At 60.6% G+C, this 56555-nt stretch carries 49 protein-coding genes (1 of these 49 only partly in view); 14 read left to right on the forward strand and 35 right to left on the reverse strand.

Features of this window, described 5'->3' with window-relative positions:
• On the forward strand, nucleotides 1-861 hold the 3' portion of the coding sequence (locus tag ACSBQS_RS07905) for a serine hydrolase domain-containing protein (protein WP_342165181.1). 306 nt of this gene lie to the left of the window's left edge; the window shows 861 of its 1167 coding nt (coding positions 307-1167); its start codon lies beyond the left edge, outside the window; its stop codon occupies nucleotides 859-861.
• A complete protein-coding gene (locus ACSBQS_RS07910; protein WP_434990176.1) occupies nucleotides 852-2069 on the forward strand; it encodes an MFS transporter in 1218 nt (405 codons plus the stop codon). The genes ACSBQS_RS07905 and ACSBQS_RS07910 overlap by 10 nt, the downstream gene beginning before the upstream one ends.
• Here ACSBQS_RS07910 and ACSBQS_RS07915 read toward each other — a convergent pair.
• Nucleotides 1996-2871: an alpha/beta hydrolase gene (locus ACSBQS_RS07915; protein WP_197666514.1), complete on the reverse strand. Its 876-nt coding sequence runs from the start codon at nucleotides 2869-2871 to the stop codon at nucleotides 1996-1998. The genes ACSBQS_RS07910 and ACSBQS_RS07915 overlap by 74 nt on opposite strands.
• 150 nt (nucleotides 2872-3021) lie before the next feature.
• Here ACSBQS_RS07915 and ACSBQS_RS07920 point away from each other — a divergent pair, with 150 nt between their 5' ends.
• From ACSBQS_RS07920 to ACSBQS_RS07930, 3 genes are all read left to right on the forward strand, one after another.
• A complete protein-coding gene (locus ACSBQS_RS07920; RefSeq protein ID WP_033643029.1) occupies nucleotides 3022-3771 on the forward strand; it encodes a DeoR/GlpR family DNA-binding transcription regulator in 750 nt (249 codons plus the stop codon).
• A gap of 12 nt (nucleotides 3772-3783) precedes the next feature.
• On the forward strand, nucleotides 3784-4851 hold the full coding sequence (locus ACSBQS_RS07925) for an oxidoreductase (RefSeq protein ID WP_434990180.1): 1068 nt from the start codon (nucleotides 3784-3786) through the stop codon (nucleotides 4849-4851).
• 113 nt (nucleotides 4852-4964) lie between these two features.
• Nucleotides 4965-6359, forward strand: a complete 1395-nt coding sequence (locus ACSBQS_RS07930) for an MFS transporter (protein ID WP_434990181.1) — start codon at nucleotides 4965-4967, stop codon at nucleotides 6357-6359.
• Here ACSBQS_RS07930 and ACSBQS_RS07935 read toward each other — a convergent pair.
• The 7 genes from ACSBQS_RS07935 to ACSBQS_RS07965 form a co-directional block, all read right to left on the reverse strand.
• Nucleotides 6344-6880 (reverse strand): dihydrofolate reductase family protein, encoded by a 537-nt coding sequence (locus tag ACSBQS_RS07935; RefSeq protein WP_169539571.1) that lies wholly within the window; start codon nucleotides 6878-6880, stop codon nucleotides 6344-6346. The two genes, ACSBQS_RS07930 and ACSBQS_RS07935, sit on opposite strands and share 16 nt — an antisense overlap.
• The gene (locus ACSBQS_RS07940) at nucleotides 6880-7281 is read right to left on the reverse strand and encodes a VOC family protein (protein ID WP_015377846.1); all 402 of its coding nucleotides are present in this window, start codon (nucleotides 7279-7281) and stop codon (nucleotides 6880-6882) included. Before ACSBQS_RS07940 ends, ACSBQS_RS07935 begins: the two co-directional genes overlap by 1 nt.
• 147 nt (nucleotides 7282-7428) lie before the next feature.
• Entirely contained in the window at nucleotides 7429-7623 is a 195-nt protein-coding gene (locus ACSBQS_RS07945) for a ribbon-helix-helix protein, CopG family (protein ID WP_004928567.1), read from the reverse strand.
• Nucleotides 7624-7703: 80 nt separating this feature from the next.
• Nucleotides 7704-8492 (reverse strand): spermidine synthase, encoded by a 789-nt coding sequence (locus ACSBQS_RS07950; protein WP_047026131.1) that lies wholly within the window; start codon nucleotides 8490-8492, stop codon nucleotides 7704-7706.
• Nucleotides 8493-8526: 34 nt separating this feature from the next.
• Complete coding sequence (fabZ, locus tag ACSBQS_RS07955; protein ID WP_033643035.1) at nucleotides 8527-8982, reverse strand: 3-hydroxyacyl-ACP dehydratase FabZ; 456 nt, start codon at nucleotides 8980-8982, stop codon at nucleotides 8527-8529.
• Between the two features lie 188 nt (nucleotides 8983-9170).
• Nucleotides 9171-9665: a TIGR00645 family protein gene (locus tag ACSBQS_RS07960; RefSeq protein WP_025302805.1), complete on the reverse strand. Its 495-nt coding sequence runs from the start codon at nucleotides 9663-9665 to the stop codon at nucleotides 9171-9173.
• A gap of 94 nt (nucleotides 9666-9759) precedes the next feature.
• Nucleotides 9760-10959: an MFS transporter gene (locus tag ACSBQS_RS07965; RefSeq protein WP_108680707.1), complete on the reverse strand. Its 1200-nt coding sequence runs from the start codon at nucleotides 10957-10959 to the stop codon at nucleotides 9760-9762.
• A gap of 97 nt (nucleotides 10960-11056) precedes the next feature.
• Between ACSBQS_RS07965 and ACSBQS_RS07970 the strand changes: the two genes are divergently transcribed.
• Nucleotides 11057-11998, forward strand: coding sequence for a LysR family transcriptional regulator (locus ACSBQS_RS07970; RefSeq protein ID WP_047575830.1), 942 nt, complete (start codon nucleotides 11057-11059; stop codon nucleotides 11996-11998).
• A gap of 6 nt (nucleotides 11999-12004) precedes the next feature.
• On the opposite strand, the gene ACSBQS_RS07975 is transcribed toward ACSBQS_RS07970, so the two are convergent.
• Both ACSBQS_RS07975 and ACSBQS_RS07980 read right to left on the reverse strand, forming a co-directional pair.
• Complete coding sequence (locus ACSBQS_RS07975; RefSeq protein WP_025159743.1) at nucleotides 12005-12298, reverse strand: SelT/SelW/SelH family protein; 294 nt, start codon at nucleotides 12296-12298, stop codon at nucleotides 12005-12007.
• Between the two features lie 127 nt (nucleotides 12299-12425).
• Nucleotides 12426-13661, reverse strand: a complete 1236-nt coding sequence (locus ACSBQS_RS07980) for an NAD(P)/FAD-dependent oxidoreductase (protein WP_342165170.1) — start codon at nucleotides 13659-13661, stop codon at nucleotides 12426-12428.
• A gap of 191 nt (nucleotides 13662-13852) precedes the next feature.
• Between ACSBQS_RS07980 and ACSBQS_RS07985 the strand changes: the two genes are divergently transcribed.
• The 3 genes from ACSBQS_RS07985 to adhP all read left to right on the forward strand — a co-directional run bounded on the left by ACSBQS_RS07985 (nucleotide 13853) and on the right by adhP (nucleotide 17158).
• Nucleotides 13853-14638 (forward strand): sulfite exporter TauE/SafE family protein, encoded by a 786-nt coding sequence (locus ACSBQS_RS07985; protein WP_197749817.1) that lies wholly within the window; start codon nucleotides 13853-13855, stop codon nucleotides 14636-14638.
• A 16-nt stretch (nucleotides 14639-14654) separates the two neighbouring features.
• On the forward strand, nucleotides 14655-15944 hold the full coding sequence (gene blh / locus ACSBQS_RS07990; protein ID WP_434990190.1) for a bifunctional sulfur transferase/dioxygenase Blh: 1290 nt from the start codon (nucleotides 14655-14657) through the stop codon (nucleotides 15942-15944).
• 197 nt (nucleotides 15945-16141) lie between these two features.
• Complete coding sequence (adhP, locus tag ACSBQS_RS07995) at nucleotides 16142-17158, forward strand: alcohol dehydrogenase AdhP (protein ID WP_033643042.1); 1017 nt, start codon at nucleotides 16142-16144, stop codon at nucleotides 17156-17158.
• 60 nt (nucleotides 17159-17218) lie between these two features.
• Here the strand turns inward: adhP and exaC are convergent, their stop codons facing one another.
• The gene (gene exaC, locus ACSBQS_RS08000) at nucleotides 17219-18739 is read right to left on the reverse strand and encodes an acetaldehyde dehydrogenase ExaC (protein ID WP_042784478.1); all 1521 of its coding nucleotides are present in this window, start codon (nucleotides 18737-18739) and stop codon (nucleotides 17219-17221) included.
• Nucleotides 18740-19014: 275 nt separating this feature from the next.
• Here exaC and ACSBQS_RS08005 point away from each other — a divergent pair, with 275 nt between their 5' ends.
• The gene (locus ACSBQS_RS08005) at nucleotides 19015-20790 is read left to right on the forward strand and encodes a sigma-54-dependent Fis family transcriptional regulator (RefSeq protein ID WP_129993089.1); all 1776 of its coding nucleotides are present in this window, start codon (nucleotides 19015-19017) and stop codon (nucleotides 20788-20790) included.
• Between the two features lie 58 nt (nucleotides 20791-20848).
• Here the strand turns inward: ACSBQS_RS08005 and ACSBQS_RS08010 are convergent, their stop codons facing one another.
• Nucleotides 20849-21766 carry an ABC transporter substrate-binding protein gene (locus tag ACSBQS_RS08010; protein WP_089191740.1) on the reverse strand — a complete coding sequence of 306 codons (918 nt, stop codon included), beginning with the start codon at nucleotides 21764-21766 and terminating at the stop codon, nucleotides 20849-20851.
• A gap of 149 nt (nucleotides 21767-21915) precedes the next feature.
• Here ACSBQS_RS08010 and ACSBQS_RS08015 point away from each other — a divergent pair, with 149 nt between their 5' ends.
• Entirely contained in the window at nucleotides 21916-23109 is a 1194-nt protein-coding gene (locus ACSBQS_RS08015; RefSeq protein WP_072627657.1) for an MFS transporter, read from the forward strand.
• Between the two features lie 30 nt (nucleotides 23110-23139).
• Here ACSBQS_RS08015 and ACSBQS_RS08020 read toward each other — a convergent pair whose 3' ends face one another.
• The 7 genes from ACSBQS_RS08020 to ACSBQS_RS08050 all read right to left on the reverse strand — a co-directional run bounded on the left by ACSBQS_RS08020 (nucleotide 23140) and on the right by ACSBQS_RS08050 (nucleotide 32518).
• Complete coding sequence (locus ACSBQS_RS08020) at nucleotides 23140-23952, reverse strand: hypothetical protein (RefSeq protein ID WP_046687028.1); 813 nt, start codon at nucleotides 23950-23952, stop codon at nucleotides 23140-23142.
• Between the two features lie 22 nt (nucleotides 23953-23974).
• Nucleotides 23975-25147, reverse strand: coding sequence for an MFS transporter (locus ACSBQS_RS08025; RefSeq protein WP_197749819.1), 1173 nt, complete (start codon nucleotides 25145-25147; stop codon nucleotides 23975-23977).
• Nucleotides 25144-25953, reverse strand: coding sequence for a hypothetical protein (locus ACSBQS_RS08030; RefSeq protein WP_015377860.1), 810 nt, complete (start codon nucleotides 25951-25953; stop codon nucleotides 25144-25146). Before ACSBQS_RS08030 ends, ACSBQS_RS08025 begins: the two co-directional genes overlap by 4 nt.
• Before the next feature lie 3 nt (nucleotides 25954-25956).
• Complete coding sequence (locus ACSBQS_RS08035; protein ID WP_033643048.1) at nucleotides 25957-27405, reverse strand: radical SAM protein; 1449 nt, start codon at nucleotides 27403-27405, stop codon at nucleotides 25957-25959.
• Nucleotides 27405-28682 carry a glycosyltransferase gene (locus tag ACSBQS_RS08040; RefSeq protein WP_434990195.1) on the reverse strand — a complete coding sequence of 426 codons (1278 nt, stop codon included), beginning with the start codon at nucleotides 28680-28682 and terminating at the stop codon, nucleotides 27405-27407. Before ACSBQS_RS08040 ends, ACSBQS_RS08035 begins: the two co-directional genes overlap by 1 nt.
• Nucleotides 28683-28758: 76 nt before the next feature.
• The gene (locus tag ACSBQS_RS08045) at nucleotides 28759-30135 is read right to left on the reverse strand and encodes a glycosyl transferase family 2 (protein ID WP_197749820.1); all 1377 of its coding nucleotides are present in this window, start codon (nucleotides 30133-30135) and stop codon (nucleotides 28759-28761) included.
• Between the two features lie 277 nt (nucleotides 30136-30412).
• On the reverse strand, nucleotides 30413-32518 hold the full coding sequence (locus ACSBQS_RS08050) for a putative bifunctional diguanylate cyclase/phosphodiesterase (protein WP_033634528.1): 2106 nt from the start codon (nucleotides 32516-32518) through the stop codon (nucleotides 30413-30415).
• Between the two features lie 1024 nt (nucleotides 32519-33542).
• On the opposite strand from ACSBQS_RS08050, the gene ACSBQS_RS08055 reads away from it, so the two are divergent.
• Nucleotides 33543-36473 (forward strand): autotransporter domain-containing protein, encoded by a 2931-nt coding sequence (locus tag ACSBQS_RS08055; RefSeq protein ID WP_332107758.1) that lies wholly within the window; start codon nucleotides 33543-33545, stop codon nucleotides 36471-36473.
• Nucleotides 36474-36917: 444 nt separating this feature from the next.
• Here ACSBQS_RS08055 and ACSBQS_RS08060 read toward each other — a convergent pair whose 3' ends face one another.
• The 9 genes from ACSBQS_RS08060 to ACSBQS_RS08100 all read right to left on the reverse strand — a co-directional run bounded on the left by ACSBQS_RS08060 (nucleotide 36918) and on the right by ACSBQS_RS08100 (nucleotide 46945).
• A complete protein-coding gene (locus tag ACSBQS_RS08060; protein ID WP_342164698.1) occupies nucleotides 36918-39353 on the reverse strand; it encodes a glucose/quinate/shikimate family membrane-bound PQQ-dependent dehydrogenase in 2436 nt (811 codons plus the stop codon).
• 149 nt (nucleotides 39354-39502) lie between these two features.
• Nucleotides 39503-41812, reverse strand: coding sequence for a pyrroloquinoline quinone biosynthesis protein PqqF (gene pqqF, locus ACSBQS_RS08065; RefSeq protein ID WP_197666502.1), 2310 nt, complete (start codon nucleotides 41810-41812; stop codon nucleotides 39503-39505).
• Between the two features lie 2 nt (nucleotides 41813-41814).
• Nucleotides 41815-42951 (reverse strand): pyrroloquinoline quinone biosynthesis protein PqqE, encoded by a 1137-nt coding sequence (gene pqqE / locus ACSBQS_RS08070; RefSeq protein ID WP_197666501.1) that lies wholly within the window; start codon nucleotides 42949-42951, stop codon nucleotides 41815-41817.
• The gene (gene pqqD, locus ACSBQS_RS08075) at nucleotides 42944-43222 is read right to left on the reverse strand and encodes a pyrroloquinoline quinone biosynthesis peptide chaperone PqqD (RefSeq protein WP_033643059.1); all 279 of its coding nucleotides are present in this window, start codon (nucleotides 43220-43222) and stop codon (nucleotides 42944-42946) included. Before pqqD ends, pqqE begins: the two co-directional genes overlap by 8 nt.
• Nucleotides 43222-43977, reverse strand: a complete 756-nt coding sequence (pqqC, locus tag ACSBQS_RS08080) for a pyrroloquinoline-quinone synthase PqqC (protein WP_042784491.1) — start codon at nucleotides 43975-43977, stop codon at nucleotides 43222-43224. Before pqqC ends, pqqD begins: the two co-directional genes overlap by 1 nt.
• 9 nt (nucleotides 43978-43986) lie before the next feature.
• Nucleotides 43987-44898: a pyrroloquinoline quinone biosynthesis protein PqqB gene (gene pqqB / locus ACSBQS_RS08085; protein WP_033643061.1), complete on the reverse strand. Its 912-nt coding sequence runs from the start codon at nucleotides 44896-44898 to the stop codon at nucleotides 43987-43989.
• A gap of 58 nt (nucleotides 44899-44956) precedes the next feature.
• Nucleotides 44957-45034 (reverse strand): pyrroloquinoline quinone precursor peptide PqqA, encoded by a 78-nt coding sequence (gene pqqA, locus ACSBQS_RS08090; RefSeq protein WP_004937827.1) that lies wholly within the window; start codon nucleotides 45032-45034, stop codon nucleotides 44957-44959.
• Nucleotides 45035-45151: 117 nt separating this feature from the next.
• Nucleotides 45152-46201: a dipeptidase gene (locus tag ACSBQS_RS08095; protein WP_197666500.1), complete on the reverse strand. Its 1050-nt coding sequence runs from the start codon at nucleotides 46199-46201 to the stop codon at nucleotides 45152-45154.
• Nucleotides 46202-46282: 81 nt separating this feature from the next.
• A complete protein-coding gene (locus ACSBQS_RS08100) occupies nucleotides 46283-46945 on the reverse strand; it encodes an O-methyltransferase (protein ID WP_033650409.1) in 663 nt (220 codons plus the stop codon).
• Nucleotides 46946-47039: 94 nt separating this feature from the next.
• Between ACSBQS_RS08100 and ACSBQS_RS08105 the strand changes: the two genes are divergently transcribed.
• Complete coding sequence (locus ACSBQS_RS08105) at nucleotides 47040-47681, forward strand: TetR family transcriptional regulator (protein ID WP_342164690.1); 642 nt, start codon at nucleotides 47040-47042, stop codon at nucleotides 47679-47681.
• A gap of 40 nt (nucleotides 47682-47721) precedes the next feature.
• Here ACSBQS_RS08105 and ACSBQS_RS08110 read toward each other — a convergent pair whose 3' ends face one another.
• The 4 genes from ACSBQS_RS08110 to ACSBQS_RS08125 all read right to left on the reverse strand — a co-directional run bounded on the left by ACSBQS_RS08110 (nucleotide 47722) and on the right by ACSBQS_RS08125 (nucleotide 53367).
• Nucleotides 47722-48627: a LysR family transcriptional regulator gene (locus ACSBQS_RS08110; RefSeq protein WP_047026114.1), complete on the reverse strand. Its 906-nt coding sequence runs from the start codon at nucleotides 48625-48627 to the stop codon at nucleotides 47722-47724.
• A 143-nt stretch (nucleotides 48628-48770) separates the two neighbouring features.
• Nucleotides 48771-50240, reverse strand: coding sequence for a pyridoxal phosphate-dependent decarboxylase family protein (locus ACSBQS_RS08115; protein WP_147838657.1), 1470 nt, complete (start codon nucleotides 50238-50240; stop codon nucleotides 48771-48773).
• 18 nt (nucleotides 50241-50258) lie between these two features.
• Nucleotides 50259-51641, reverse strand: a complete 1383-nt coding sequence (locus tag ACSBQS_RS08120) for a diaminobutyrate--2-oxoglutarate transaminase (RefSeq protein ID WP_071845182.1) — start codon at nucleotides 51639-51641, stop codon at nucleotides 50259-50261.
• Between the two features lie 505 nt (nucleotides 51642-52146).
• On the reverse strand, nucleotides 52147-53367 hold the full coding sequence (locus tag ACSBQS_RS08125) for an NADH:flavin oxidoreductase/NADH oxidase family protein (RefSeq protein ID WP_197771503.1): 1221 nt from the start codon (nucleotides 53365-53367) through the stop codon (nucleotides 52147-52149).
• 70 nt (nucleotides 53368-53437) lie between these two features.
• Here ACSBQS_RS08125 and ACSBQS_RS08130 point away from each other — a divergent pair, with 70 nt between their 5' ends.
• Complete coding sequence (locus tag ACSBQS_RS08130) at nucleotides 53438-53845, forward strand: MerR family transcriptional regulator (protein ID WP_033643072.1); 408 nt, start codon at nucleotides 53438-53440, stop codon at nucleotides 53843-53845.
• Here the strand turns inward: ACSBQS_RS08130 and eno are convergent.
• From eno to ACSBQS_RS08145, 3 genes are read right to left on the reverse strand one after another with little or no spacing between them, the layout of a single operon-like run.
• On the reverse strand, nucleotides 53842-55125 hold the full coding sequence (gene eno / locus ACSBQS_RS08135) for a phosphopyruvate hydratase (RefSeq protein ID WP_197666499.1): 1284 nt from the start codon (nucleotides 55123-55125) through the stop codon (nucleotides 53842-53844). The genes ACSBQS_RS08130 and eno overlap by 4 nt on opposite strands.
• Nucleotides 55126-55141: 16 nt before the next feature.
• Nucleotides 55142-55570 carry a universal stress protein gene (locus ACSBQS_RS08140; RefSeq protein WP_033643074.1) on the reverse strand — a complete coding sequence of 143 codons (429 nt, stop codon included), beginning with the start codon at nucleotides 55568-55570 and terminating at the stop codon, nucleotides 55142-55144.
• A gap of 3 nt (nucleotides 55571-55573) precedes the next feature.
• On the reverse strand, nucleotides 55574-56539 hold the full coding sequence (locus tag ACSBQS_RS08145; protein ID WP_080280835.1) for a DHH family phosphoesterase: 966 nt from the start codon (nucleotides 56537-56539) through the stop codon (nucleotides 55574-55576).
• Between the last annotated feature and the right edge of the window lie 16 nt (nucleotides 56540-56555).

The raw sequence follows: 56555 nt of genomic DNA on the forward strand, positions 1-56555 counted from the left end.
GGCACCACGCCGTTGATGACGCTACGGCATCTCATGACCCACACCGCCGGACTAAGCTACCGTTTTTTTCAGCCGGAAGGGGGATTCTACGCCCAATCGGCGGTCTCCGATGGCATGGATGAGGCGTCTGTCAGCCTGCAAGAGAACGTGCGGCGTATTGCCTGCGCCCCTTTGCTGGCTCCGCCCGGCGCGGCGTGGCGCTATTCCATCGCGACCGATGTCCTGGGCGCAGCGATCGAACAGGCGAGCGGCCTGCCGCTGGCGCAGGCAGTAAAAAAATGGGTGACCGGGCCGCTGGCGATGACGGATACCGATTTCCTGGCGGTGGATCCTGCACGTTTGGCGGCCGCTTACGCCGATCATCCCGGCGAGCCGCGCCGCCTGCGCCAACCGGATCATTTACCGTTTATCGATGGCAGCGCCGGTTTTCATCTGTCGCCGGCGCGAGCGTTGGATCCGTTGGCTTACGCCTCAGGCGGCGCCGGCATGGTCGGCTCGGCCGAGGATTTCCTGCGCCTGCTGGAAGCGTTGCGCCAGGGAGGAACGCCGGTGCTGCCAACCGATTGGGTGACGGCGTTCACCAGCAACCAGATCGGCGATTTGCCGATGCCGTTTTGGCCGGGGCGCGGTTTCGGCCTCGGCATTACCGTACTGAAAGACCCCATCGCCGCGCAAACGCCGGAGTCCGTCGGGACCTGGCGAATGGGCGGCACCTATGGCCATTCCTGGTTCGTCGATCCTGTCCGGCAGCTCAGCGTGGTGGCGTTTACCAACACGGCGCTGGAGGGCATGTCCGGCGCCTTTGTCGGCGAGATTTGTCAGGCGGTCTATGCCGCGACGGGAGCGATGCAATGCGCCTGATGCCGCCGATTTTCTTTATCGCGCTGGGGTTGTTCGGCGTCTACTGCATCGAGTTCGGTGTGGTGGGCATTTTGCCGCAGATCATCGCACGGTATGGCATCTCTACGGCGCAGGCCGGCTGGCTGGTCGGGATCTTCGCCCTGACCATCGCGCTGCTCGGGCCGCTGTTGGTGCTGCTGGCGTCGCGATTCAATCGCAAACGCATGTTGTTGATCGCGTTGACCGTGTTTGCGGCGGCCAGCGCGCTGTCCGCTCAGACGGACAGTTTCGCCATGCTCATGCTGCTGCGCATTGTGCCGGCGCTGTTTCATCCGATCTATTTTTCGCTGGCCATGGTGGCGGCCGCGGCGCTTTATCCCCCGCATCAGGCCACCAAAGCAACCGCCTATGCGTTCATCGGCACCAGTATGGGCATGGTGCTGGGGATACCGTTGACGCAATGGATCGCCGGGCAGTTCAGCTATGAAGCCTCGTTCCGGTTCTGTGCCTGGGTCAATCTCCTGGCAGCGGCGGGATTGCTGATGCGGTTGCCCGACGTCGCCGTTCAGCGCCTCAGTTATGGCAAACAGCTGACGATCCTGCGCAGCGGGACGCTGTGGCTGAATATCATCACCTGCGTGCTGATCTTTGCCGCCATGTTCGCCGTCTATGCTTACGCGGCTGAATATCTCAGCCGTGAAATCGGCCTCAGCGGCGGCGCCATCGGCTTTCTTCTGGTGGCGTTCGGCGTGGGCGGTGTCGCGGGCAACCTGTTGGCCGGCAAGGGGGTGAGCCGCCATCGAGCGCTGACGGTGCTGCTGCACCCGCTAGCCTTGATTGCGGCTTATGCGCTGCTGTATCACTACGGCAGCGCGAATATCGGTTCGATGACGGCGCTTTGTCTGTATTGGGGAGCGGCGCACACCAGCGGTTTGATCGTGACGCAGATCTGGCTGACATCCGAAGCCCCCCAGGCGCCGGCGTTCGCCACCGGGCTGTATATCGCCTTTATCAATCTGGGCGTGGCGCTGGGCTCGCTGGCGGGCGGCTGGTTCATCACCGCGTGGGGGCTACAGGGCAGCCTGCTGTGCGGAGCCTTGTTCGCCGCGCTGGCGGTGATTACGATCGCTGCCAGGCTGCGGCTGCAGCGGCAGGCTACCGTTGCGTTGCGTCGATCATCGCCATCACCTGCCGAAACATCGCGCTTTCCGCATCCGCCAGCTCGTTGACCAGCGTAAAGTGATTGCAGTGGCGGTCGGCCAGCAGGTGGACGTCGAGACCGCGCGCCAGGCAGGCGTCATAATAGGCCTGCGTCTGGTTTTTGAAGCCTTGCGTTTCGCGGTGGCCGACGTCGAGCAGGATCTGCGGCGCATGCGCTTTCGCCGGCAGCAAAAACAGCGGGCTGAGAGTTTGCGCCTGTTCGGGCGTCAGGTGCAGCCAGTCGTTGATGTAGATATCGCACAGCGGGCGCAGATCGTAGAGGCCGCTCAGCGCCAGCGCACCTTTGATTGCATCGGGCGGCAGGCGATAGCGTTGCTGCCAGCCGTCGGCGATCAGCATGCCGCACAGGTGGCCGCCGGCCGAACTGCCGCTGACGAAAATGCGCGCCGGATCGATGCCGAACGGCGCCCCGTGATGATAAAGCCAGGCGACGGCGCTGCGCACCTCATGCACGATCTCCGCCAGCGTCGCTTCCGGCGCCAGCGTATATTCCAGCGTGGCGATCGCCACACCGCGGCGGGCGAACGCGGCGGCCATCGAGCAGGCTTCCTCTTTGCGCTGTGAATGCCAGTAGCCGCCATGAATAAAGATCAGCAGCGGGGCGGGCTGTGCGCTGGCCGGGAACAGATCGAGACGCTCGGCGGCGCTCATGCCGTAGCGCAGATCGTAAATGCCCGGCGTCTGCGCTTTGGCGCGCTGGGCCAGCGCGGCATAGTCCGCCATGCAGGCGTCAAAATCCTCCACCGAAGCGCGGGCGTTGTATTGCGCGGCGCGGGCGCTCAGGTCTTCAAACGTCAGATCGATGTTCATGCGTTTCTCCGGATTGTTATGCGTTATGTCTTCATCATCGTCCCGCAGGGGAAAAGATGTTTGATCTCCGGTGCGCACAATTGCGGCTTCTCCAATGCTGTTATCTGCTGTATATTGCCGTTTTATGCTTTTTTAATGCGGAATAATCCCATGCACAAAGCGGCACGACAGCGCCATTTACTGGATTTGCTCAGCGAACGCGGGCAGGCGGCGGTGGCGGAATTGGCCAGCGCCATCGGTGTTTCGGTCGATACCGTGCGCCGCGACTTGGCCGATCTCGAGCGGCAGGGGTTGGCGCAGAAACATCACGGCGGCGCGATAGCGCTCGAACCGTCCGGCATGCCGCGCCAGGCGCGCGCGGCGCTGTTGCCGCTGGTCAAGCAGCGGCTCGGCCGCGCGGTGGCCGCGCAGATCCCGCCCGGCAGTACCCTGATGCTGGATGCGGGCAGTACGCTGCTGGCGGTGGCGCAAGCGTTGCGCGGCCCGGCGACGGTGATCACCGCCTCGCTGGATATCGCGCAGTGCCTGAGCGATAAGCCGGAGATCCAACTGATCCTGCTCGGCGGCCAGTGGGACGCGCGCCAACGGCTGTTCGCCGGCAGCGCGACGCTGGCGTTGCTGGAACGCTACCGCGCGGACATCGCTTTGCTGGGCGCCTGTGCGGTGCATTCTCAACTGGGGCTGAGCGCCGGCGAAGAGGCCGATGCAGAGGTCAAACGCGCCATGCTGGCCAACAGCGGCGAGCGCTGGCTGGTGGCCGACCATATGAAGCTGGATCGCTGCGAGCCGCATCACGTGGCGGATCTGGCGCAGATCCAACGCCTGTTTACCGATCGCCCGTGGGATAACCTGGACGAGCAATCAATGATTGAACTTTGTGTCGTCGCCGACGACCGCTAGAGGAGAACACTGATGAACGATAACGCTCAACCGTTGCAGGTGGCGCTGATTGGTTACGGCTTTGTCGGCAAGGCGTTTCATGCGCCGCTGATTAACGCGGTGCCGGGTCTGGCGCTGAGCGTGGTGGCTTCGCGCGATGCCGCCAAAGTCCATGCCGATCTGCCGCACGTGCGCGTGATCGCCGATCCGCTGGAGGCGATCCGCTTGCCGGAAGTGGACCTGGTGGTGATTGCTTCGCCGAACGCCACCCATGCGCCGCTGGCGCTGGCTGCGCTGGAAGCGGGCAAGCACGTGGTGGTGGATAAGCCGTTTACGCTGGATTTGGCGCAGGCGCGCACGCTGATTGCAGCGGCGGAGAAGCACGGCCGTCTGCTGTCGGTATTCCAGAATCGCCGCTGGGACAGCGATTTCCTGGGCGTGAAGCAGGTGATCGAGCAGGGACTGATCGGCAAGGTAACGCACTTTGAGTCGCACATCGATCGCTACCGCCCAGAAGTGCGGGTGCGCTGGCGCGAGCAGAATCTGCCGGGCAGCGGGCTGTGGTTCGATCTGGGGCCGCACATGGTCGATCAGGCGCTGCAGCTGTTCGGTTTGCCGCACAGCGTGCAGGCCAACATCGCCACGCTGCGCGCCAATGCGCAGATCAATGACTGGGCGCATGTGGTGCTGAACTACCCGACGCTCCGCGTGATTTTGCATGGCAGCATGCTGGTGGCGGGCGGCGTCTCACGCTTTACCGTGCACGGCGATAAAGGCAGCGTGGTCAAAGCGCGCGCCGACGGGCAGGAGAGCCAACTGCTGGCCGGCGTAACGCCGGGTTCGGCTGAGTGGGGTAAAGACGACGACGCGATGAGCCTGTTTATCGGCACGGAGCCGGTGCGTACGTTGCCGACACCGGATGGCGATCAGCGCCAATATTACGTCCAGGTGCGTGACGCGCTGCGCGGCGCCGGCGCCAACCCGGTCACCGCATCGCAGGCGTTGGCGGTGATGGCGGTGCTGGAAGCGGCCACGCTGGCGGCGGAAACCGGCGTAACCCAAACGCTGCCGCTCACCGAGGCGGAGATCGCCGCCTGGTAACGCATCGCGCCAGATAAGGCGTCAGATGCATTGATACAGTGCATCGCATGCGTCTTCCGCCATCCCAACCCCTGACATAGGCTAAGCCTCAGTCTATGTCAGGAGTGCTTATCATGTTATCCCATCCTTCGCCGCAGGGCGTCCGCGGCATACTGGCCGCACTTTCTCTGTGTATGCTGCTGTCATCGCTCGGCATCAGCATCGCCAACGTCGGGCTGCCGGCGCTCGCCACCGCATTCCATGCGTCGTTCCAGGCAGTGCAGTGGGTGCTGCTCTGCTATTTGCTGGCCGTCACCACCTGCATCATTGGCATCGGCCGCTTGGGCGACAGCCTCAATCGTCGCCGCCTGCTGCTGGCGGGCATCGCGCTGTTTACCGCCGCTTCGCTGGCTTGTGCGTTGGCTCCGCAGCTGTGGCTGCTGCTGGCGGCGCGCCTGGCGCAGGGGCTGGGGGGCGCAGTCATGATGTCAATCACCATGGCGCTGGCGGGCGAGGCGCTGGGCACGGAAAAGATCGGCCGCGCGATGGGGCTGCTCGGCACTATGTCGGCCGTGGGCACCGCGCTGGGGCCGTCGTTGGGCGGCGCGCTGATCGCCGGCTTCGGCTGGCGAACGATATTCCTGATCAACCTGCCGCTGGGGCTGCTGGCGCTGTGGCTCGCCTGGCGATACTTGCCGGATGGGGCGCGGGCGGCGACGCGCCCTGAACCGTTCGACCGCGCCGGCACGCTGCTGCTGGGCGGCGCATTGCTTTGCTACTCGCTGGCGATGACTCTGGGACGCGGTGATTTCGGCGCGCTTAACCTGGCGTTGATGTTGGGCGCTCTGTTGGCGGCAAGGTTGTTTATCCGCGTGGAACGCCGCGCCATGTCGCCGCTGTTGGCGCCGACGATGTTTCGCCATCCGGCCCTGACGGCGGGGCTGGCGGCCAGCGCGTTGGTCATGACGGTGATGACCGCCACGCTGGTGGTCGGGCCGTTTTATCTGTCGCGCGCGCTGGGGTTAAGCGCCGCGCAGGTGGGGCTGGTGATGTCGGCAGGGCCGGCGGTGGCGATCCTGACCGGTATTCCGGCGGGTTATCTGGTGGATCGCTTTGGATCGCAACGCATCGCCCAGCTTGGGCTGGCGGCAGTGGCCGCCGGGGCGGGATTGCTGTCGCTGCTGGGCCGCTGGGGCGTACTCGGCTATGTCGCGCCGATCGCGCTGTTGACCGCCGGTTATGCGCTGTTTCAGGTGGCCAACAACACGGTGCTGATGAAGGATCTGTTTCCCGAACGACGCGGGTTGATCGCCGGCATGGTCAATCTGGCGCGCAATCTGGGGGCGATCACCGGCGCGTCGGCGATGGGGGCGCTGTTTTATCTGGCCTCGCAGCGGGTGGCGGGCGCCGCGGCGGCCGCGGCTTACGGCATGCGCGTCACCTACGGCGCGGCGGCGTTGCTGGCGTTGGCGGCATTGCTTATCGCCTTCGGCGGCCGCCGACTGGCGCTGCGTTATGACGCGCGCTGAACGGCGTAGCGTTCTTGCACGAAACCGTTGTCCGACTGGGTGACGGCGAGCAGACGCAGGCGCTGCTCAGGGGCATCGGCGCCGAACAAGGGAATGCCGCCGCCCAGCAGCAGCGGCACGCGCGTAATCGTCAATTCGTCGATCAACCCGGCCTGCAGGAAACGCTGCACGGTCTGGCCGCCGTCGATATACAGGTGACGGCAGCCGGCCTCGGCCAACCGCGCCACGACGCTGGCCGGTTCGCCGCTCATCCAGCGGACAGGCTCTGCGCCGTGCGGTGCGGATTGCGTCGACAGTACCACCACCGGCAGTTCTCCATAGGGCCATTCGGGAAAGGCGCGGACTTTTTCATAGGTATGGCGGCCCATCACCAGCGCGTCGATGTCGGCGATAAACGCTTCAAAACTCAGGCCATTGAGCAACGACACCGCGTACTCGGGCCGCAGCAGCCAATCGATGTCGCCGTCGGGGCCGGCAATGAATCCGTCTACGCTGGTGGCGATGTAAACCGAGCATTTCATCAGGCGAGATCTCCGCGGTAAACCACATGGACCTTGTTGCCGTCGGGATCGCGCAGGTAAGCGCCGAAATAGCCTTTGCCGTAGTGCGCGCGCTCGCCGGGTTCGCCTTCACTGCTGCCACCCGCCAGCAGGCCGGCGGCGTAGGCGCGTTTAACCGCCAGCTCGTCGGCGGCGAGAAAGGCCAGCATGCTGCCGTTGCCGGCGCTGGCGGGCTGTCTGTCGAAGGGTTGGTAGGCATAAAACCGCGGCAGCGTTTGGCCCGGCATCACCCAGCAGCGGGCGGCGGGGCCGCCGTCCGGCGTCACTTCCCGCCGTTGTAAACCCAATGGCAACAAAATGGCGTCATAGAACGCGGCGGCGGCGTCCAGATCGCTGACGCCGACGGTAATATGGCTGAACATGGCGCGTTTCCTTTCCCAAGAGAGAATAATGAACGGATAAAACAGTAGCAGCGATAGCGCAGGATGGACAGACCGTCGTGGAGGATTCGGATTAGGGACGCGCGCAGGGGGGCAAAGCGCGCTTCACGGTTTGTGGGGCGGGCCGCCTCAATTGCTCTCGACGCGAGGATTGGCGTGGGTCGGCTGGCTGGGATAATCCACCTGATGCTTGTGCAGATAATCGCGTATCAGCTGGCGCACCACCTGGGAAGGGGTGACGTCCTGCTGCAGACACAGCTCTTCCAGGGCTTTCTTCTTGTCCGGGTCAATCAGCACCGTTAGCCGCGCCGTTTTCTTTTCCATCAGTGTCCTCCAGAGAATGATGACTGAATGATAATACCATGTGAGCGAAGCGGCCAGCCAGACCGCGCCACCGCTCGTCTTTAGCGGAAATGCAGCCGCTCTATCTTGCGTGACAGGTAGCCGAGTTCGCAGTTGAACAGCTCGCCGCTGCCGGCGGCCAGCGTGCGCAGCGTGCTGAGCGGCAGCGACACCTGGGCCGGCGTAGCATAAATGATCACGTTGCCGCTGGGGGCGACGCAAAACAGCACGGTGGCGAATATCCGGTGCAGGCTGTGGTACAGCAGGCTGTTTTCGTCGGGCAGGTCGTGGTAATTCAGCACCAGCCAGCCCCCGTCATTCAGCCGCGCGGCGCAGTTCTCCAGGAATGTCTGGGTGCCTTGCTGCGGATCCATGGCGAACGCCGAATAGAGATCGGAGAAAATCAGATCGTAACGCGTCTCGGCGGGCGGGCGCACGAAGTCCATGGCGTCGGCGGTGCGCAGGCTGATGGTGTCGGTGGCCGGCAGCGTAAAATAGCGGCGCGCGACGGCGATCACCGCGGCGCGCAGCTCGACGACCTCCAGGCGCATAGCCGGATCGAGCGCGTGCAGCGCACGCAGCAGGCTGCCGCCGCCTAACCCCAGGATCAACGCCGACGTCGGCGGCTGCCAGGCCACCGCCATCAGCATCGCTTTGATGTAGTTGTGGATCGGCTGCGCGGGGTTGCTGAGGCTCATCTTGCTTTGCTCGCAGATGCCGTCAAACCGCAGCGTGCGGTAGTCCTTGTGATCGGAAACGATGATTTCGCCCCAGGCGTCGGCTTCGCGAGCGATCACCTGGCCACGCGGGGAGAAATCGAGGGTTCTGAGTAAGCTGTCAACCAGAGACATGGTATTCGCAGGGCTCCTTTGGCAAGCGGCCTGTTTACTTACGGGCGCACATGAAATCGGCGGTGCAAATGCGCCGGCCATCGATGCTGGCACGACCGGTGAAGCGGGCGATCGCGCCGCGCCGGCGTACAAAGGCGACCTCCATCAACACCTGGTCGCCGGGACGGGCGGCGCGATAAAATCGCGCCCGCTGAATGGAAGCGAAGTAGTAATGTTCCCCTTCGTTAAGCGCCCCGAGATAGTAATGCGCCAGCAGACCGGTGCTTTGCGCCAGCGCTTCCACCAACAGCACGCCAGGAAAACCGGCGAAGCGCGCATGGCCGCTCCAGAACGTCGGCTCATTGGCGGTGATGTTCTTGATGGCGCTCAGCCGCCCTTCGGCGATGCAGGTGCCGGCGGGCAGCACGCGATCGACCAACAGACAGGGATAGCGATGAGGCAGAATCGCCTGAATATCGTGGAATTGCAGGGGGTGACCATGTAATGGCATGGGGGAGCGTGATCCTGTCTGCGGCGAATCCGGCGCGATGGCCGGCGTTCGGTCCAAAATGAGTGTAATGACATTATAATAAAATTATCATCAGATGTGCCAGATGAAAGACATGACGGCGACGACGGTTGGGAAACAGCGAAGGAGGGGAAGACACCCGATCCTGACGATCGGGCGTGGCGGCGCGTTTAGTGCTTGGAGCGGGTCACCTTGTCCAAATAACCCATCACGAAGGCGGAGAGCACGAAGGTGAGGTGGATGATCACATACCACATCAGCTTGTTGTCTGGCACGTTCTTGGCGTCCATAAACACCCGCAGCAGATGGATGGACGAGATGGCGACGATAGACGCAGCGACTTTGTTTTTCAGCGAGGTGGCGTCCATTTTGCCCAGCCAGCTCAGCTTTTCTTTTCCTTCGGTGATATCCAACTGCGAGACGAAATTTTCGTACCCGGAGAACATCACCATCACCAGCAGCCCGCCGACCAGCGCCATGTCGACCAACGACAGCAGGGTCAGGATCAGATCGGCTTCAGCGACGGAGAAAATGTTGGGCAGGACGTGCAGGATCTCCTGAAAAAATTTGATAGACAGGGCGACCAGGGCCAGTGAAAGGCCGAAATAAACCGGCGCGAGCAGCCAGCGGGAGGCGTACATCGCGTTTTCTAGCAAGCGTTCCATCATAAAATTGTTTTGAATGCGTAGCAAAAAGGGCGCTCAGTATAGCGCAAGAGGCCTGGGTGAAATCAACCGCTTGCGCCAGTAGAGGGCGATATCAGGCCGCTACGCGTGCCGTTTTGCGCCCGCAGCGGATCCACAGCGCCACGGCCCCCGCCGCGGTTGCCAGCGCCACGACGCCCGGCCAGCCCGCGCTTGCCAGAATGCGGCTGCCGAGGGCGGCGCCGGTCGCCATGCCGATGAATACGCCGGTGAACAAGAGGGCGTTCAAGCGGCTGCGGGCCGCCGGATCAAGACCGTAGACGATGGTCTGGTGTGCGATCAGCGTCGCCTGGATGCCCAGATCAAATCCGACGGTGCTCAGCGCAATGAGCGCCAGCTGCGCCGGGAGCGGCAACAGCGGAAGCAGAAACATCAGGGCGAAGGCGGCCAGGACCAGTGCCGCGCCGATGCGGGTCACGGCGTCAGGGCCGTGCCGATCGGCCAGGCTTCCCGCCAACGGCGCCGCCAGCGCCCCCGCCGCCCCCGCCAGACCAAACGCGCCGGCCGCCGCGCTGCCGATCTGGTAGCGCTCCGCCAGCATCAACGCCAGCGTTGACCAGAAAGCGCTGAAGCCCAATGACAGAAAGCCTTGCGCCAGCGTTGCACGCCGCAGCTCGGGATACGCGGCCCACAGATGCCCCAGCGAGCGCAGCAGCGCGGGGTAACTCAGCGCGTTATGGGGGCGAAGACGCGGCAACATGCGCCAGATAGCCAGCGTGATCGGCAAAACGCCCAGCGCCGCCAGCGCGTAAACGCTGCGCCAGCCGGCGAACTCGGCGAGCGCGCCGCTGAACACGCGCGACAGCAGAATACCGGCCAATAGCCCGGTCATCACCGCGCCGACGGTTTTGCCGCGGCTGGCCTCCGGCGCCAGCGTGGCGGCGGCGGGGATAATGTCCTGGGCGACGGTGGCGGTCAGGCCTATCGCCAGGCTGCTGAGCAACAACAGCGGGAATGAGGCGGCAAACGCGCAAAGCAGCAGCGTCAGCGTCAGCAGCGCGCCTTTAATCAGAATGATCCGCCGGCGATCGTACCGGTCGCCCAGCGGCGCCAACAGTAAAATGCCCAGCGCATAACCCAACTGGGTCAGCGTCGGCACCATGCCGGCATCGGCGACGCCGGCGTGGAAATCGGCGCCCATCATGCCGAGCATGGGCTGGCTGTAATAGATTGAAGCGACGCTGAGGCCGGCGCCGGCGGCCAGCAGAAACACGACGTTGGCGGACGGGGCGCCGTTGGTGGCGGTGGTGCTCATGGCAAAGATCCCTGCAAAGTGAATGTGCGGCCATTTTTACCGCTTGCTTCATTCCGCTGTAGCCCCCTCGCAGGTAAAACTGTTATACACTTAACGTATGAATAAAATTAATTTACCCAACGGCGACCGCATAACTTTGCTGCATACGCTGGTGCGCATCGTCGAAAGCGGCAGCCTGTCGGCGGCGGCGCAGCAGCTGGGCACCTCACAACCGACGATCAGTCGGCGTCTGCAGGCGTTGGAGCAGCTGCTGGGCGCCAAACTGATCCAGCGGACGACTCACGCCCTCAAACTGACCGACGACGGCGAGCGCTGTTACCGCCAGGCGCGGGGGCTGATCGAACAATGGCAAAGCCTGGAAGAAGGGCTGGGCGGCGCGCGCGACGAACCGGTCGGGGTGTTGCGCGTGCGGGCGCCGCACGCTTTCGGCCAGGATCAGCTGATCGGTCCGTTGGGCGAGTACCTGCGGCGCTACCCGCAAACTTACGTTGAGTGGACGCTGAACGATCATTCTCCGGACTTTATTCCCGAAGGCGTGGATTGCGCCATTCACGTCGGTGCGGTGACCGATCCGTCGGTCGTGGCGGTGTTGCTGGCGGAGGTGCCGCGCAGCACGGTAGCGTCGCCGGCGCTGCTGACGAGCCGAGAGCCGGTTCGCTGTCTTGACGATTTGGCGCGGTTGCCGTGGCTGGCGTTGAACAGTTTTTATCGCAATGAAGTGGTGCTGACCCATGTTGAGCGCGGCGAGCAGGGGCGGTTCGATATCACGCCGAGGTTGAGCACCGACAGCCTGTACGCGGTACGCAAGGCGGCGCTGGAGGGGCTGGGCGTCGCGATTGTCTCCTCCTGGCTGGTGCGGGACGATGTGGCCGACGGGGCGCTGCAAACCGTGTTGCCGGCCTGGCGCGCCGCGCCGCTGCCTATCTACCTGCTGTATCCCTACGCCAGCTATTACCCGGCTCGCCTGCGCAAGTTCATGGAAATGATGAAAGAAGTGATGCCGCGCATTCTCGGCGCGCGGCCGCCGGCGGCGGGCTGACGCCGTTCAGTGCCGGGCTTTTTTGCCGTCGCTGTGGCCGAGGGAACGCTCGGGAAAGCTGTGATCGCGTAGCCGCTGCTTTAACTGCGCCGCATCGGGGAAGCCGCCGTCAATTTTGCGATCCCAAATCATCACACCATCGACGCTGATTTGATACACCCCGCCGGTGCCCGGCATCAGGGTGACGGAGGCGAGATCGTCGCCGAAGGTATTGAGCAGCTCTTGCGCCATCCAGCCGGCGCGCAGCAACCAATTGCATTGTGAACAGTAGTGAATCGTAACGGCGGGGGCATTTTTCATCGTTGATCGACCGGTTAGTGGTGACGGCTTGCAATCAGCCTGATGGCTCGCAAGCGATGGTGGCTGTGTATCGCCAAATAGTCAAGCGCCTGCGGAAGCCGCGAGGCGCGGATAACGATGACGGTCGCTATGGCTTGCTTTTGGCAAACCATTCGACCCCGCGCAACATGCCCGCCCAGTAAAATTTGGGTAAAAACCAGGCCTTCAGCCACCATGCCATACGGCTGGGATGCGTGTTGTCGAACAAAGGAAAGGTGGGGAGCAATTTACTGTCGTAACCAAACTCCGCCAGAACAACCTTGCCTTTCTCTACCGTCAATGGGCAGGAGCCATAACCATCATACCGTGCCGCATCAGGAGCGCCGTTAAGCTGCGCCGCGATGTTCTCTGCCACCACCACCACCTGTTTGCGAGCCGCCGCCAGGGTTTTGGCATTTGGCGTGGCGCAACAGTCGCCAACCGCAAAAATCGTCTGCCACTGCTTATGCCGTAGGGTGAATTTATCCACGTCGCACCAACCTGACTCGTCAGACAACCCACTTTGCGAAATGAACGCCGGCGCAGATTGCGGCGGCACTACGTGCAGCATATCGAAGGGCAGTGTCACTTCGCGTTTGCCTTCTTCATCACCGTCCAGAGAAAAGGTCGCTTGCCGACGCTGCCCATCAACGCGAACTAAATTATGCCGGAAGTTGACCTGTGCGCGGTATTTTTTCAAGTAATCGGTCAGCGGAGGAACAAATTGCGGCACGCCGAATACCGCCGCGCCCGCCAGGCAAAAATTGACGTTAATATTATTAAGGACACCTTGTTGCCGCCAGTGATCGCATGAAAGGTATAAGGCTTTTTGCGGCGCGCCGGCGCATTTTATCGGAATTGGTGGTTGAGAAAATATCGCCTCGCCGCCTTGCATTTCACGAACCAGTTTCCAGGTGTATTCCGCAAGATCAAAACGATAATTAGAGGTGACGCCATTCATTCCCAACGTTTCTTCAAGACCCTCTATTTTATCCCAACGTAAAACGAGGCCGCAGGCAACAATAAGGAAGTCGTAGTTTATTTTCTGCCCTTGGCGAGTCTCGACATATTTTTGGCCGGGCTCCACTCTGACCACGCTATCCTGAATCCATGCGGTTCCTGGGGGGATGACGGCGCGCATGGAACGCCGCGTTTTATTGATATCAAAGAGCCCGCCGCCCACCAGGGTCCATGCCGGTTGATAATAATGACAGTCGCCAGGTTCAATTACCGTTATATCAATGCCTTTAACTCGCTTCCTTATGCTTGCCACGACGCTTATTCCAGATGAACCACCGCCAATAACAACAACTTTTTTCTGGGTGTTTATTTTTTCCGGTTTCATGCAGGCCTCCTTTCATAAGAAAGTAGGGGGTTAATGCCCAGATTAAAAGGGAATTCATAGAACTTATGGTTATATTGAAAATCATATATTCTATTTAGCTATATGTAATAGCTAAATGTAATAAGTTATTTGACAATCAATGCGAACTGATCGTTAATAAATGCCACAAACACCGTTCAGGAATTAGCGCATTGGATTTTTTCCATTTTACTTTTTATACCCTGATGTTATTGGTGATAACCGGAGGAATAGTCGGATTTCTCTTGGCCCTGACAGGCGGAGGCGGCTCCATCGTTTGTGTGCCGCTGCTGCTGTATATGGTGCAAATCCCGGATACGCATTTGGTGATAGGCACCAGCGCCATGGCCGTCGCCGTCAGTGCGCTGCTCAACCTTTTTGCGCACGCCGCCAAAGGAAACGTCCGGTGGCGAACCGGCTTTGTCGTGTCGCTGGTCGCGGTGGCAGGAACGCTGGCAGGTTCACAGATGGGAAAAATCACGGACGGGCGCTATCTAACCCTGCCTTTCGCTTTGCTGATGCTGATTGTCGCCGGATTAACGCTGAAAAAAAATCACCGGGCCGGCAACGGGTTGGCTTCCCCGGATGCAACCTTTCATCCCGCCATCGTGTGGCTCAGCGTGTTGGCGCTCGGCGCGGTGGCCGGCTTTCTGGGTATCGGCGGCGGATTTTTAGTGGTGCCGGCGCTGCTCTGGTTTTTCCGCTTTTCGCTGCTTGAAGCGGTGGCCACCTCGCTGGTGGTGGTTTCTGCCATGGGTTTATCGACGAGCGCAAGCTATGCCTTGTCCGGCAAGGTGTCGCTCGTCATCACGTGCTGGCTGATCGTCGGCGGTGTTCTGGGGGGCGTCGTGGGGGTTGCGCTCACCGAGCGCCTGAAGAAACGCGAGGACATTATCCGTGTGCTCTACGCCGCCATGCTCTTGGTGCTGGCCCTTTATATGCTTTTTAAAAGCTTATAAGACAGAAGGAAAAAATATGCGCATCCGTACATACCATCATCAGCTCTCCTTTTCGGGGGCGCCCGCAGCGAGTGATTTCGCTACCCTGCATCAACAAGGCTACCGGCTTATCGTCAACAACCGGCCAGATGAAGAACCGGGGGAGCATCTATCCCATCAGCAAGAGAAAACGCTGGCTGAAGGCATGGGCATAGACTACGTCTATCTTCCTTACACGTTCGACACGCTGACCTGGGAGACCGTTTATACCTTCCATTACCTGTTGCGGCGAGGCAAGAAGACCCTGGCGCACTGCCGGAGCGGGGCGCGCTCAGCCTGCCTTGCTCTGCTGCATGCGCTGCGCGAAGGGCGGATCGATGAAGCGCGATTCCGCAGCCAATGCGAAGAATATGGCGCGGATGCCGATAAGGCGCTCAGCTGGTATCGCCGGCATCAGTCCGTTCAGTCTCATGCGCAAGTGCACGCATTTTATGAGCCGGAAAGCGGCAGCCTGCAGTATGTCGTCGCCGATCCCGAGGCGCGTCGCTGCGCCATCATCGACCCGGTACTGGATTTTGACCGCCGATCGGGCACGGTATCGCATCAGCAGGCGCACACCATTTTGAGCTTTATCCGGCAGCAAGGGTGGGGCGTGGCCTGGGTGCTGGATACGCACCCGCATGCCGACCATTTTTCTGCCGCAACCTGGCTGGCGCAGAAAACCGGCGCCCTCAGCGGCATAGGCGAAAAAATCACCGCCGTGCAGGGGCTGTGGCAAGACATCTATAATTTGAAGGAACTGCCTCCCGCCGAGACCGTGTGGGATGCGCTGTTTGCGGATGGGGACGTCTTTTTTATCGGCAACCTGCGCGCTGAAGTCTTGCTGTCTCCTGGCCACACCCTGGCTTCCGTCACGTATCACATTGCCGATGCGGCGTTTATTCACGATACGTTTTTCATGCCTGACAGCGGCACCGCAAGGGCCGATTTCCCCGGCGGAAATGCGGAAGCCCTGTGGGATTCGTTGCAGCGGATCTTGAGCCTGTCAGCGGATACCCGCCTGTTTACCGGCCACGATTATCGCCCGGCGGGGCGTGAGGCCCGCTGGGAAAGCACCGTGCGAGAGCAGCGCGAGAACAACCCCTGGGTGGCCAACATGGATAAAGCCCAATTTATCGCGCAAAGAAAGCAGCGAGACGCCACGTTGCCGCATCCGGAATTGATGCTGATGGCGCTGCAGGTCAACATTCGCGGCGGCGTTCTGCCTGATTGCGAAGATGATGGGCGGCACTACCTCAAAATCCCTGTTAATCGCTTCAAGGGGTAAATCAAGCCAGAGAGGCGCGATTGTTCACGGCTGCCAATCTCAAGGCGATCGCGCCGTCTGTTAATGGTTTTTTATGAAATAATCAGACTGATTCATATTTAATTATTTGTTTTTACACAAAACACGCGGCGCTTGCCCTCGCCGAATACAGTCACTACATTAACAACTGTACTTCCCACACTGCTAAGGAAAACACCATGAAAGCTGCCGTAGTGACGAAAAACCATACCGTAGACATTCAGGATAAAGTACTGCGCCCGCTGAAGCACGGCGAAGCGGCGTTGAAAATGGAGTGTTGCGGGGTGTGCCACACCGATTTGCACGTGAAAAACGGCGATTTCGGCGAGGTGCCGGGCATTACGTTGGGGCATGAGGGCATCGGCGTGGTCTCCGCCGTCGGTGAGGGCGTCACCTCGTTAAAAGTGGGTGACCGCGCCAGCGTCGCCTGGTTTTACCAGGGTTGCGGCCACTGCGAATACTGCGTCAGCGGCAACGAGACCCTGTGCCGCTCGGTGAAAAACGCCGGCTACAGCGTTGACGGCGGCATGGCGGAAGAGTGCATCGTGGTGGCGGACTACGCGGTGAAAGTGCCGGACGGGCTCGATTCTTTCGCCGCCAGCAGCATCACCTGCGCCGGCGTCACCACCTACAAGGCGGTGAAGATTTCCGATATCAAGCCGGGGCAGTGGATCGCCATCTATGGCCTGGGCGGGCTGGGCAACCTGGCGTTGCAGTACGCCAAGAACGTGTTTAACGCCAAAGTGATCGCCATCGACGTCAATGATGGCCAGCTGGAGTTCGCCAAACAGATCGGCGCCGATCTGACGATCAACTCCAAAACGCAAAACGCGGAGGAGATCATTCAGCAGCAAACCGGCGGCGCTCACGCGGCGGTGGTGACGGCGGTGGCGAAAGCCGCCTTCAACTCGGCGGTCAATGCGGTGCGCGCCGGCGGTAAAGTGGTGGCCGTGGGGCTGCCGCCGGAGAGTATGGATCTGAGCATTCCGCGCCTGGTGCTGGACGGCATTCAGGTGGTGGGTTCGCTGGTGGGCACGCGCGAAGATCTGAAAGAGGCGTTCCAGTTCGCCGCCGAAGGCAAAGTGACGCCGAAAGTGACCAAACGGCCATTGGGCGATATCAACGCCATCTTCGAGGAGATGAAGGCGGGCACCATTCGCGGTCGCATGGTGATCGATCTCGGCATGGCGAAGTAGGCCACGCGAAAAAAGAAGGCCACCTGCGGGTGGCCTTCTTGTTATCTCATTACGCCGGATTCAGAACAGGCCCAGCGGTTTGGCGTCGTAGCTGACCAGCAGGTTTTTCACCTGCTGATAGTGCGACAGCGCCGCCTTGTGGGTCTCGCGCCCGATGCCGGAGTTTTTGTAGCCGCCGAACGCGGCGTGCGCCGGGTATAGGTGGTAGCAGTTGGTCCATACGCGGCCGGCCTTGATCGCGCGTCCCATGCGGTAGGCGCGGTTGATGTCGCGGGTCCACAGCCCGGCGCCCAGCCCGAACTCGGTGTCGTTGGCCAGCGCCAGGGCTTCGGCCTCATCCTTGAAGGTGGTGACGCCAATCACCGGCCCGAAGATCTCCTCGCGGAAGAAACGCATGCTGTTGTCGCCGGTGATCAGCGTCGGCTGCAGGTAGAAACCGTTTTGCACTTCGTCGCCGCGCTGAGCGGGCTCGCCGCCCGCAACGATTTTGCCGCCCTCGTTTTTAGCGATGTCGATGTAGGACAGGATCTTGTCGTACTGCTGTTTTGACGCCTGGGCGCCGATCATGGTCTCGGTGTCGAAGGGATCGCCCTGGCGGATGGTGGCGATACGCGCCAGCACTTTCTCCATAAACTGCGGGTAGATGGACTCCTGGATCAGCGCGCGTGAAGGGCAGGTGCAAACCTCTCCCTGGTTGAAAAAGCCCAGCACCAGCCCCTCAACCGCCTTGTCGATAAACGCCGGCTCCGCCTGCATGATGTCTTCAAAATAAATGTTCGGCGATTTGCCGCCCAGCTCGACGGTGCTGGGGATGATGTTCTCCGCCGCACAGGCGAGAATGTGGCGGCCGACCGGCGTGGAGCCGGTGAAGGCGATTTTTTCGATGCGTTTGCTGCGCGCCAGCGCTTCGCCGGCCTCGGCGCCGAAACCTTGCACCACGTTGAGCACCCCCGGCGGCAGCAGATCGCCGATCTCTTCCATCAGCACGCTGATGCCGAGCGGCGTCTGTTCCGCCGGTTTCAGCACCACGCAGTTACCGCCCGCCAGCGCCGGCGCCAGTTTCCAGGCGGCCATCAGCAGCGGGAAGTTCCACGGGATAATCTGGCCGACCACGCCCAGCGGTTCATAGATATGGTAGGCCACGGTATTTTGGTCGATCTCCGCCGCGGTGCCTTCCTGCGCGCGCAGGCAGCCGGCGAAGTAGCGGAAATGGTCGACCGCCAGCGGCAGATCGGCATTCAGGGTTTCGCGGATCGGTTTGCCGTTGTCCCAGGTTTCGGTCAGCGCCAGCATCTCCAGCCGCGACTCGATGCGATCGGCGATGGCCAACAGCACATTGGCGCGTTCCTGCACGCTGGTTTTACCCCAGGCGTCCGCCGCCGCATGCGCCGCGTCAAGCGCCAGCTCGATGTCTTTGGCGTCGGAACGCGGGAATTCGGCGATCGGCTGGCCGGTCACCGGCGAGGTGTTGGTGAAGTAGTTGCCGGATACCGGTTCGACAAATTTGCCGCCAATGTAGTTGCCATAGCGTGGACGGAACGAAACCAGCGAGCCAGGCAAACCGGGGTGAACATATTTCATGTGAAGCACCTCTCTGCAGATGATAACCGGCGCTATTGCGCTGCGCCTGTGAGTGCGGCCTGTCGCCGCAGCACAGAGAAGCACGCCCCGTGCCAGATTAGCGACGGACGTAGCGTTCGTAAAAAAATGGCTATTTATTAAAACGTTAAGCATTGATGAGGGTAGGCCAATCGAGCGGTTCCGCTGCCGCCGATGATTTTTTGTGTTCCGTGTCGCAACGCCTGATACACATCCATGATACATATTTGCAACACTTGCAGCCGGGGGAGAAACGCATGTTGCCTGACGATCGCTTGCTCACTGAGAGCGCCAGTTTGCTGACCCACCCGCTGGCGGAATCCTGGCAGCGCAGCCGCAGTTACGGCCTGACGCGCGCCGATCAACATATCCCGTTTATCAAAGCCGGTCTGCTCGAAGAACTGCGCAGCCGCAACGACTGGGTGCCGCAACGGGTACAGCCGCTGATCGAACAGTTGGGCGCGCAAATTACGCGTCAACCGGCCATCGTGGTGATCGCCGACGCCGACGGGCTGGTGTTGGAAACCCGTGGCAATCACGATTTTCTGCACAAGGCGTCGCGATTTGCGTTGGCGCCGGGCAACCAGTGGGGAGAAGCGGAGCGGGGCACCAACGCCATCGGCACTGCGCTGGCGCTGGGCGCTTTCTGCGAAGTGCGCGGCGATCAGCATTTTCTCAACCAAAACGCCGGATTGAACTGCACCGCCGCGCCGATCTACCGGCCGGATGGCCATATTGCCGGCATACTGGATCTCTCTGCCCCGGCCCAGCGCCCGTATCCTGATGCGCAGCGTCTGATCATGCAGGCGGTGCGCCATATCGAACACCGCTGGGTCAGAAGCGCGATCGCCGATCGTCACTGGACGCTGCGCCTGCACGCCGACGCTGGCCGCCTGGGCAGCGCGCAGGAACTGCTGCTGGTGTTTCACGACGAAGTGCTGATCGCCGCCAATCGGCTGGCGATGGTCGAGTTCCAACTCTCGCCGGCCGCATTCGGCTCGCTTGAATTCGCTCAGCTGTTCCCCGATCTGTTGCGGCAACCCTCCGGCGCGCCGCGCCAGACGCTGGCCGGCAATCAACGGCACTATTATTCGCTGCTCGAGGCGCCCCAACGCCGCGTTAGCGCTCTGCGTTCGACGCCGCCGGCGGAACGGCACGACGAGCAGCATCAGAAAGCGTTGCGTATTCTCAACGCCGGCCTTTCTCTGTGCGTGACCGGCGAAACCGGCTGCGGCAAGGAGCACTTCAGCCGCCGCCTGTTTCAGGAAAGTCGCTGGCGCAACGGCAACTTCGTGGCGATCAACTGCGCGGCGCTGCCGGAACCGCTGATCGAGTCCGAACTGTTCGGCTATGCGCCGGGGGCGTTTACCGGCGCCAACCCCAAAGGCTATATCGGCAAGATCCGTGAGGCGGATGGCGGCGTGCTGTTCCTCGATGAAATCGGCGACATGCCGGCGGGCCTGCAAACGCGCCTGCTGCGGGTGTTGCAGGAGAAAACGGTCACGCCGCTCGGCAGCCGCAGCGCCTATGCGGTCGATTTCGCGCTGGTTTGCGCGACGCACCACGATCTGCATCGGCAGGTGCAAACGGGGGCGTTTCGCGAAGATTTATTGTATCGCATACAGGAATACAGCCTGCGCATCCCGCCGCTCAGAGAGCGGGCGCAATTGGAGGCGTTCATTCTGCAGCTGTGGCGGGAGCTGGGCGGCGAACGGCGCGACATTCGCCTGTTGCCGGAGGCGCTGGCGATGCTGGCGCGCTATCCGTGGCCCGGCAACGTGCGGCAATTGTTAAGTACGCTCAAGGTGCTGCTGGCGCTGGCGGACGATCGCGCGGTGCTCACCCTGGACGATCTGCCGCAGTCGATCGCGGTGCTGTCGCCGCGCCAGGCATGCGCCGACGCCGGCGGCGAGGATCTGCAGGCGGCGATCGACAGGGCGGGCGGCAATCTCAGCCGGGCGGCGAAGGCGCTCGGCGTTTCGCGCAGCACGCTGTACCGCAAGCTGGGGAGGCGAAAAGCGGCAGAGGAATGACGCTTCTCGATTGACCGGCGAATAAGGCCCCGCTGCGCGGGGCCTGTTTGTTGCTCTCTCAATCCCCCAGTCCCGGCGGGTTAATCTCGGAATGGGCAATCTTCTCGTCGCTCTCCGCCCAGCGATCCAACACCTGCAGATAACTGCCGTTGGCGATGGCGCTGTTGAGCGAAGCCTGCACCGCGTCCACCAGGCCGTTGCCTTTCTTCAGCGTGACGGCGATGTTGGCGGTCTTCGGCCAGCCGCCGGGCACGATGCCCACCAGCCGGGTTTTACCGGTCAGCCGCGCCTGATAAGCGCCGGAGACGTTGGGCCCGAAGGTGGCGTCGGCGCGGCCCGACTGAATGGCCAGCGTGGAGGCGGCCTTATCGGTGACGTACACCGGCTGCAGCGGCGCTAATCCCTTGGCGCGGTTCTCCTTGTCCCAGGCCAGCAGCACCGCTTCCTGATTGGTGCCGGAATCGACGATGATCTTTTTACCGGCGATATCCGGCGCCGTTTTGATCTGGGTGATTTTACTGTCGGACTTGACGTAGAAGCCCAGCGTATCCTGCCGATAGGTGGCGAAATCGAATTTGGTTTTGCGTTCGTTGGTCACGGTGATGTTGTAAACCGCGGCGTCATATTTGCCAGAGGCCACCCCCAGCGGCCAGTCTTCCCACGACGTGGGCACCAGCCTGAGTTTCAACCCCAAACCGTCGGCCACCAGGCGCGCGATGTCCGCCTCGCTGCCGATCACCGTTTTATTGTCGCGGGCGTACAGGCCGAACGGCGGGCCGCTGCCCAGCAGGGAAATGGCCACCGTCAGCGTGCCGGGTTCCACGAACCGGAAGCCGGCGGGGATTTTGGCCACGGCTTCGGCGCTCTTCACCGTGTGGATCGGCGTTTCGTTGGCGACGAGATCCACGCCCGGTGCGGCGGCGGCGGAAAAACTCAGCAGCGCCGCAATCACTATCATCTTTTTGCTATATATCATTATGTTAATTACCTTCATTATTATGGGTGTCACACGGTCGTTGCACTATCTCTAAAGGCTGCAGATCTGTGAACGAACAAAATCAACTAACCAATCTTGGAAAAATCATGAGGCGCCTCTGGCGGCGCTGAATCGATCGAGGATGAACCATGTCGTCGCGTTTCGCTACGTTGGGCCGCATACCGCGCGGCGTGTGGGTATTGGGTGGCGTGAGCCTGCTGATGGACGTTTCCTCGGAAATGATCCATAGCCTGTTGCCGCTGTTTATGGCGACGACGCTCGGCGCCAGCGTGATTGTTATCGGTCTGATCGAAGGGCTGGCGGAGGCGACGGCGTTGATCGTCAAGGTGTTCTCCGGCGTGCTCAGTGATTACCTCGGCAAACGTAAAGGGCTGGCGCTGCTGGGCTATGGGTTGGGCGCCATCAGCAAACCGTTTTTCGCCATCGCGTCGTCGTCCGGCATGGTGATGAGCGCGCGCCTGCTGGATCGCGTGGGCAAAGGCATTCGCGGGGCGCCGCGTGATGCCCTGGTGGCCGACGTGACGCCGCCGGAAATTCGCGGCGCGGCTTTCGGGCTGCGCCAGTCGCTGGATACCGTCGGCGCCTTTTTAGGGCCGCTGCTGGCCGTCGGTCTGATGCTGCTGTGGCACAACGATTTTCGCGCCATCTTCTGGGTGGCGGCGATCCCGGCGGCGCTGGCGATTGCGCTGCTGTTTTTCGGCCTGAAAGAGCCGGCCGCCGCGATAACCCACAAGCGCACCAACCCGATCACTCGCGCCAACCTGCGGCTGCTGGGGCGCAGCTATTGGTGGGTGGTGAGCATCGGCGCGATCTTCACGCTGGCGCGCTTCAGTGAAGCGTTCCTGGTGTTGAAGGCGCAGCAGGGCGGCACGCCGCTGGCGCTGATCCCGCTGGTGATGGTCGCCATGAATCTGGTCTACGCCTGCTCGGCCTATCCGTTCGGAAAACTGTCCGACCGCATGAGCCATGAAGGATTGCTGAAAGCCGGGTTGCTGGTGCTGATCGCCGCCGACCTGGTATTGGCGCTGAGCGATCATTGGGGCGGGGTGCTTTTTGGCGTCGCGCTGTGGGGCGTGCACATGGGCATGACCCAGGGGCTATTGGCGGCGATGGTGGCGCATACCGCGCCGGCGCACCTGCGCGGCACCGCGTTCGGCATGTTCAATCTGATCAGCGGCGTGGCGCTGCTGCTGGCGAGTCTGGGGGCCGGAACCCTGTGGGAGCTGTTCGGTTCCGCCTCCACCTTCTACGCCGGGGCGCTCATCTGCGTGGTGACGCTTATCGGCATGAAGCTGGCGCCGTTCGGCGAACGGCGGCCGTGAAAGCGGCGGCGCTCAACGCCGCCGCGCGGTTTACGCCGGATGGGCGTCATTCTCGTTGCCGCCAATCGCCAGGTAATCCGTGTAGATTTGCGGCGCGCCGGAGAACGACGCCAGTGTTTTCCACTCGTCGTACATGCGTTCGGTGTCCTGATGCTCGGCCACGAACCTGAGCGCTTGCTCGGTTGAGACATCGAGCTCCGGATGGAACGCGTTGAGCGACGCCAGACTTTCAATGATCAGCATCACCGCGTATTGGTCCAGCCGGTTGCCGCTCTGGCCCTTCAGCAGGTGAAACTTCCAGCCCGGGTAGTCTTCCACGCGGTGGATGTTGTCGGTAATGAACCGTTCAAACCGCTCGGGTGAGACGCCCGCTTTAAGCGCCAGGTTATGAATGCCGATGACACGCTGAATGCTTTCCTTCCCTGGTTCGCTGCGGTAATTGGGGCCGGGCGGCAATGAACTGCGGCTATTCTCGGCCACCAGACGGTAACAGGTGTAAAGGGTCGGCAGTTCGGCGAAGGTCGCGAAGGTTTTCCACTCCTCAATCAGCGCGGCGGCCTCCGGACGCTGCCGCCAAAAGGCGTGCGCCTCGTCGGTCAGCTCGCCGTTGCCGTCGATATAGCGCGCGTAGGTGGCGGCGTCTTTAGCCTGATAAACCATCAGGTACTGATTTTCACGCTCGCCGCGCAGGCCGCGCAGCAGCGTCCATCGCCAGCCGGGATAGGCCGGGATGGCGACGCCTTTATGGCGAACGAACGCTTCGAAACGATCCGAGGCGACGCCCCGTTTCAGGTTGATTCCCACGTAGTGCAGGGAGAAAACCGGCGTGGTTGATGCATGCATTAAACGATCCTCGCAAGTTAAGTTAGTGAGATGTGTTCGTCACGGCTTTGGCGCTGATGCTGACCAGCAACAGGCACAGCAGCGTGCAGCCGAACGCCAGGGCCAGGCTGGTGTAATTGGCGATAAAACCGATCAGCGCCGGGCCGGTTAATAAGCCGAGATAGCCGACCAGCGTCACGGCCGGAAACGCCTGGCCGGGCGGCACCTGTTTTTGATTGCCGACGGCGTTGAACAGAATGGGAACGATGTTGGCGATGCCCAGGCCGGCGAGCATCAACCCGCCAAAGGCGGCCGATGCCAGAGGGACGGTGACGGTCAACAGCACGCCCGCCGCGGCGCACAGGCTGCCGAGCAGCAGAGTGCGAAAGCGCCCGATTGCGCCGATCAGCCTGTCGCCATACAGCCGCCCGCAGGCCACGGCGACGGCGTACAGCGTGAACCCGATCCCCGCCTGCGATTTGGCCACGCCGCGCTCGGCATGCAGGAATAATGCCGACCAGTCGAGCATCGCCCCCTCGGTCAGGAACACGAAGAAACAGAGCAGGGCGATAAACAGGATCTTGCCGTGGGCCAGCGCCCACCGCGCGCCGCCCCGTCGCCGCTCGCCGATGCCGCCGTGCGCCAGTAAATCGCCGGCGACGATCAGCAGCAGGATCGCGATGAGGAGGGCGATCAGGCCGATGGCCTGGGTCGGGGCGAGGCCCGCCAGCAGCAACAGACTGACGCCGCCGGCGCCGGCAATGCCGCCAAGGCTGTAGAAGCCATGAAAACCGGACATTTTCGCCTGGCCGCTCTCCCGCTCGACGATTATCGCCTGTGAGTTCATCGCCACATCCATGATGCCGTTGACGGCGCCAAATACCCCCAATGCCGCCCCCATCAACAGCGGAGCATCGAGTAACGCCAACAGCGGCAAGTCGATGCACAGCAAGGCGCCAGCGCCCAGCAACACGGCGCGGCACCCCAGTTTGGCGATCAGATACCCGGCGAAGGGCATGATCGCCATGGAGCCGGCGGCGAGGCAAAACAGCAGCAAACCGAGCGCGCCGTCATCGATGCCCAATCGCGCTTTCACGAAAGGGATCAACGGCGCCCAGGCGGCCATGCCCAACCCGGCGAGGAAGAAGATCGCTCGGGTGGCGATTTGCCGGCGATGATTCTCAGCAGCCTCGCCGGTTAGCCAAGGCAGCATCATGACGATCGGCTCTGTGCGACGGACAGATAATCGGTATAAATCTGCGGTGAACCGGAAAATGACGCCAGTTGCTTCCACTCTTCATACATTTGCTTGGTGTCGCGATGCGCTTTGGCGAAGGTTGCCGCTTCGGCGGTGGCGATATCGGGCTCCGGATAGAACACGTCCAGCGCCGCCAGGCTGACGATTTCCATCATCACCGCGTACTGATCGAGCCGATTGCCGCGCTCTCCCTTCAGCAAGTGAAACTTCCAGCCCGGATAATCCTCAATGCGATGGTGATTTTCGGCGATAAAGCGTTCGAATTGCGCCGGGGTCACGCCTTCGCGCAGCGCCAGATTGTGGATGCCGATAATGCGCGCCTCGGGCGGTTCGCCCGGCCGTTCCCGGTAGCGCGGGCCGGGCGGCACGTCGCTTTTTCTGTTCTCAGCCAGCAGGCGATAATCGCTGAACAGCGTCGGCAGCAGGCTGTAGGTGCCCAGTTTTCGCCACTCGGCGAGGATTTCCTGCGCGGCGGCATGCCGCCGCCAGAATTCGTGCGCGTGCGCCGTTCGCTGCCCGGTGGCGGTGACGTAACGATCGCGCTGCTCGGCGCTGTCAATCTCGTACAACATCAGGTATTGCCCGACGCGTTCGCCGCGCAGGCCGCGCAGCAACGTCCAGCGCCAGCCGGGATAACAGGGGATATGCACGCCTTGTTCGCGCACGAAGGTTTCAAACTGTTGTGGCGTGACGCCGGCTTCGGTATCGATGCCGATGTAATAAAAGCTGAATACCGGTTTGGGATCGGAGACTGTCGTCGTCATCTTTCACTCCTGATTGGCGAATGCGGCGGAAAATTGGGTATTGATAATGGCTTCGACCAGCGTGACGCCGATGGGCGTGAGCGTCACGCACGGGCCATCGACAGTGACCAGCGCTTTATCCACCAGGGTTTTCAATGTGCGGCGGATGACCGGGTTAGCAAACAGGCTGTTGCCGTCAAAGCGCCGTTTAAACACCCGATCGTCCACCGGCAGCAAGGTGGAGAGCGCCATTTTGAAGGCGTTCACTTCACGCTGGATCGGGGAGAAACCGCGGCTTTCCTCGATGGGCAGGCGGTCTTGGTTGAGCGCCTCCTTGTACTTCTTGTAACCGGTGATGTTGATGGCTTCGGATCGCGTCGATTTGGAGCTGCCGCCCAAACCGATCGCCACTTCCGGATACTGCTTGTCGAGATCGGTGATGAGCGCTTTCCACTTTTCCGGCTGTTGATCATTGCGGTGAAAGTACATGGTGGGGTGTTCGGTATAGCCGCCATTCAGGTAGTTCTCGACCAGCTCGCGCATTTGGTACTGTTTGCCCAGGCCAGGGAAGCGCAGGTTGTTGATGCTGATCAGCCCCTTTTTCTGCCACAGGCTTTCGCGCTCGCCCGAGACGCCGGTGCGATTTTTAATAAACTCATCCATGTGCAGCTTGGTGCAGACGACGTGCGACAGATTCAGCTCGAGGGTTTTTTCCATGTCGTATTTCACGTCGTCCACGCTTTGGCCCAGCATGCCGTAAATGAGATCCACGCTGACCCAATCAATGCCGAGCGCGCGCGCATGATGAATGGTCTCCACGCACTCTTCGGCCGAGTGCATGCGCCCGCAGGCGGTGATGATGTCGTCATTGAAGGATTGGGTGCCGAAACTGATTTTGCTGAAGCCGAGCTCTTTCAGCAGCGCCAGATAGGCTTTGTTCAGGGTGCCGGGCTCCCCTTCGAAGCGCAGGGTGGCGTTGGTGAAGTTAAAGTGGCTGAAGTAGAAGGCCATCATGCGGCGCAGTTCCGGCTCCGGCAGCAAGGACGGCGTGCCGCCAAAGACGTTGAATTCACCGATTTCCACTTCGGCCAGGCTGGGCACGCGCGCCAGCCACATTTGCGCCTCCTTGATGTTGAAATCGACCAAATCGCGGAATACCGCCTGAGAGGCGGGCGCCTTGGGATTGAGGATCACCGTGGGGTACTGACAAAAATGGCAGCGATAGCGGCAGGTCGGGATATAGGCCCAGAGGTGGATTTTGCCCGCCTGGCGAATGTCGGCCTCCATATCGGCAAAAAACGCGGCCAGCGGGTAGTCGACGAGATCGCCGGGGAACACGTGACAGCCGAACGGATCCTTATGGACGTACTCCAGAAAGGCCCGGTTTTCCGGTTGCGCCAGGAACGCGTTCACCCGCGGCGTGGGATAGTTTTCATCGATATCCAGCAATGAGTGCAAGGCTTCGTCGTTCATCAGAATACCCCTCCGTTGCCGAAATAGTTGTGGGCTTCGCCGGACTCGCGGTCTTCACAGAAGTAATAAACAAAGCGGGTGAAATCCTCGTCTTTGACCGTATCGAAGCAGGCCGGCAATGCGGGCGGGAAGCCGATATCGTCACCGACGGCGCGCCGCATGGCGGCAAACAGCGCATCGCGAAATTCGAGGTAGAGCCGATAGGCGGGGGTTTTATAGGCATGGATCGGTTTGAAATCGATGAGGCGCATCTCGTGTTTCAGCTCGTGAATGCGGCGGTAGAGGCTGTCGGCCAGCGGGCCGGAGAAGAAATCGCGCACTTCGCTGTTTTCCAACAGCAGATACGGATTGAGCAGCACCGGCAGTAAGATATTCTTTGGCGTGTAGTCCTTGACCGAGTAGTCCCAGGCCAGTTTCGCCTCCGCCGGCGTGGCGTCCGCCAGCGCGGTTTTCTGTCGCTCAACGTCCGGCCGGACGTCCTTCATGATAATGATGCCGTCCTTGCCGTAGGCGATGCCGTTGATCACCTCATCGAGAATGGTGTCCACCCGGCGGCTGTTGATCTCAACGTAAGCATGGCGAGCGTAAACCGGCTTGCCGCCGTAGGCGATGACCTTAATGCCGAAGTCCCAGTCGTCGGACAGGTGTTCGACAAAGCGGCCATGGTTGAGCTGGTAGAAGATTTCGATGCCGCCTACCGCGTCATACAGGCTGCGCTCCACCCCGAACCCTTTGCCGTCGGGGAAGCCGCCGAACAGGGAGAACGAAAATTCGCGCAGACGCAGCGTTTTTTGGATCTCGCGGAACAGGTTGGGGCGGTGCTCAAACTCTGCGGGAGGGTAGTAATAGTTGCAGGTGCCCAGGTCGCCTTGTTGCTCGATCATGGTATTCACCAGCTCGTAAAGCCAAAATGCATCCACGGTGCAATCGGCATCGGCGGAAACGATATAGTGCTTGCGTTTATTTCCCAGCCGGCTGTCGCGGGCTTTAGAACGCAGCGACGCATAGTCCATGCCGCGTTTTCTGGCCGAGGAGACACCCTGCACCGTTTCGGCGATAACATGAATGGTCATAGCCGGATGCCTTTCACTAAACGCGTTTATTTTAGCGACGGAATCATCGGTGGAGTTGTTATCAACGACAATCAGTTCGTAAGTGTCGTGGGTGATTAATTCATTCTTGGTGTGCTGATTAAACAGCGAAAGTAAAACCGCCTCAATACGGTCGCTTTCATTATAAACGGGCAGTACGACAGACACAAAAACAGTATCACGCATAGATCCTCCAAGGGCTAATGAAAGTCCACAGTTAGAAATGGCTTGTCTGAAAATGAAATGTCACGTCATTCGATGATTAGCTGATATTTAAGAACTCCATGACGTTGTTGGATAAAATCCGCTTGCCCAGCGCGTAATTCTTTTCCGCCACGCGCTTCATCTTCTCCTTGTTATTAATGAACCGGTAGACTTCCTGGATGAATTCGTCGTTCGGCGGCCCATCCTGTAACTCGGAGATCGGCATGACGGGCGCTTCAAACCCATGCCGGCCGTAGACCTCGTGATAATATTCGTAGCGAGTGGTGATATAGCAACGGCGGCAACTGATCGCTTCGCCGATAGGATTGCCATAGCTATCATAATCATACGAGGTGAGAAAAGAGACCAGGTCGCAAGAGTGATAGAGGTCCTCTATGCAAAACGCGTCGTTTTCCGAGCGCATATCGACATGGGGAAGCATGCCGACGAATTTGACATAGGGGAGAACATTCAGTTCCTGCGCCAATTTGGCGAGTTGCAGATAACATGACGGATTTTCATATTCATTGCCGGCGATCGCCAAATAGGCGCGTCGCGTGTTGTGGTCGCGGATAAATAAATCGTTAAGCCGGCTGATAAGCACAATATCGCGATCCAATCTTTTCTGAGGGATGATGCGGGTGGTTCTGGCAATGAGAAGATCATTGTCGCGAATATTCATCTGCTTTCTGACATTCGTTCTTTCATGACTGTCTGAGAAGTCATAGGTATTTTTCTTTACCTCGACATGGACATCATGATTGCACCAGGCCTCCAGCTTTTGCTTCAGATCGTGATTGAGCGTGACATAGGTAATGTATTTTGAAGGGATTGGTTTGATGGCGTGAGAATAAGGCGGCGGGCCGTATTTGAGCACCTTTTTTTCGCTGTTCCACATCAGGTCATGATCGCGCCAGATGACGAAACGCGTCAGTCGATAACGTCGGCCATAATCTTCGATCGCCAGATACAGCGCTTTGGTATAGATGATGTTTTCCGGCAGCGTGCCGTTTTCCACCACCACATGACTGATTGCGAGCGCTTCCCATTGGGCGACGAGGCGATCCGCCAGCTGCCGCGCCGTCAACGCGATGGTATGCAACAAAGCGGCTTTTTCTTGCTCGTCAATGGGCGTTTTCTGGCCGATCAACGCCGCGTGCGCGTACTCGAGAAAGGCGGGGTGGTAATCTGGAATCGACGTGATGTCGTCCAGGCGGACCAGCGTAAAGACATCGCGGTAGATGTCATGCTCATGCTGATAGGGTTTATTAAAGTTTCCCTTATCAATCTTGATGTCGTATCCCAAATCAAGATAAGAGCGAAATCCACAGGCTTGCAGTCGTTTGGCAATCTTCATTGCTTCCACCGTGATCCCCGAGACCGAGACGGCATCGAACGAAATGAACATTGCATTCTTCTCTTGCCTTTCGTGCATCGCAGTACCTCCTGCTATTATTTGTAGTGCATTGATTTAAATTAACTATTTCTTAACAAGTCTCCGGTAACGTTCCCAATTGAGTGGAAAAAGAATCGTTTTGACGCTCTGGAATACACTCAAATCTGACAGAACGGAAGCTTAACCGTTCAAAAATGTAAAGATACGTTTATGCTTTGTGAGGGCTCTCACAAATATTCCGGTGCGGGAGGCGTGAAACAAGCAGAGGAAAAGAGGGGGGATCAAGCCCCCCGAATGTGGGGCATGCGATGCCGATTTAACGATTCGCCATGCCGCCTTCGGCAGGCTGAAGTATCGCCTGCAGCAGCGTCGGCACCTGCTGGGATCCCACCGCCGGGCTGAACAAAAACCCCTGGCCGATATGGAAACCGGCTTCGCACAGCGTTTGGCGCTGCTGCTCGGTTTCCACGCCTTCGGCGATGATATCGATCGACAGCTTTTGACCGAGAATGCCGATGCTTTCCACGATCGCCAGGATCGCCGGTTCGGTGTTCATGCGTTGAATGAAGTCGCAGTCCAGCTTAATGCAGTCCAGCGGGTAGTCCATGATATGGCTGAACGAGGAGTGGCCAGTGCCGAAGTCGTCCAGCGCGATACGGATACCCATCTCTTTGAGCATGTGCAGCGCGCGCAGTACGTATTTCGAACCGTGCTTGTTGAACGCGTGTTCGGTCACTTCCAGTTCGATCAGGTGGTGGGGAATGTGGAACTTCAGCAGGCGTTGCAGGAAGGTTTCGGCGTAGTTGTCGCGTAAAAACTCGATCGGCGACACGTTCAGCGAAATGGGCCGCACTGCCACGCCGGCTGCGCGCCAGCGGGCGATATCGGCGAAGACTTTCAGCTGCATGGCTTCGCTGATTTTGGTCGCCAGTTCGTAGTCGTTGAAGGCCTCGCTGACCGTCGCCGGCAGCTGTATGCCGTTTTGCGGGCAATGCCAGCGCAGCAGCGCTTCGAAGCCGACGATGCTGCCATCGGCGAGGCTGACCTTCGGCTGGTAGTTGGGGCGAATGCAATTATCGCGCACGATCTGGCGCGCGTAGTTGAGCTGACTGGCGCGGGCGCGGGCTTTGTCCATCATCTTGCTGTCGAACATGTAGACGCCGCCGCGGCCGCCTTCTTTCAGTTCATACAGCGCGGTATCGGCGCACTTCATCAGCTCTGACGCATCGCGGGCATCTTTGGGATAGATGGCGCCACCGATGCTCATGCCGCAATGCAACGTCTTGCCGCCGTGGGTGATCGGCGTCTCCAGCTGCAGCAGAAACTTGTTGGCGATGCGGAAAATATCCTGCTCGTTTTCGACGTCGCTGATCACGACGGCGAACTCGTCGCCGCCGAGGCGAGAGACAAACGAATGGGTATTCATGCAGGCGCTCAGCCTTTTGCCCAGCACCCGCAGCAGATGATCGCCCGCCGCGTGGCCCAGCGTATCGTTCACCAGTTTGAAATGGTCAAGATCCAGCAGCATCAGCCCGAGCGACTTGTTGCCGTGCAGGGCGCGCTTCATCTCTTGCTTCAGCTTTTTCTTGAAGAGGCGTCGGTTGGGCAGGCCGGTCAGTTCGTCATACTCGCTGGCAAGCAGCAGGCGTTGCTCCATCACGCGCTGCGATGTCACATCCCGTGAGACGCACAAGATCTCGGCCACGGCCCCGTGCTCATCGCTGACGGGAGAGAGGATGTTGTCCCAATGCTGTTTTTTGCCCTGCGGCGTCACGCTCAATCCCGCGAAGCGCGCATTCTTACCGGCTTTGACGCTGCGCAACGCTTTGCTGCCGCGGCGGCGAACTTCGGGCGACAACAGCCCCAGCCAGGGCATGCCAAACTCTTTTTGCGCCGGATCGAGGCCGAGCGCCAGGCTGCCGGAGCGGTTCATGTGGCGCAGCGTGCCGTCGCGATTGATCACTTTGATGCAGTCGACGCTGGCGTCCAGCATGTCTTGCTGGATAGAGAGCGCCTGAACGTTTTGCTGGCGTTGCAGCATTTGCGGATGGATGTCTGTAGCGGTGAGGTACCAGCTGGGCTCCAGCGCCTTGCCGTCCTGGCGGGCGTTAAACGCCAGCATAAACCACCGGTAGGCGCCGCTGCGCTCGCGCAGACGGGCTTCGCCGGCGAACGAGGAGAGGGCAACGATGGCCTGGCGCCATTGCGCGGCCAGGCGTTCGCGATCGTCAGGGTGCAGGGCCTCGAGCCAGTCTGCGGCGCCGTGCTCACCGGCGATTGCGCCGGTATAGTCGCGCCACTGCTTGTTGAAGTAACCGCCAAGGCGGTTGCCGAAACAGATCAGACCCGGCAAGTCGTCTACGATTTCGCTGTAGAGGTCGATCGGATTTTTGTTATTGGTCTGCTCGGGCAACAGGCTCATGCGGTATTTCCTCGGAAAATTACCCATATTCTTGCTCTATAGCAGAGCCTCTTTCAATATAGTCTTGCCAATGAAAATGGGAATAGCCAGCGGGCGCGGCTAAAAATCGGCCTGGTAGCATGAAATAGATTACGCAAGAACGCATTAGGAATACTCCTGTTATTTATAAGCCCCTCTTATATTGCATCGAAAAATAAGTGCTCCGACCAGGCGGTTTAATAACCGCAAAAAAGTAATCAAACCTGATGTTTCTTTTTGAGGAAATGTTCAGTCTTTCTGCTGCTCTTTCACTCGTCATACCGCCTCTCTTATGCATCATGACTGACAAAATCCGCATGCCGGGCGGTAAAAAGCGCCATGTTATGCCCGGCTCAGCGGTGGCCGACGCACTTGTCGCCGACGTTTGCGGTGAAAGTTATGATGCAAATCAAGAAATGTTTTGTTTCATCTGTTGACACTTTGCTTACGTATAAGATAGCCTCGCGAATGAAAATCATTAACAAAACTGGATAATTGAGCGGGATGCACTCACAGCCTGATTCTCGCGCTTCGGCCGGATGGCCGAGCCGTGCCGGTATAACGGCGCCGGGTTTATCGCCGGCAAACGTACATTCGCCACCTGTCTGCACTTCTGCGCCCTAAGCGTATGGCGTGGTGACATCTTCATGTCCGCACGCCCGAATTTTTATCACTCAGCCTGTTTTATGCGGCCCGCGTCGGGCAGGCATGCGTTATCTGTCGTTTCACGATCATAGGAGGTTTCAGCGCAGTTAAAACGTCAGTTTTCTTCTGGGTATAAATAAACATGGAGCGTAAAATGATACTTAATAAAAAATTGAAGTTAGCGTATTGCGTGTTTCTTGGTTGTTATGGCTTGTCTCTTCATTCATCTCTTGCCGCTTATCGGGAACCAGGACAATTAGGTTCGCCCGACAGTTGGAAAACCGCAGAATTTAATCGCCAATGGGGGCTTGAGGCTATTTCCGCCGAGTTCGCCTATGCCAGAGGCTATACCGGAAAAGGCGTGACGATTGGCGTTATTGATGATGCCATTCTCTCTCATCCGGAATTCGCCGGTAAACTGACGCGGCTGGATAACGGCAGCTATAATTTCTCGTATGATAAACAAGATAATATGTCATTCGGCACGCATGGCACGCATGTCGCCGGTATTGCAGCCGCCAAAAGAGACGGCTCCGGTATGCATGGCGTCGCCTACGACGCGGACATTATCGGCGCCAAGTTGAACGACTTCGGCAACCGCAACGGCCGCGAAGAACTGATCCAGAGCCCAGCCCGGGTTATCAATAACAGCTGGGGGATCCCACCGGCGGTCAGAAAGGATGCCAATGGCAACACCATTTGGCTGCCGAACGGGCGGCCTGACTATGTGGCGTGGGTGAAAACCGACGTCATCAATGAAGTGATGCGCAATAAGTCCAACCTGGAATGGGGCAGCGAGCAACCCGTGCCCACCGGCGGACACAGCGCCATGGCGACGCTGCTGCGCGCCGCCAAGCATGGCAAGCTGATCGTTTTCTCGGCCGGCAATTACAATAACTACAATATTCCTGAGGCGCAAAAGTCACTTCCCTATGCTTTCCCTGAGGTATTAAACAATTATCTGATCGTGACCAATCTGAGTAATAACGATAAGTTAAGCGTTTCCTCAACCAGCTGCGGACATACGGCCAGTTTTTGCGTGTCAGCGCCAGGCAGCAGTATTTACAGCAGCGTAGGGGAGCTGGTTTCCAATACCGGCGGGGCGGTGAACCGCGAAGCCTATAATAAGGGCGAGCTGACGGTTAAACCCGATTACGGAAATATGTCGGGCACCTCAATGGCGGCGCCGCACGTCACCGGATTTGCCGCCGTATTGATGCAGCGCTTCCCTTATATGAGCGCCGCTCAAATATCCGCGGTCATCAAAACCACCGCCACCGATTTAGGCGAGGCCGGCATTGATCATTTATTCGGCTGGGGCCGTGTCAATTTACGCGATGCGATCAACGGGCCGAAGATGTTTATCACCCAAGAGGATATTCCGCAGGAATTCTATGTGCCGGGTTCCTACAGTGAAAAACAGTTTGTGGTGAATATCCCCGGTCTGGGGAATATCGTCGAAGCCGGAACCCCGGTTGAGCGGCGTTGCACGTCGGGCGAATGCGACTTCGATTCGTGGAGCAATGACATCCGCGGCCACGGCGGGTTGACCAAAACGGGCGCCGGTACGCTGGCGCTGTTGGGCAATAATACTTACAGCGGTGACACCTGGGTGAAACAGGGCGTACTGGCGATCAACGGTTCGGTGGCGTCCAATGTCTATATCGAAAATAGCGGCACGCTGGCCGGCGACGGCACGGTGGGGGCATTCAGAGCGGTTCGGGGCGGCAGCGTGACGCCGGGAAATGGCATCGGTACGCTGCACGTGTTGCATGACGCCGTGTTTGATCGCGGCTCGGAGTATAACGTCGAGGTCGCAGACAACGGCCGCAGCGATAAAATCGAAGCGCGGCGCGCTTTCCTCTACGGCGGCAGTGTGAACGTCAGCCTGGAGCACAGCAAAAACCTGCTGTCGCAAAATGAGGCGCAAAGCCTGCTGGGCAACAAATACACCATCCTGACGACGACGGATGGCGTGACCGGCCGCTTCGAAAATGCCAATCCTTCGTATCCGTTTGTCAATGTGACGCTGGACTATCAGGGCAATGACGTCGGCCTTGGGATCACGCGCACCGCCGCCCGTTTTGACAGCCTGGCCAGCACCGAAAACGAGAAAGCGGTCGCCCGTGCGGTGGAAACGCTCAACGCCACGGAACCGGTCACGGAAACGGCCAAACGCAGCGTCGCGGCGCCTACCGCTGAAGCGCTAACCGCACTGCAGGGCGTTGAAGGCGAGGCGACAGCCGTTACCGAAGCGACGAGCCCCGTGGCCGGCCATCCGGTTTATGAAAGCTTCCTCGGCTTCACTTCGGCCAGAGAATTGCAGCAGGCGACCCGTCAACTGTCCGGCCAGATCCACGCGGATATGGCTTCCGCCCAGATCAACGAAAGCCGTAATTTGCGCGATACCGCCACCGAGCGATTGCGCCAGGCTGAAGGCCGCCGCACCGCTTCCGATATCAAAGCGGATGATAATGGCGCCTGGGCGAAACTGCTGGGCAACTGGGGGCATGCTTCCGGCAACGACAACGCCACCGGTTACCAGACATCCACCTATGGCGTGCTGTTGGGTCTGGACAGTGAACTGTTTGACGACAGCCGGCTGGGCGTGATGACCGGGTATACCCGCACGTCGCTGGATGGCGGCTATCAGTCAGATGCTCACAGCGACAACTACCATCTGGGGCTGTACGGCGACAAACGTTTCGGCGCGTTGGCGCTGCGAGCGGGCGGCACCTATACCTGGCATCGCATCGACACGTCGCGCTCGGTAAACTACGGCGCGCAGGCGGATCGCGAAAAGGCCCGCTATAACGCGCGCACCGGTCAGCTGTTTATCGAAAGCGGTTACGATTGGAGCAACGACGTGGTCAATCTTGAGCCGTTCGCCAACCTGGCGTACACCCACTATCGCAACGAGGGGATCAACGAGCAAGGCGGAGCGGCGGCGCTGCGCGGCGATAAGCAAAGTCAGTCCGCCACCGCTTCGACGCTGGGCCTGCGCGCCGATACGCAATGGCAGACCGACAGCGTGGCGATCGCGCTGCGCGGCGAGCTGGGTTGGCAACATCAGTACGGCAAGCTGGAGCGTAAAACACAGCTGATGTTCAAACGCAGCGATGCGGCGTTCGACGTGAACAGCGTCCCCGTTTCCCGTGACGGGGCGGTTCTGAAGGCGGGCGTCGATGTTTGGGTTAACAAAAACGCCGTGTTGTCCCTCGGTTACGGCGGGCAATTGTCGTCCAACCATCAGGACAACAGCGTCAATGCCGGTCTGACCTGGCGCTTCTGATAGCCGTTGATCCGTTTCACGCTACTCAGCCCCCATCGCAACGATGGGGGTTTTTTATTGGGCGCGCGGAAGCGACAGGCCGGGCGGCGGTGTCTTCACAGGATAAAAGCGCGTTAGAACAGGATGTTTCTAATTCTTTTGGTTAGAAAAATTGATGATAATCATCTGAAATGACTAAAAGGATTTAGGCCGAAACATGGAATTTCTCTTCATTTTATTATTTTTTACCTTATACATATCAATTGCCTGTGAGTATCACCGGCGCCGGTGGCGCGTGCTGTATCGCCGTAAGAGAAATAGAAGAAAAGGCATGAAAATGAAACGGATGGTTAATATTCTGCTGTTCAGGCAATAAACCCAAAAAAAAGGAGACGTCATGCAACGTCTCCCTCTAAATGCCCATTGAGCGCGGTGCGCCGCTTTATTTAACCGGCGTTCCGGCGATTATTTATCCAGCGCGTAGGCGATGACGTAATCACCGCGATCCGGCGACTGACGTGCGCCGCCGGCGGAAATGACGACATACTGCTTACCGGTGGTCGGCGAGACGTAACTCATCGGCGTGCCGCCGCTGCCGACCGGCAAGCGCGCTTTCCACAGCTCTTGCCCGGTGGATGAATCAAAGGCGCGCAGATAATAATCCTGCGTACCGGCGATAAACACCAGGCCGCCTTGAGTCGCCAGCGTGCCGCCCAGCGTCGGCATGCCGACCGGCATCTGCGCGCGCATTTTGATGCCGAACGGCCCGGTATCCTGCACCGTTCCTACCGGAACCTGCCACACCACTTTGCGCGTCTGCAAATCGATGGCGGAGAGGGTGCCGAACGGCGGTTTTTGGCAAGGAATGCCCAGCGGCGACATGAAGCGATTCTTATTGACGGCATACGGCGTGCCTTTGAGCGGGACCGCGCCCATGCCGGTATTCACGGCTTCACCGCCGTTGCCGGCCGGCGCGCCTGCGTCGGCTTTCTGCGGGATCATCTGCACCCACAGGCCCAGACGCATATCGTTGGCGAAAATATAACGGTTGTTCGGATCGGTAGAGAGACCGCCCCAGTTCATGCCGCCCAGCGAGCCGGGGAAGCTGAGGGAAACGTCGGTGTCCGGCGCGGTGAACAGGCCGTCATAACGCATCGATTTAAAGCTGATGCGGCACATCAATTGATCGAATGGCGTAGCGCCCCACATGTCGGACTCGCTGAGCTTCTGCGCGCCAATCTGCGGCATGCCGACGGAGAACGGCTGCGTGGCGGAATATTGCTCGCCCGGAATGGTGCGGGTCTTCACCGGCAGTTCCTTCACTTCGGTCAGCGGTTTGCCGGTATGGCGATCCAGCACGAAGATCTGCCCGCTTTTGGTGCCGATAACCAGCGCAGGGCGGGTGGTGCCGTCCTGCATCGGGAAGTCGAGCAGGCTGGGCTGCATCGGCAGATCGAAGTCCCACAGATCGTTATGCACGGTCTGATAGACCCATTTCTCTTTGCCGGTGGTCGCGTCGAGCGCCAGCACCGAGGCGCCGTATCGGTGATCCAGCGCGTTGCGGTTGGCGCCCCACAGATCGACGGAGGAGCTGCCCATCGGCAGGAAGACCGTGTTCATCGCCGGATCGTACGACATCGGCGCCCAGGAGTTCGGGGTGCTGCGCACGAAGTGTTGATCCGGTTTCAGGGCAGCGTTCGGCTGCGGATTGCCCGGGTCAAACGCCCAGCGCATTTCGCCGGTGATCACGTTGAAGCCGCGCAGCACGCCGCCGGGCATATCGGTTTGCACGTTATCGGCAACGCGCCCGCCGACCACCACGGTGGTGCCGGCCAGCGTCGGCGCCGACGTCAGTTGATATTTCGGATCGGCGGCGTCGCCGAGACCGGCCTTCAGGTCTACCACGCCCTGGTTGCCGAAGTGTTGGCAGAATTCGCCGTTGTCGGCGTTAATCGCCATCAGGCGCGCGTCGATGGTGTTCATCAATATGCGCCGTTGGCAGCTGTCGCCGGCCGCCAGCGCGACGGGCGCGGCGGGGGTTGAACCCGGCACGCTCGGCGCGGGCAACGGCTTGTTGACGTCGAAGTAGGCCAGGCCGCGACAGCGGTTCCATACCTGCGACTTGGCGTTGACTTCTCGCCGCCAAATTTCTTTGCCACTGTCGGCGTCGACGGCGATCACATTGTTATGCGGCGTGCACAGGAAAATGCGGTTGCCGATCTGCAGCGGCGTTTGCTGATCTTCCGCGCCGTTGCCATCGGGACTGATAGGGATGTCACCCGTATGGAACGTCCAGGCGACTTTCAGCTCCCGCACGTTATCGCGGGTGATCTGATCCAGCGCGACGAAACGGCTGCCGCCCGGCGTATTGCCGTAGTTATCCCAATCTTTCTGCTGTTGCGCTTTATCAACCGGGATCAGCGGCAGCGGCTGGCCGCTGAAGGCAACGGTGGGATGCGGCTGGAACATTTGGACAAAGGCGCCGACCATGCCGACCGCCAGCAAGGCGGAGAGCAGGTAAGCCGGCTTGGCCAACGGCGCTTTGCCTTCGCGCTTACGCAGCTCCGGCCAGGTGAGGAAGGCCAGCAGCATCAGGCCGGTCGGCACCATCAGGCGGGAAATCAACGGCCAAAAATCAAAACCGGCGTCCAACGGCGCCCAAATGACGGTGCCGATGAACACCGCCAGGAACAGCCAAACCGCTGAGGACTTGCGGCGGAAAAACTGAATGGCCGACAGCAGGATGACGAGGCCGGCAATCAGGAAGTAGGCACTGCCGCCCAGCGAGAGCAGTTTGCCGCCGGCGACAGTGAAGAACAGGCCGGTGGCGGCCAGGATGATGCCCAACAGGCAACACCATAGCGTAAGTTTTATGCCCGAACGTGCATTGGCATCTGACATTGAATAATCTCCAATAACATACTGATTCTTAAAGGTGAAAAGGTCGTTATTGGCGACTATTGTAACATTGATGGAGGTGCGCTTGTTAAGGATATGTAACTGTTTTTATGAGGGAAAAGCCGACGTTATCGGCACAACCTCGGTTTGGCTTAGAGGAATATCCGTTTCTGCCAGTGTACGAGCTGCGCGGCAGGCAGAGAGGCAACCTGCGCCACCCGGTGGCGATTTTCCAGGGCGATTTCCCGGGCGCGTTGCAACGGCTCGGCGCTGAGGCGCTGCACGCTTTGCCGCAGCGCCTGTTGCGCCAGCGCCAGTTCGCCGGTGCCGAGATGCGCCAGTTCATGGCGCATCTGCAGCAAGAATTCGTCGGTTAACTGCCGCAGCTGCTCAACGGCGAACGTCGGGGATTGCAGCGCAAACAGCAGGCCTTCGGCATCGGCGCTGCGATGAAAGGCGCATTGCACCACGTAACCCACGTTGCGCTCGACGCGCAACTGCTGGAAGTAACGCGGCGCGTAAAGCCGGGCCAGCACGCGCAGCGCCCAACGGCCTTCGGCTTCGTCGTTCGGCAGCGGGTAAAATTGCAGCAAGGCGTGTTCTGCGCCGCTTTCCGTCAGGGTGACGGGGTGGCGATGCAGAGGCGTCGGCCGCTGAGCCTCGTCGGTTATGGGAAAAGGAAAGTCATACAGCAAATGCGACAGCCGCCGCTTTAACTCGCCGTCGCCGCCGACCAGGGTGGCATGCCAGAGTGGGGCCGTTGCCGTTGATACGCTCAACGCCGCCGGCAATTGGGCTAACAGGCGGCGAATGGCGATATCGTTTTGCGCTTTGAGCTGCGCGTGGCGCAGGTTTCTCGCCGCCTCGTTGATGACGGCCGGCGGCAGCGCCGCCAGGGCTCGATTCACGACGTTCAGACCGTGGCAGATCAGCGCTGCGCTGCCCGCCAGCTGTAACAACCACACGCCCTGGTGGCGATCGAAGCTTAAATGTCCCTCCCGATGGGCTAACTCGGCCGCTCCAGGGCGCAATGCCGCCTGCAAACCACAGGCCTGTTCTTCGCTGAGAGCGCCATGCGGCGATGGGCGCAGCAGCAGCACCGGCTGTGCTTCATCGGGGCGCAGATGCCGCAGCGGCGCCTGGCCGGCCGGCAGGGGCGGGATCGGCAGCGCCGCCGAGGTGGAGAAAAAGCGGAAAGGATCTATTGTGGGCGTCGGCACGGTGCGGACGAAGGGCGCGAGCGCCAACGGCAGCCCTTGAATTTCACGCGTTTCACCGCCTCCCTCAGGCAGCACGGCCAGACGGCGATGCGGCGCGCTAATCAGCGCCGAAATATGCCGTGGCCAATCGTCGTTCGGCTCCACCGGCGGCAGCCCAAATGCTCTGGCGCGCAACTGATCGAGCGGCGCCAAACGGTGGAAATCGCGGTTTGCCAGTTGCCCGAAGTGCGCAAGCTGAGCCGGTGTCAGCGCGATCAGCGCCTGCAACCAGGCCAGCAAGGCGCTTTCGATGTGGGCGGCTTCAGACGCCGCGCCGTGATTGACGGTAAAAATAAAACTCAGTAGGGCGCTGTTTTCAGCGCAGCGAGCGTAATCCAGCCTAACGGCGTCGGCCCACGCGTGAGCGCGCAGCCGTGCCAGCAGCCCGCCAGGGGCTTCGTCCAGCAATAAACGCTCCAGCCGCCGCAGCCAGCCGCGTGAACGGGAGTGCGGCAGGGCAAACACCAACCGCAGCTGCGGCGCGCCGGGCAGAGACAGCGTGTAATCTTGCCCGGCGGCCAGCGGCGGCAATGCCTCGGGCGGCGCGACGCTGCCCGGCGGCAAGGCGCCGCCGTAGCGCTGCGCCAGCGCATGCAACTGCTCGAGCGATTGCGGGCCTTGCAGCCACAGCGTGATGTTCGGCGCGCGGTAATAGTGGTGGTGAAACTGCCGCAGCGCCCGTTGCAACGCGGGAATATCGCTGCCGAAAGCGGCGCGGCTGCCGATATGAAAGCGGTGCAACGCGTCAATGCCGCTGAACATCTGCCGCTGCGCCGCTTCGCAGCGGGTTTCATCGTCGGCGCGCAGCAGGCGATATTCGGCGTCGATGACCTCGATCTCCTGGGCGATTGACTCAGCCGTCAGCTGTGGGACGGCGAGCATATCGATCAGCCTGGCCAACCCCTCCGCCAGCTGTTCGGCGCCCACCTCAAAGAAAAACGCGGTTTGCGTGGCCTGGGTCGTGGCGTTTAACCGGCCGCCGACCGTCGGCGTCCAGCCCATCAGCCCATCCTGCGCGCTAAAGTTCATGCTGCCGCGAAACAGCATATGCTCCAGCAGATGCGCCAGGCCCGGCCAGGCGGCAGGCGCCTGAAAGCTGCCCGCCTCGATGCGCACCAGCGCGGCGGCGGCCTCGGCGTCAGGCGTGCTTATCGCCCTGACGGCCAAACCGTTATCGAGCTGCCACGAGGCGGCGAGTGTCATCGTCAGCCCTTGAAGATCAGTCGGGAGTTGGTCTGATTGCGAAAACGCAGCTGATCGATGCCGATCTGCGAGCGATTCGCCGCTTCACGCGCCGCCAGAATGGTGCCATGGTGCGGCGACTTGCCGCACACCGGATCGGCGTTGTCGGCGTCGCCGGTCAGCATGAACGCCTGGCAGCGGCAGCCGCCGTAGTCTTTCTCTTTCTCCGAACAGGAACGGCAGGGCTCAGGCATCCAGTCATAGCCGCGATAGCGGTTAAAGCCGAAGGAGTGATACCAGATATGCTGCAGATCGTGCTCCAGCACCGACGGAAAGGCGATCGGCAACTGGCGGGCGCTGTGACAGGGTAACGCCATGCCTTCCGGCGTCACGCTCATGAAAATAGCCCCCCAACCGCCCATGCAGCCTTTGGGGCGTTCCTCATAGTAATCCGGCGTGACGAACAGCAGGTTGGCCAGCTTGCCGTCGGCAGCCATGCGCTCGCGATAGCGTTTCACCACGGCTTCCGCATCGGCGATCTGTTCGCGGGTCGGCAGCAGGCCTTCACGGTTCAGGTGCGCCCAGCCGTAGAACTGGCAGGTCGCCAGCTCGACGTCGTCGGCATCCAGCTGGATCGCCAGTTCGATGATGCGGTCGATCTGGCCGATATTATGGCGATGCAAGACGAAGTTGAGCACCATCGGATAGCCGAGCGCCTTGACCGCCTTGGCCATCGCCAGCTTCTGCTGAAACGCCTTGGCGGAGCCCGCCAGTGCGGCGTTCAGCGTTTCATCGCTGGCCTGAAAACTGATCTGAATATGATCCAGCCCGGCATCGGCGAAGGTCTGCAGCTTTTTCTCGGTCAGGCCGATGCCGGAGGTGATCAGGTTGGTGTAAAACCCGAGATCGCGCGCGGCGGCGATCAGCTCGGGCAGGTCTTTACGCACCAACGGCTCGCCGCCGGAGAAACCGAGCTGTACGCTGCCCATCGCCCGCGCCTGGCGAAACACCGCGATCCATTGATCGGTCGTCAGCTCTTTTTCCTGCGCGGCAAAGTCGAGCGGGTTGGAGCAATAGGGGCACTGCAGCGGGCAGCGATAGGTCAGCTCCGCCAGCAGCCAGAGCGGCGGATTTACCGCCGGCGCGCGTGGCTCAGTCACGGAAGGTCACCCATTTTTGTTCGTAGGCGCGCTGGAAAAACGCCAGCACGTCGTCCGCCAGCCCCTCGGCGCCGGGGAAGCGGGCGTTCAGCTGCGCGATGATGCCGTTCAGCGTGGTGTTGCCGTCAACCAGCTGCAGGATGGCGGCGGCGCTGTCGTTCAGTTTGGCCATGCCTTCCGGGTAGAGGATCACGTGGCTGTTTTGCACCTGCTCCCATTGCAGGCGGTAGCCGCGGCGGAAGACGGGGGTGTGTTCAGGATTCAGTGTCATTACACCAGCCTCTGATTGTGCCAGACCCGCGCGGCGGTCACGCTGTGGTAAGGCGGGCGGTTCAGGGTATAGGCCATGCTCATGGCGTCCAGCATGCTCCACAAAATATCCAGCTTGAACTGCAGGATTTCCAGCATGCGCTGCTGTTTTTCAACGGTATCGCAATAGTCCAGCGCCAGCGCCAGCCCGTGCTCCACGTCGCGGTTGGCCTGGCCGAGGCGACTGCGGAAATAGTCGTAGCCGGCGGCGTCGATCCACGGGTAGTGCTGCGGCCAGCTGTCGAGGCGCGACTGGTGGATCTGCGGCGCGAACAGTTCGGTCAGCGAGCTGCAGGCCGCTTCCTGCCAACAGGCGCGGCGCGCGAAGTTGACGTAGGCATCCACCGCGAAACGCACGCCGGGCAGCACCAGCTGCTCGGATAGCAGGGTGTCGCGCTGCAGCCCAACCGCCTCGCCGAGGCGCAGCCAGGCCTCGATGCCGCCTTCGCTGCCGCCGTAACCGTCGTGATCCAGAATGCGCTGCACCCATTTGCGACGGGTTTCCGGCTGCGGGCAGTTGGCCATGATCGCCGCATCCTTGATCGGAATGCTGGTCTGATAGTAGAAACGGTTGGCCACCCAGCCCTGGATCTGCTCACGGGTCGCTTCGCCGTTGTGCATCGCGATGTGATACGGGTGGTGGATATGATAATAAGCGCCTTTGGCGCGCAGTGCCGCTTCAAATGCCTGCGGAGTCAGGGGGAGTGGTTGCGTCATGGCGATTCCCTACAGTTCGATATTCATGCCGTCCCAGCTCACTTCGATGCCGGCGGCGCTCAGGCTCTGCCGTTCCGCGGAGTCTTCATTGAGGATCGGGTTGGTATTGTTAATGTGGATCAAGATCTTGCGTTTGGCGGGCAAGGTGCTGAGCAGGGCCGCCAGCCCGTGCTCTTCCGCCAGCGCCAGGTGCCCCATGTCTTTGCCGGTATTGCGCCCCACGCCGGCGTTGGCCAGCTCATTGTCGCGCCAGAGCGTGCCGTCGATCAGCAGGCAATCCGCCCGGCGCAGCCAGGGCATCAAAGCCTCGTCCGGCTCACCCAGGCCCGGCGCGTACAGCAGACCGACCCCGCGCGCGGTATCTTCGATAAACAGCGCCACGTTGTGGCCCGGCAGCGGGCGATCGCGGTACGGCGAATAGGGCGGCGCGTTGCTGAGCAGCGGAATGGCGGTGAAGCGCACGTTTGGGCAGACCGCCGTGTGGAACGGTTCGCCGGGCGTCACCGGGTGATGGATTAACCCGCCGTTCCAGTGAGAGAGCATGGGAAACACCGGGAAACCGGTGCTGAGATCGTCGTGCACTTCGGGGGTGCACCAGACCTGATGCGGGCAGCCCTCACGCAAATTGAGCAAGCCCGCGCTGTGATCGATCTGGCTGTCGGTCAGCACGATCGCGCCGATGCCGGTGCCGCGCAGCACGTCGGGATTGTTCAATTCGGGCGAGGCCAGCAGCTGATGGCAAATGTCCGGGGAAACGTTGCACAGCACCCAGTTTTTACCGTCGTCGCTGACGGCGATGGAAGACTGCGTGCGGCGCGTGGCGTTGATGCTGTGGCTGCGAACGCCCCGGCAGTTGTCGCAGTTGCAATTCCACTGGGGAAAGCCGCCGCCCGCTGCCGAGCCGAGAACTTTTATCTGCATGACTGAACCAGAAAAAGAAGGAAAGAAATGCCCGCGCGAAAGGCGGGCAGACAGGCGATTAACGGTTGGAAATGTACAGCGTCACTTCCAGCCCCAGACGCAGGTCAACAAACTCAGGTTTGGTCCAGGTAGTCATAGCGGTGCTCCTTTGCATGCATCGTGATAGTTCGAAGCCAATGAGAAAAATTCGCATTCGGCTGGCTCAATGTTGACGAAATGTGACGGAGATCGCAACCGTTAAAGCGTAACCGGGTTATTCACCCCAGGTGGCGGAGAGCACGTTCAGCCAGTTGCGCCAGGTCAGCTTCTCCAGCAGCCGGTCGTCAAACCCCGCCTGCTTGAGCGCTTGCGTCAGGCGCGGCAGGCCTGCGGCGTCCTCCAACGGTTGCGGTACGTTAACCCCGTCAAAATCAGAGCCAAATCCCACGCGATCTTCACCAAGTTTAGCGATCAAATACTCAACGTGTTTAACAATTTCTGTTAAGCCTGTCGTTGCACTGTCACGTTTTCCGTCAGCCCGCAGGAAGGCGGTGCCGAAATTGACGCCGACCATACCGTCGCTCTGGGCGATAGCGTCCAACTGCGCGTCGGTCAAGTTGCGCGGTTGCGGGCAGAGGGCGTGGGCATTGGAGTGGGTAGCGACCAGCGGTGCGGTGCTCAACGCGGCGGTTTGCCAGAAGGTTTTCTCGTTCATGTGCGAGACGTCAATCATGATGCGGCGCTGGTTGCAGGCGCGGATCAGCGCTTCACCGGCCGGCGTCAGGCCGGGGCCGGTATCGGGTGAGCCGGGGAACGGCCCGCTGACGCCGGTGCCGAAGGCGTTCGGCAGATTCCAGAACGGCCCGATGCTGCGCACACCCAGCCGATAGAAGGCCGCCAGCTGCGTCAGCGCCGCGTCGATCATGCCGGCGCCTTCGATATGCAGCACCGCGGCGATTTGCCCGTCGAGGCGGCACTGTTCTATCTCGGTAGCCTTGCGGCAGAGGCGCAACTGCCCCTGAGAGGCGCCCTCCAACTGGTGCAGGATGGCTATCTGCCGTTCGGCTATCGCCAGCGGATCGAACGCGGCCTGCGCTTCCTCCAGCGTTTGATTACGCATTTGGGCGATATAGCTGACCGGAGGAATAAACACCGCGAACAGCCCGCCGCAGAATCCGCCGCGCCGCATGCGTGGAAAGTCGAGGTGGCCCGGCGTGACGTGCGAATAAAAGGCGGTGACCGGATCGTCATCGTGCTGCAGCCACAGGTTGAGCAGCAGGTCGTTATGGCCGTCGAACACCGGCCAAAGGGGGGGAAGCGTCATGGGCGTTTCACTGTGTCAGGCATCATGCACGCTATGTTGTACGATCGCGCGAGGGGGAACAACCCCCGCGCGATGAGGGATTTAAAGGCGTATCGACAGCTCGACGTCATCCGCGAACGGCGTGGAGAGATAACCCGACGCCGGAGAACGCACGCGCGCCAGATAATCCGGGCTGTAATCGGCGTTGTCGGCGACGATCAGCGCGCCGGGGCGCAGACGATTTTCCAGCAGCGCGAGGATATCGGGGTAAAGCCCCTTGGCGCCGTCCAGCAACAGCAGGTCGACAGTGGCCGGCAGATCGTCGCGCAGCGTTTCCAGGGCATCGCCCACGCGGATCTCCACCAGATCGACGACGCCGCCTTCGGTCAGGTTGTGGCGCGCCTGCGCCGCTTTGCTCGGTTCAAATTCGCAGGTGATCAACCTGCCGCCGCCGTTGTCGCGCAGCGCGGCGGCCAGGTGCAGCGTTGAAATACCGAACGACGTGCCGAATTCGACGATGTTTTGCGCCCGACAACCGCGCGCCAGCATGTACAGCAATGCGCCGGTTTCCGGCGACACCGCCAGGGGGAAATCCTTCAGGCGATGGTAGAGTTCACGATAGTCGGTTTTACTCTGCATCAGTCGATTTTGCTCTTCGTCAGGCACGTCGCGGAACAGGGCGGCGAGCGCCGGTGAACGGCCGGCGGCCTGCTGGAACAGGGTGCTTAGCAGCGGCGCCAACGGCGCGGTGGTCAGGGTACTCATGGCAAAACTCCCGTAGAAAAAGTGAGCGCGAAAGCGCGTGCCGCTATAATATGACGAACTATTCGCATTTCACTATTCGCATTGGCCGCCCGCTATGACTGAACGCCGCAGTAAGCAAATTTCCTCGAGAAAACAACCGCAACAGGCGCGATCCGCCGAATTGGTCTCCGCCATTTTGACCGCCGCTATTCAGGTTTTGGCGCAGGAGGGCGCCGCGCGTTTCACTACCGCCAGAGTGGCTGAACGCGCCGGCGTCAGTATCGGTTCGCTTTATCAGTATTTTCCCAACAAAGCGGCGATCCTGTTCCGTTTGCAAAGCGACGAATGGCGGCAGACCACCGCCATGCTGAGCGGCATTCTGGCCGATCGAGAGACTGCGCCGTTCGAGCGTTTGCGGTTGCTGGTGCAGACATTTATCCGTTCGGAATGTGAAGAGGCGCAGATGCGCGTGGCGCTGAACGATGCGGCGCCGTTGTACCGCGATGCGCCGGAGGCGCAGGCGGCGAAGACCACCGGCAAAGACATCGTGCAGGTGTTTATGGGCGAAGCGTTGCCCGATGCGGCGGAAGGCGTCCGTACGTTGGCAGGCGAGCTGATCGTCGGCACGCTGGGGGCGGCGGGCAAGCAATTCTCCGAAACGCTGCGCAGCGATGCGGAAATTGTGGCTTATGCCGATGCGATGGCGGACATGTTTTGCGCCTATCTGACCGATTTAAACGGGCGAGAGGCGCCGTAAGGGAATGCTTGGTGACATTGTCACTTGAGGTGCGCGGTGCCTACGCCCGTTGACGGCAAACGGCCAACACCAACTGCCGCAGCCAGCGGTGCTCCGCTTCAGCGTCCAGGCGCGGGTGCCACATTTGCGAGACGGTAATGGGCGGCGTTTTCACCGGCAGCTCGAACATGCGCAGCGGGCCGTCGTCCGGATGAGCATGCAGAAAGGAGGCGGGTAACAGCGCCAGCAGGTCTGAGGCTTGCGCCACCGCCAGCGCGGCCGGAAAGCTCGGCACCACGGCGGCAATCTGGCGCGTCAGCCCCAGCTCCGCCAACGCGGCGTCTACCGGCCCGAGAATGCGCCCGCTGCGCGAGGCCACCACGTGGCCGCAGGCGGCGTACTCGGCGGCGCCTATCTTGGGCCGCTGCGCCAGCGGGTGCGCGCTTCTCATCACGCCGACGAAGCGGTCGCGAAACAGCGCCTGCAGGCGGATTTCCGGCCCCATTTCGCCCAACACGCCAATCTCCAGATCGACCAGGCCTTCACGCAGGGGGCGGTCGCTTTTCTCCGGCTTGGGCGCAAAGCGCAGCCGCGCCCGTGGCGCCTGTTGCGCAGCGGCGGCGATCAGCGCTGGGCCGAAGGCCTCGACGAAGCCGTCGTTGGCGCGCAGCGTAAAGGTCCGGTCGAGCGTAGCGGGATCCAGCGCGTTCGGCGTCGGACGCAGCAGCGCCCGAGCTTCGAATGCCGCGTTTCGCGCCCGTTCGCGCAGCGTTTCGGCATAAGGCGTCAGCACCATATGACGCCCGGCGCGCACCAACAGCGGATCGCCGGTGGCCGTGCGCAGTCGGCTGAGTGTGCGGCTCATCGCCGAGGCGCTTAAACCGAGACGTCGCGCCGCGCCGGCAACGCTGCCCGTCGACAGCAGCGCGTCGAGCGCGGTCAGGAGGTTGAAATCAGGGTCGGTCATGCGTTTATCCTGTGGCGCCGGAAATAAGAGAAGGCGTTTACTGCAGTATATCAGCGTAAGCGCTGTGTCACTTGCTCTCTGATGGGCAATAAAAAAGCCGATAACCAGGGGGTTATCGGCTTTTAATGCGCAGTGGCGGAGGGTTACGCCGGCAGCTGCTGCGCGGTTTTCTCGACCAGCGCCAGCAGCAGCTTGATGTCTTCCAGCGTCACGATCGGGTTCAGCAGCGTCATCTTCAGGCAGGTCACGCCATCGAACTCGGTCACGCCGACGTTGGCGCGGCCCGACTCCAGCAAGGCGTCACCGATGCGCTGGTTGAACAGCGCGACGGCCGCGTCGCCTTTCGCCGCCAGCTGCGCCGGACGGTAGCGGAACAGCACGCTGGCCAGCTGCGGCTGCATCACCAGTTCCAGCGATTCCTGATCGGCGATGTAACGCGCCACCTGTTGCGCCAGCGAGACGCCATGATCGATGATCTCGGCATACTGCTTCTGCCCCAGCGCTTCCAGCCCCATCCACAGCTTCAACGCATCGAAGCGGCGGGTGGTCTGCAGCGATTTGGAGACCAGGTTCGGCACGCCTTGCGCTTCGTCGAATTCGGAGTTCAGGTAGGCCGCCTGATAGCGCATCAGCTCGTAGTGGCGCTCGTCTTTCAGCAGGAAGGCGCCGCAGCTGATGGTCTGGAAGAACTGCTTATGGAAGTCCAGGGTGATGGAGTCCACCAGCTCCAGGCCGTCCAGGTAGTCGCGGTACTGCTCGGAGAGCAGCAGCGCGCCGCCCCAGGCCGCATCCACGTGCACCCAAATTTTCTGCTCCGCCGCCAGCCGCGCGATATCGCGCAGCGGGTCGATCGCGCCGGCATCGGTGGTGCCGGCGGTGGCGACGATCGCCATCACCTGCTCGCCGTTAGCCTTGGCCTGCGCCAGTTTTTCCGCCAGATCGTTCACGTCCATGCGGGCGAAGCGATCGGTTTTCACCAGCGTGACGGACTGGTAGCCGAGGCCCATCAGCGCCATGTTCTTCTGCACCGAGAAGTGGGCGTTTTCAGAACAGAACACTTTCAGCTTGCGCAGATCGCCCACCAGACCGTCCTGCTGCACGGAGTGGCCCTGATGCGCGAAGAATGCATCGCGCGCCAGCATCAGCCCCATCAGGTTGCTCTGGGTGCCGCCGCTGGTGAACACCCCGGCGTCGCCGGGCGGGTAACCGACCTGGGCGCGCAGCCACTCGATCAGCTTCATTTCGATCAGCGTGGCCGACGGGCTCTGATCCCAGGAGTCCATGCTCTGGTTGGTGGCGTTGATCAGCACTTCAGCGGCCTGGCTAATCACCAGGCTCGGGCAGTGCAGGTGCGCCACGCACTGCGGGTGGTGCACCGACAGGCTGTCTTTCAAAAAGTACTCGATGGCGCGCTCGATCGCCGCCTGGTTGCCCAGGCCTTGCGGGGTAAAGTCGAGCTGGATGCGCTCACGCAGTTCGGCAACGCTTTTGCCCTGATACATCTCGGGCTGTTGCAGCCACTGCACGACGGCTTCACTGCTCTGTGCGATCGCCTGGCGGTAAGCCTCGGCGCTGTGCGCCGAGGAAGCCAGAATCGGGTTTAACTTGGACATCGCGGTCATTCGCTCCAATCAGACTGGCTTGACGCCGGCGGCCAACAGCGCCTGCTCAAATTTATCCAGGAAAATACCCAGCTCATCATTGGTGATCAGCAGGGAAGGCAACAGGCGCAGCACACAGCCGTTGCGCCCGCCGCGCTCCAGGATCAAGCCGGATTCGAAGCATTTTTTCTGCAGCAGCGCGGACAGCTCGCCATCGGCCGGGTAGCAGCCCATGTGATCCTGCGCTTCGTTCGGCTTGACGATCTCGATGCCGATCATCAGGCCCAGACCGCGGACGTGACCGATCACCGGATAACGTTTCTGCAGCTCGGCCAGCTTGCCTTTGAGCCATTCGCCCTGAGCGGCCACTTTATCGGCAACCTTATGCTCCTTCAGGTACTGCAGGGTGGTCAGGCCGGTGGCCATCGCCAGCTGGTTGCCGCGGAAGGTGCCGGTGTGGTGGCCCGGTTCCCAGGCGTCGAACTCTTTTTTGATGCCCAGCACCGCGAGCGGCAAGCCGCCGCCGACCGCTTTCGACATCACGATGATGTCCGGCTCGATGCCGGCGTGTTCGAAGGCGAACAGCTTGCCCGTACGGGCGAAACCGGCCTGAACTTCGTCGATGATCAGCAGAATGCCGTGTTCCTGCGTCACTTTGCGAATGCGCTGCAGCCACTCGGCCGGGGCCGGGTTAACCCCGCCTTCGCCCTGAACGGCTTCCAGGATCACCGCCGCCGGTTTACGCACGCCGCTTTCCACGTCGTTAATCAGATTATCGAAGTAGTAGGTCAGCGCCTTGACGCCGGCTTCGCCGCCGATGCCCAGCGGGCAGCGGTATTCATGCGGGTAAGGCATGAATTGCACTTCCGGCATCATGCCGTTGATGGCCGCTTTCGGCGACAGGTTGCCGGTGACCGACAGCGCGCCGTGGGTCATGCCGTGGTAGCCGCCGGAGAAGCTGATCACGCCGGAACGGCCGGTGTGTTTTTTCGCCAGCTTCAGCGCGGCTTCCACCGCATCGGCGCCGGACGGGCCGCAGAACTGCAGGCAGTACCCTTTGCCTTCGCCAGGCAACAGAGAGAGCAGGTAGTCGGAGAAACGATCTTTCAACGGAGTCGTGAGATCGAGAGTATGTAACGGCAAGCCGCTGGTAATGACATTTTGGATGCTTTGCAGGACGTCGGGGTGATTATGTCCAAGAGCCAACGTTCCCGCCCCGGCCAGGCAATCAAGATATTGATTATTCTCAACATCAGTGATCCAAACGCCCTGGGCTTTCGCAATTGCCAACGGCAATTTGCGCGGATAACTCCTAACATTCGACTCAAATTCGGCTTGACGCGCCAAATAGGTTTCATTGTTTCCGTTTAATGAGTTTGCAACTAAAGTATCAATACGGACTTTATCCGTCATCATATCTCTCCTACAACCGAAGGTCTCAAGACGCAACGATTGAATTAATGAATTAGAAAAGTAACTGCCTTGTGAAAAGCGCGACCAATATATGGCTTTTTCGCCTGGGACTCAATAGCCGATTTTGTTTTGAATTGTTTAGTTTTTTCTTAGGTTCATCAATATGTTGTTGATTTGTTGACCGTTGGTTTTGCCGGCAAAAAACAACATTTCTTTAACATTGCGTAAAAATCCTTTTCTGCTTTCCTTTGGCTGCTTCTTTAATGCATTTATTATTAAGGTGAATTTCCGATTAATAACATAAATAGAAAATAGCGGCTTATTTTCATCTATTCACCACCTTAAGTCCTATAGCGGTTATATACACAAAATTTGTGATGAATATAAGCAGTCGAGCGTTAAAAGCGCAGTAGCCAGAGTGGTGATTTCTTGCAGATTTTACGTAGCGCGATCAAAATAGCGGGATTTTTGTGCGGCGCCGGCGTGTCTGCCGGCGCCTCGGTCATTAACGTTGCCGTAACCAGGCATGATAGCGCCGCAGAGTGCGGCGGGTGCGCCATCGATCGATGAGCAGCGACCACAGCGGGGAGTAGCGCACGTTGCGCGTCCGATCGCGGCTCAGGGCGTGCATGCGGCGCTTGATCAGCGCCATGCGGGCGAGCAGCGTCAGCGTTTTGTCGCGCCATTTTACCGGTGCGGGCAGCGCATGAGGGGCTTCGCCGGTTTGCCAGCGGCGCGGCAGATCGGGAATTTCCGCCATGGCGGTGGCGATGCCGACCACCGCGACGCCGCTGTTCAGCACCCGTTGCGCCACCGACGGGCGGGCGATGCCGCCGGTGGTCATCACCGGCATGCGCGCTACTGCGGCGAGATCGCGGGCGAAGGTCAGAAAATAGGCTTCGCGCGCCAGGGTGCTGTCGTCTGCGGCTTCCCCCTGCATCGCCGGGCTTTCATAACTCCCGCCCGACAACTCCACCAGATCGACCGGCAGTTCGTTGAGCATCAACAACACCTGTCGGGCCTCGTCCGGCGAAAAGCCGCCGCGCTGAAAATCGGCTGAATTGAGCTTCACCGCCACGCAAAAGTCTGGCGAGACACGCTGGCGCACCGCGCGCACCACCTCCAGCAGCAGACGGGCGCGATTCGCCAGTTCGCCCCCCCAACGATCGCTGCGCTGGTTGGCCAACGGCGACAAGAACTGGGAGATCAGGTAGCCGTGCGCCGCGTGGATCTGCACGCCGGTAAACCCGGCCTTTTCGGCGGCGTGCGCGCTGGCGGCGAAGCGGGCGATCACCTCGGCAATCTGCGCTTCGCTCATGGCTTCCGGCTGCGCGAACGCCTTGCTGTACTTGCCCATCGCCATCGGAATGGCGGAGGGCGCCCAGGCGTTGCCGCCCATGTTGGCCATCACCTGACGGCCCGGGTGGCTGAGCTGCATCCATACCTGCGCGCCTTCCTGGCGCGAGGCCGCCGCCCAGGTTTTGAACGCCTCGAGCGGCGTATCCTGTTCCAGCACCACGCCGCCGGGGCCGGTCATGGCGCGTCCGTCGATCATCACGTTGCCGGTGATGATGAGGCCGGCGCCGCCGATACCCCAGTGGCGATACAGACGCCATAGCGCGGGGCCGGGCAGTTGGCCTTCATCGGCCAGATTTTCTTCCAACGCGGCTTTGGCCAAACGGTTGGGTAAGCGGCTGCCATTGGGCAGAATCAGCGGGGTAAACATCGGGTACGTTCCTGTCGCAGGGGGAATGGCGCTATACTAGGTTTAAAGTTAACTTTAAGGTCAATAGGGCATGAAAATCGGAGAGTTGGCGGAGCGCGCCGGCATGGCCGCCTCGGCGATACGTTACTACGAACAGCAGGGTCTGCTGCCCAAAGCGGTGCGCGGCGTTAACGGATATCGGGTGTATAGCGAAAGCGCGCTGGAGCGGCTGCACCTGATCCAAATCGGCCAGAATCTGGGGTTCTCGCTGCAGGCGATCCGCGGGGTATTGGCGCTGCAGGGCAGCGCCTATCAGGATGGGTTGATGCAAGGCGTCGACAGCCGGCTGGCGGAAATCGAACGGATGATGGCGACGCTGAACGAGCAGCGTGAGACGTTGATGGCGACGCGGCGTATTCTGTTGGAATCCGGCGTGGCGGGATTATGCCGCGCAAAAAATGAAAAACAGGCCGGTGCGTGGCCGGCCTGCAAAGATTAACGGTGTTTAAAGGCGGCGCGCCCGGCATATACCGCCGCGCTGCCCAATTGGTCTTCGATGCGCATCAGCTGATTGTATTTTTCGATCCGCTCGCCGCGGCACGGCGCGCCGGTTTTCACATGGCCAGCTCGCATCGCAACCGTCATATCGGCGATAAAGCTGTCGACGGTTTCGCCGCTGCGGTGTGAGATAAAGGCGCCCCAGCCATTTGCCTCGCAAAGCTGCACGGCGGCGAAAGTTTCGCTCAGCGTGCCAATCTGGTTCAGCTTGATCAGCGCCGCATTGGCCAATCTTTCATCAATCCCGCGCTGAATGTATTTCACGCTGGTGACGAACAGATCGTCACCGACCAGTTCCACCTGATCGCCCAGGGCGTCGCTGAGAATGCGCCAGCCCGCCCAGTCGTCCTCGGCCAAACCGTCTTCAATCAGCACGATGGGAAAATCTTGTACCAGCCGCTGGTAATAGGCCGTCATCTGTTCGGCATCCAGTTCAGCGTTTTCGCTGCGCAGGCGGTATTTGCCGTTGGCATAGAATTCACTCGAGGCCGGGTCCATGCAAATGGCGATATCGTCTCCCGGTTGATAACCGGCTTTCTCTATCGCCTGCACGATCAGCTCCAGCGGTTGCCGGTTCGAGGCAACCGCCGGCGCAAAACCGCCTTCGTCGCCAACGCCGACCGACAGGCCTTTCTCCAACAGAATTTGGCGCAGCGCCTGATAAACTTCACTGCCCCAGCGCACGGCCTCGCGCAGCGACGGCGCGCCCAGCGGCGCTATCATAAATTCCTGAAAGTCCGCACCTTGCCAGCGGGCATGCACGCCGCCGTTGATGATATTCATGCAGGGCACCGGCAGCAGGTTGGCGCCGAGACCGCCCAGATAACGATACAGCGGCAGCTGCGACAATTGCGCCGCGAGGCGGGCGGCGGCCAGAGAAACACCGAGCAGGGCGTTGGCCCCCAATCGGCTCTTGTTCTCGCTGCCGTCCAGTGCGATCAACCGGCGGTCAATCTCCCCTTGTTGGCGTACATCTACCCCGCGCAGCGCTTCATTGATCGCCGTTTTGACGCTTTGCACCGCCTCCAGTACGCCTCTGCCGCCGTAACGATGCGGATCGCCGTCGCGGTGTTCCACCGCCTCGCGTGAACCGGTGCTGGCGCCGGAGGGAACCGAAGCCCGTGCCACGACGCCCGCCGCAGTCATTTCAACTTCGACGGTGGGGTTGCCGCGCGAATCCAGAATCTCTCTGGCGGTTACGTTTTCAATTTCATAGCTCATGGATGATCACCTCATTCTAGGGAGTGGGCACGTGCTTTATCAGCACGTCGATCGACAAATGGTTAATGAACTCGAAGCCGAAGGAGGCAAAGACGCCGAACGGACGGTTCTGATGGCCGAGCAGCAACAGATCGACGCCTTCACGGGCAATCAGGGCCTCGATGTCTTCGAAGCGGTGAATACTGACAATTGCGCGCACCTCCAGGGGGATTGTGCAGTCTTCCACCAGCCGGCTGAGCATGGCTTTGGCAGCGATCACCTCGCTGGACTGGCGATCTTTGGTTTGTGCATCGCTGAGGTAGTCCAGCTCGGCATAGTCGGCGCTGATGTGCGCCACGGTAATGCGCGTATTCATCTGCTGATTGAGGCGTTCGGCATGGCGTAACAGCAGCCGGCCGTCGCGTTCATCCTGCACCAGCAGTAAAGCATGTTGATAGAGCGACATGACTTATCTCCCTGCGTTAGCAATCTGTAGGGTTAACCACGGTAAAACCTCTTTTTTCCGGCTCGTCATGCCGGGCAGCGACACCTGCCGAATGGCCAGCACCCGGTTCGACGAGAAATACAGGGTAGAGCGGTGGCGGGTGATATCGGTAACCAGCAGCGCGGCCATCTCCAGCCCGGCCTCCTGCTTAGCCTGCTCGAGCGCCTGTTGCAGCGCGGGCAACAGCGGATCGATATCGCTCATAGCCCGCACTTCTATCTGCGACAGCAGCAGCGAGACGCTATGGATGCGGTAATTCTTGGCGTCACGGTGCAGCAACTGCGGGGCGGATTGCCCCGAAAGATCGGTTTTGGCGGCAAGCAATCCGGCGGTGAAGGCGTCATAGTCAACGTGAGAGATTGCGCATAACCGCGCGACCGCCACCCGATCCTGTTCGGTGGTGGTCGGTGCGCTCAGCGCAACGGTATCGCTCAAAATCGCGCCCAGCAGCAGCGTGGCCTGGGCGGAAGAAAGCGGCATCGGCGTATCTGACGTCAGTATGGACAGGATCACGGTGGCGCAACAGCCAACGGCGCGGATCCAGACATCGGGCGGGTTGCGGGTGATCAAGGTGCCCAGCCGGTGATGATCGATAACGCCGACCACATCGCTGTCGGGCAATGAGGCCGGCCCTTGTTCGACGTCGGTAAAATCCACCAGCCAGACTTTGCGGTCACGGAGATCGTCTGTCAGCAGCGCAGGCGCTTGTACGCCGGCGGCGGCCAGTATGTAGCGGGTTTCCGGCGTCAATTCGCCAAGGCGGAAAGCGACGGCCGGTTTGCCGAGGTGATTGAGCCAGTCCGCGACCACCAGCGCGCTGCAGATACTGTCGCTGTCGGGATTTTTATGGCCGAAAACGTACAGCGGCATTTCCCGCACGGCGAGATCAGGCTGGGACGGAAAAGGGGTAATACGTGAGATTTCATTCATAGCGACTCCTGACATA

Source organism: Serratia sp. H402Y, assembly GCF_051172415.1.
GTDB lineage: Bacteria > Pseudomonadota > Gammaproteobacteria > Enterobacterales > Enterobacteriaceae > Serratia > Serratia ureilytica.

What these genes read in the sequence shown, in the direction of transcription:
- ACSBQS_RS08110 (WP_047026114.1), bottom strand. Translation starts at nt 48,627, where the DNA reads ATGACCGACCCTGATTTCAACCTCCTGACCGCGCTCGACGCGCTGCTG.
- ACSBQS_RS08115 (WP_147838657.1), bottom strand. Translation starts at nt 50,240, where the DNA reads ATGTCCAAGTTAAACCCGATTCTGGCTTCCTCGGCGCACAGCGCCGAG.
- ACSBQS_RS07965 (WP_108680707.1), bottom strand. Translation starts at nt 10,959, where the DNA reads ATGAGCACCACCGCCACCAACGGCGCCCCGTCCGCCAACGTCGTGTTT.
- ACSBQS_RS08050 (WP_033634528.1), bottom strand. Translation starts at nt 32,518, where the DNA reads ATGAGCCTGTTGCCCGAGCAGACCAATAACAAAAATCCGATCGACCTC.
- ACSBQS_RS08130 (WP_033643072.1), top strand. Translation starts at nt 53,438, where the DNA reads ATGAAAATCGGAGAGTTGGCGGAGCGCGCCGGCATGGCCGCCTCGGCG.
- ACSBQS_RS08010 (WP_089191740.1), bottom strand. Translation starts at nt 21,766, where the DNA reads ATGATATATAGCAAAAAGATGATAGTGATTGCGGCGCTGCTGAGTTTT.
- exaC (WP_042784478.1), bottom strand. Translation starts at nt 18,739, where the DNA reads ATGAAATATGTTCACCCCGGTTTGCCTGGCTCGCTGGTTTCGTTCCGT.
- ACSBQS_RS07930 (WP_434990181.1), top strand. Translation starts at nt 4,965, where the DNA reads ATGTTATCCCATCCTTCGCCGCAGGGCGTCCGCGGCATACTGGCCGCA.
- ACSBQS_RS08145 (WP_080280835.1), bottom strand. Translation starts at nt 56,539, where the DNA reads ATGAATGAAATCTCACGTATTACCCCTTTTCCGTCCCAGCCTGATCTC.
- ACSBQS_RS08020 (WP_046687028.1), bottom strand. Translation starts at nt 23,952, where the DNA reads ATGCATGCATCAACCACGCCGGTTTTCTCCCTGCACTACGTGGGAATC.
- ACSBQS_RS08025 (WP_197749819.1), bottom strand. Translation starts at nt 25,147, where the DNA reads ATGATGCTGCCTTGGCTAACCGGCGAGGCTGCTGAGAATCATCGCCGG.
- blh (WP_434990190.1), top strand. Translation starts at nt 14,655, where the DNA reads ATGCGCATCCGTACATACCATCATCAGCTCTCCTTTTCGGGGGCGCCC.
- eno (WP_197666499.1), bottom strand. Translation starts at nt 55,125, where the DNA reads ATGAGCTATGAAATTGAAAACGTAACCGCCAGAGAGATTCTGGATTCG.
- ACSBQS_RS07935 (WP_169539571.1), bottom strand. Translation starts at nt 6,880, where the DNA reads ATGAAATGCTCGGTTTACATCGCCACCAGCGTAGACGGATTCATTGCC.
- ACSBQS_RS07970 (WP_047575830.1), top strand. Translation starts at nt 11,057, where the DNA reads ATGAATAAAATTAATTTACCCAACGGCGACCGCATAACTTTGCTGCAT.
- pqqB (WP_033643061.1), bottom strand. Translation starts at nt 44,898, where the DNA reads ATGCAGATAAAAGTTCTCGGCTCGGCAGCGGGCGGCGGCTTTCCCCAG.
- ACSBQS_RS07960 (WP_025302805.1), bottom strand. Translation starts at nt 9,665, where the DNA reads ATGGAACGCTTGCTAGAAAACGCGATGTACGCCTCCCGCTGGCTGCTC.
- ACSBQS_RS07945 (WP_004928567.1), bottom strand. Translation starts at nt 7,623, where the DNA reads ATGGAAAAGAAAACGGCGCGGCTAACGGTGCTGATTGACCCGGACAAG.
- ACSBQS_RS08120 (WP_071845182.1), bottom strand. Translation starts at nt 51,641, where the DNA reads ATGACGGATAAAGTCCGTATTGATACTTTAGTTGCAAACTCATTAAAC.
- ACSBQS_RS07940 (WP_015377846.1), bottom strand. Translation starts at nt 7,281, where the DNA reads ATGTTCAGCCATATTACCGTCGGCGTCAGCGATCTGGACGCCGCCGCC.
- ACSBQS_RS08100 (WP_033650409.1), bottom strand. Translation starts at nt 46,945, where the DNA reads ATGAGTACCCTGACCACCGCGCCGTTGGCGCCGCTGCTAAGCACCCTG.
- ACSBQS_RS08040 (WP_434990195.1), bottom strand. Translation starts at nt 28,682, where the DNA reads ATGCGTGATACTGTTTTTGTGTCTGTCGTACTGCCCGTTTATAATGAA.
- ACSBQS_RS08015 (WP_072627657.1), top strand. Translation starts at nt 21,916, where the DNA reads ATGTCGTCGCGTTTCGCTACGTTGGGCCGCATACCGCGCGGCGTGTGG.
- ACSBQS_RS08035 (WP_033643048.1), bottom strand. Translation starts at nt 27,405, where the DNA reads ATGAACGACGAAGCCTTGCACTCATTGCTGGATATCGATGAAAACTAT.
- ACSBQS_RS08030 (WP_015377860.1), bottom strand. Translation starts at nt 25,953, where the DNA reads ATGACGACGACAGTCTCCGATCCCAAACCGGTATTCAGCTTTTATTAC.
- ACSBQS_RS07920 (WP_033643029.1), top strand. Translation starts at nt 3,022, where the DNA reads ATGCACAAAGCGGCACGACAGCGCCATTTACTGGATTTGCTCAGCGAA.
- ACSBQS_RS08045 (WP_197749820.1), bottom strand. Translation starts at nt 30,135, where the DNA reads ATGCACGAAAGGCAAGAGAAGAATGCAATGTTCATTTCGTTCGATGCC.
- pqqF (WP_197666502.1), bottom strand. Translation starts at nt 41,812, where the DNA reads ATGACACTCGCCGCCTCGTGGCAGCTCGATAACGGTTTGGCCGTCAGG.
- pqqD (WP_033643059.1), bottom strand. Translation starts at nt 43,222, where the DNA reads ATGACACTGAATCCTGAACACACCCCCGTCTTCCGCCGCGGCTACCGC.
- fabZ (WP_033643035.1), bottom strand. Translation starts at nt 8,982, where the DNA reads ATGCCATTACATGGTCACCCCCTGCAATTCCACGATATTCAGGCGATT.
- ACSBQS_RS08095 (WP_197666500.1), bottom strand. Translation starts at nt 46,201, where the DNA reads ATGACGCTTCCCCCCCTTTGGCCGGTGTTCGACGGCCATAACGACCTG.
- ACSBQS_RS07910 (WP_434990176.1), top strand. Translation starts at nt 852, where the DNA reads ATGCGCCTGATGCCGCCGATTTTCTTTATCGCGCTGGGGTTGTTCGGC.
- ACSBQS_RS08005 (WP_129993089.1), top strand. Translation starts at nt 19,015, where the DNA reads ATGTTGCCTGACGATCGCTTGCTCACTGAGAGCGCCAGTTTGCTGACC.
- pqqA (WP_004937827.1), bottom strand. Translation starts at nt 45,034, where the DNA reads ATGACTACCTGGACCAAACCTGAGTTTGTTGACCTGCGTCTGGGGCTG.
- ACSBQS_RS08105 (WP_342164690.1), top strand. Translation starts at nt 47,040, where the DNA reads ATGACTGAACGCCGCAGTAAGCAAATTTCCTCGAGAAAACAACCGCAA.
- ACSBQS_RS08060 (WP_342164698.1), bottom strand. Translation starts at nt 39,353, where the DNA reads ATGTCAGATGCCAATGCACGTTCGGGCATAAAACTTACGCTATGGTGT.
- ACSBQS_RS07980 (WP_342165170.1), bottom strand. Translation starts at nt 13,661, where the DNA reads ATGAAACCGGAAAAAATAAACACCCAGAAAAAAGTTGTTGTTATTGGC.
- pqqC (WP_042784491.1), bottom strand. Translation starts at nt 43,977, where the DNA reads ATGACGCAACCACTCCCCCTGACTCCGCAGGCATTTGAAGCGGCACTG.
- adhP (WP_033643042.1), top strand. Translation starts at nt 16,142, where the DNA reads ATGAAAGCTGCCGTAGTGACGAAAAACCATACCGTAGACATTCAGGAT.
- ACSBQS_RS07915 (WP_197666514.1), bottom strand. Translation starts at nt 2,871, where the DNA reads ATGAACATCGATCTGACGTTTGAAGACCTGAGCGCCCGCGCCGCGCAA.
- ACSBQS_RS08125 (WP_197771503.1), bottom strand. Translation starts at nt 53,367, where the DNA reads ATGTTTACCCCGCTGATTCTGCCCAATGGCAGCCGCTTACCCAACCGT.
- ACSBQS_RS07975 (WP_025159743.1), bottom strand. Translation starts at nt 12,298, where the DNA reads ATGAAAAATGCCCCCGCCGTTACGATTCACTACTGTTCACAATGCAAT.
- ACSBQS_RS07925 (WP_434990180.1), top strand. Translation starts at nt 3,784, where the DNA reads ATGAACGATAACGCTCAACCGTTGCAGGTGGCGCTGATTGGTTACGGC.
- ACSBQS_RS08140 (WP_033643074.1), bottom strand. Translation starts at nt 55,570, where the DNA reads ATGTCGCTCTATCAACATGCTTTACTGCTGGTGCAGGATGAACGCGAC.
- ACSBQS_RS07950 (WP_047026131.1), bottom strand. Translation starts at nt 8,492, where the DNA reads ATGTCTCTGGTTGACAGCTTACTCAGAACCCTCGATTTCTCCCCGCGT.